The sequence below is a fragment of the Streptomyces graminilatus genome (genome assembly GCF_001418565.1).
Taxonomy (GTDB): domain Bacteria; phylum Actinomycetota; class Actinomycetes; order Streptomycetales; family Streptomycetaceae; genus Streptomyces; species Streptomyces graminilatus.
Map to the genome: position 1 here is coordinate 1 of NZ_LIQQ01000267.1, position 46,825 is coordinate 46,825.

General features: G+C 71.7%; 35 protein-coding genes. 23 read left to right on the forward strand and 12 right to left on the reverse strand.

Annotation, left to right across the window (positions count from 1 at the left end):
• Positions 1-805: 805 nt before the first annotated feature.
• The 7 genes from AOK08_RS22360 to mgtA all read left to right on the forward strand — a co-directional run bounded on the left by AOK08_RS22360 (position 806) and on the right by mgtA (position 11,619).
• Positions 806-1,510: an ATP-binding protein gene (locus AOK08_RS22360; protein WP_055529059.1), complete on the forward strand. Its 705-nt coding sequence runs from the start codon at positions 806-808 to the stop codon at positions 1,508-1,510.
• Between the two features lie 409 nt (positions 1,511-1,919).
• A complete protein-coding gene (locus AOK08_RS22365) occupies positions 1,920-3,176 on the forward strand; it encodes an MFS transporter (protein WP_422125760.1) in 1,257 nt (418 codons plus the stop codon).
• Positions 3,177-3,280: 104 nt separating this feature from the next.
• Positions 3,281-5,047 carry a glycoside hydrolase family 35 protein gene (locus AOK08_RS22370; RefSeq protein WP_055529061.1) on the forward strand — a complete coding sequence of 589 codons (1,767 nt, stop codon included), beginning with the start codon at positions 3,281-3,283 and terminating at the stop codon, positions 5,045-5,047.
• Entirely contained in the window at positions 5,044-7,434 is a 2,391-nt protein-coding gene (locus tag AOK08_RS22375; protein ID WP_055529063.1) for a beta-galactosidase, read from the forward strand. The genes AOK08_RS22370 and AOK08_RS22375 overlap by 4 nt, the downstream gene beginning before the upstream one ends.
• A 95-nt stretch (positions 7,435-7,529) precedes the next feature.
• Entirely contained in the window at positions 7,530-8,615 is a 1,086-nt protein-coding gene (locus AOK08_RS22380) for a LacI family DNA-binding transcriptional regulator (protein ID WP_055529065.1), read from the forward strand.
• Positions 8,616-8,624: 9 nt separating this feature from the next.
• Positions 8,625-8,981, forward strand: coding sequence for an ArsR/SmtB family transcription factor (locus AOK08_RS22385; protein WP_055529067.1), 357 nt, complete (start codon positions 8,625-8,627; stop codon positions 8,979-8,981).
• Positions 8,971-11,619: a magnesium-translocating P-type ATPase gene (mgtA, locus tag AOK08_RS22390; RefSeq protein WP_055529069.1), complete on the forward strand. Its 2,649-nt coding sequence runs from the start codon at positions 8,971-8,973 to the stop codon at positions 11,617-11,619. Before AOK08_RS22385 ends, mgtA begins: the two co-directional genes overlap by 11 nt.
• Here mgtA and AOK08_RS22395 read toward each other — a convergent pair.
• Complete coding sequence (locus AOK08_RS22395; protein WP_055529071.1) at positions 11,610-13,118, reverse strand: LCP family protein; 1,509 nt, start codon at positions 13,116-13,118, stop codon at positions 11,610-11,612. The genes mgtA and AOK08_RS22395 overlap by 10 nt on opposite strands.
• 86 nt (positions 13,119-13,204) lie before the next feature.
• Here AOK08_RS22395 and tatA point away from each other — a divergent pair, with 86 nt between their 5' ends.
• Positions 13,205-13,498 carry a Sec-independent protein translocase subunit TatA gene (gene tatA / locus AOK08_RS22400; RefSeq protein ID WP_055529131.1) on the forward strand — a complete coding sequence of 98 codons (294 nt, stop codon included), beginning with the start codon at positions 13,205-13,207 and terminating at the stop codon, positions 13,496-13,498.
• A gap of 220 nt (positions 13,499-13,718) precedes the next feature.
• Here the strand turns inward: tatA and AOK08_RS22405 are convergent, their stop codons facing one another.
• Together AOK08_RS22405 and AOK08_RS22410 are read right to left on the reverse strand one after the other, a co-directional pair.
• Positions 13,719-14,261 (reverse strand): DUF6114 domain-containing protein, encoded by a 543-nt coding sequence (locus AOK08_RS22405; RefSeq protein WP_241827052.1) that lies wholly within the window; start codon positions 14,259-14,261, stop codon positions 13,719-13,721.
• Entirely contained in the window at positions 14,261-14,821 is a 561-nt protein-coding gene (locus tag AOK08_RS22410) for a DUF6230 family protein (RefSeq protein WP_422125761.1), read from the reverse strand. Before AOK08_RS22410 ends, AOK08_RS22405 begins: the two co-directional genes overlap by 1 nt.
• A 953-nt stretch (positions 14,822-15,774) precedes the next feature.
• Between AOK08_RS22410 and AOK08_RS22415 the strand changes: the two genes are divergently transcribed.
• Positions 15,775-16,434, forward strand: coding sequence for a hypothetical protein (locus tag AOK08_RS22415; protein ID WP_055529075.1), 660 nt, complete (start codon positions 15,775-15,777; stop codon positions 16,432-16,434).
• Positions 16,435-16,467: 33 nt separating this feature from the next.
• On the opposite strand, the gene AOK08_RS22420 is transcribed toward AOK08_RS22415, so the two are convergent.
• On the reverse strand, positions 16,468-17,466 hold the full coding sequence (locus tag AOK08_RS22420) for a lytic polysaccharide monooxygenase auxiliary activity family 9 protein (protein ID WP_055529133.1): 999 nt from the start codon (positions 17,464-17,466) through the stop codon (positions 16,468-16,470).
• A gap of 410 nt (positions 17,467-17,876) precedes the next feature.
• Between AOK08_RS22420 and AOK08_RS22425 the strand changes: the two genes are divergently transcribed.
• Positions 17,877-19,691, forward strand: coding sequence for a S8 family peptidase (locus AOK08_RS22425; protein ID WP_055529077.1), 1,815 nt, complete (start codon positions 17,877-17,879; stop codon positions 19,689-19,691).
• A gap of 104 nt (positions 19,692-19,795) precedes the next feature.
• Here the strand turns inward: AOK08_RS22425 and AOK08_RS22430 are convergent, their stop codons facing one another.
• Together AOK08_RS22430 and AOK08_RS22435 are read right to left on the reverse strand one after the other, a co-directional pair.
• The gene (locus AOK08_RS22430) at positions 19,796-20,662 is read right to left on the reverse strand and encodes an NAD(P)H-binding protein (protein ID WP_055529079.1); all 867 of its coding nucleotides are present in this window, start codon (positions 20,660-20,662) and stop codon (positions 19,796-19,798) included.
• Positions 20,659-21,312, reverse strand: a complete 654-nt coding sequence (locus tag AOK08_RS22435) for a ScbR family autoregulator-binding transcription factor (protein WP_055529081.1) — start codon at positions 21,310-21,312, stop codon at positions 20,659-20,661. Before AOK08_RS22435 ends, AOK08_RS22430 begins: the two co-directional genes overlap by 4 nt.
• Before the next feature lie 256 nt (positions 21,313-21,568).
• On the opposite strand from AOK08_RS22435, the gene AOK08_RS22440 reads away from it, so the two are divergent.
• From AOK08_RS22440 to cyc2, 4 genes are all read left to right on the forward strand, one after another.
• Positions 21,569-22,465 carry a ScbA/BarX family gamma-butyrolactone biosynthesis protein gene (locus AOK08_RS22440; RefSeq protein ID WP_079054201.1) on the forward strand — a complete coding sequence of 299 codons (897 nt, stop codon included), beginning with the start codon at positions 21,569-21,571 and terminating at the stop codon, positions 22,463-22,465.
• A 72-nt stretch (positions 22,466-22,537) separates the two neighbouring features.
• Positions 22,538-23,188, forward strand: a complete 651-nt coding sequence (locus AOK08_RS22445; protein ID WP_055529085.1) for a ScbR family autoregulator-binding transcription factor — start codon at positions 22,538-22,540, stop codon at positions 23,186-23,188.
• 132 nt (positions 23,189-23,320) lie between these two features.
• The gene (locus tag AOK08_RS22450; RefSeq protein ID WP_055529135.1) at positions 23,321-24,547 is read left to right on the forward strand and encodes a damage-control phosphatase ARMT1 family protein; all 1,227 of its coding nucleotides are present in this window, start codon (positions 23,321-23,323) and stop codon (positions 24,545-24,547) included.
• 126 nt (positions 24,548-24,673) lie between these two features.
• The gene (cyc2, locus tag AOK08_RS22455; RefSeq protein WP_055529087.1) at positions 24,674-26,827 is read left to right on the forward strand and encodes a germacradienol/geosmin synthase Cyc2; all 2,154 of its coding nucleotides are present in this window, start codon (positions 24,674-24,676) and stop codon (positions 26,825-26,827) included.
• A 135-nt stretch (positions 26,828-26,962) separates the two neighbouring features.
• On the opposite strand, the gene AOK08_RS22460 is transcribed toward cyc2, so the two are convergent.
• A complete protein-coding gene (locus AOK08_RS22460; RefSeq protein ID WP_055529090.1) occupies positions 26,963-28,498 on the reverse strand; it encodes a hypothetical protein in 1,536 nt (511 codons plus the stop codon).
• Positions 28,499-28,669: 171 nt separating this feature from the next.
• Here AOK08_RS22460 and AOK08_RS22465 point away from each other — a divergent pair, with 171 nt between their 5' ends.
• Positions 28,670-29,359: a PDZ domain-containing protein gene (locus AOK08_RS22465; RefSeq protein WP_055529092.1), complete on the forward strand. Its 690-nt coding sequence runs from the start codon at positions 28,670-28,672 to the stop codon at positions 29,357-29,359.
• Positions 29,360-29,369: 10 nt separating this feature from the next.
• Here the strand turns inward: AOK08_RS22465 and AOK08_RS22470 are convergent, their stop codons facing one another.
• The gene (locus AOK08_RS22470) at positions 29,370-30,125 is read right to left on the reverse strand and encodes a phosphodiesterase (protein WP_055529094.1); all 756 of its coding nucleotides are present in this window, start codon (positions 30,123-30,125) and stop codon (positions 29,370-29,372) included.
• A gap of 257 nt (positions 30,126-30,382) precedes the next feature.
• Here AOK08_RS22470 and AOK08_RS22475 point away from each other — a divergent pair, with 257 nt between their 5' ends.
• Together AOK08_RS22475 and AOK08_RS22480 are read left to right on the forward strand one after the other, a co-directional pair.
• Positions 30,383-31,507 (forward strand): aminopeptidase P family protein, encoded by a 1,125-nt coding sequence (locus AOK08_RS22475; protein WP_055529096.1) that lies wholly within the window; start codon positions 30,383-30,385, stop codon positions 31,505-31,507.
• A 53-nt stretch (positions 31,508-31,560) separates the two neighbouring features.
• A complete protein-coding gene (locus tag AOK08_RS22480) occupies positions 31,561-32,511 on the forward strand; it encodes an aminoglycoside phosphotransferase family protein (protein WP_055529097.1) in 951 nt (316 codons plus the stop codon).
• Between the two features lie 27 nt (positions 32,512-32,538).
• Here AOK08_RS22480 and treZ read toward each other — a convergent pair whose 3' ends face one another.
• Entirely contained in the window at positions 32,539-34,284 is a 1,746-nt protein-coding gene (gene treZ, locus AOK08_RS22485) for a malto-oligosyltrehalose trehalohydrolase (protein ID WP_055529099.1), read from the reverse strand.
• A gap of 162 nt (positions 34,285-34,446) precedes the next feature.
• On the opposite strand from treZ, the gene AOK08_RS22490 reads away from it, so the two are divergent.
• Entirely contained in the window at positions 34,447-34,998 is a 552-nt protein-coding gene (locus tag AOK08_RS22490) for an FHA domain-containing protein (protein WP_055529106.1), read from the forward strand.
• Between the two features lie 396 nt (positions 34,999-35,394).
• Positions 35,395-35,853, forward strand: a complete 459-nt coding sequence (locus AOK08_RS22500; protein WP_198539344.1) for an SSI family serine proteinase inhibitor — start codon at positions 35,395-35,397, stop codon at positions 35,851-35,853.
• Positions 35,854-35,895: 42 nt separating this feature from the next.
• Here the strand turns inward: AOK08_RS22500 and AOK08_RS22505 are convergent, their stop codons facing one another.
• From AOK08_RS22505 to glgX, 3 genes are all read right to left on the reverse strand, one after another.
• Positions 35,896-37,152: a M14 family zinc carboxypeptidase gene (locus tag AOK08_RS22505; protein WP_055529140.1), complete on the reverse strand. Its 1,257-nt coding sequence runs from the start codon at positions 37,150-37,152 to the stop codon at positions 35,896-35,898.
• A 359-nt stretch (positions 37,153-37,511) separates the two neighbouring features.
• The gene (treY, locus tag AOK08_RS22510) at positions 37,512-39,896 is read right to left on the reverse strand and encodes a malto-oligosyltrehalose synthase (RefSeq protein WP_055529110.1); all 2,385 of its coding nucleotides are present in this window, start codon (positions 39,894-39,896) and stop codon (positions 37,512-37,514) included.
• Positions 39,897-40,017: 121 nt separating this feature from the next.
• Positions 40,018-42,159: a glycogen debranching protein GlgX gene (gene glgX / locus AOK08_RS22515; RefSeq protein WP_055529118.1), complete on the reverse strand. Its 2,142-nt coding sequence runs from the start codon at positions 42,157-42,159 to the stop codon at positions 40,018-40,020.
• Positions 42,160-42,352: 193 nt separating this feature from the next.
• Between glgX and AOK08_RS22520 the strand changes: the two genes are divergently transcribed.
• The 4 genes from AOK08_RS22520 to AOK08_RS22535 all read left to right on the forward strand — a co-directional run bounded on the left by AOK08_RS22520 (position 42,353) and on the right by AOK08_RS22535 (position 46,782).
• Positions 42,353-43,180, forward strand: a complete 828-nt coding sequence (locus AOK08_RS22520; RefSeq protein WP_055529120.1) for a hypothetical protein — start codon at positions 42,353-42,355, stop codon at positions 43,178-43,180.
• 91 nt (positions 43,181-43,271) lie between these two features.
• On the forward strand, positions 43,272-44,570 hold the full coding sequence (locus AOK08_RS22525; protein WP_055529122.1) for a copper amine oxidase: 1,299 nt from the start codon (positions 43,272-43,274) through the stop codon (positions 44,568-44,570).
• A 115-nt stretch (positions 44,571-44,685) separates the two neighbouring features.
• Positions 44,686-45,924 (forward strand): SAV2148 family HEPN domain-containing protein, encoded by a 1,239-nt coding sequence (locus AOK08_RS22530; RefSeq protein ID WP_055529124.1) that lies wholly within the window; start codon positions 44,686-44,688, stop codon positions 45,922-45,924.
• A 123-nt stretch (positions 45,925-46,047) separates the two neighbouring features.
• The gene (locus AOK08_RS22535; RefSeq protein WP_055529126.1) at positions 46,048-46,782 is read left to right on the forward strand and encodes a 3'-5' exonuclease; all 735 of its coding nucleotides are present in this window, start codon (positions 46,048-46,050) and stop codon (positions 46,780-46,782) included.
• Positions 46,783-46,825: the final 43 nt, after the last annotated feature.

A 46,825-nucleotide genomic window follows, 5' to 3' on the forward strand; every position in this document is an offset into this window, starting at 1 on the left:
GGTGGGGGAGCGGGGAAGGCGGGTTGTGGGTACGGCGAAAACTGCGCGATCGGCGGGTGACGTGTACTGACTGTCCGACTTTCGCTGGGGCGGAGCCAATCGGATGTGACGTCCGGTAGTCAAGTGAGCAACTAGTTGAAACGAGGGTCGACGCTCCAAAACGGGCTCTACCGCGCGCGGGTGATCCTCCTCCATCGGTCCTGACCGGTGTCAGAAGGATTGCGGGTGTGGAGGGGGAAGGGAAGGGGAATTGGGGCCTTCGGTTCCCTTTCGTGCCCCGATCCCGCCTGCGGCTGCCGCGGGACGTGCCTTCGTCCCTGCGGCCACCGCCGAGCCCCTGTGGCTACCGCCGCGCCCGCCTTCGTCCGTTCGGCTGCCGCCGTACCCGCCTTCGTCCCTGCGGCTTCCGGGCCACCGCCCCGTGCATGGCGATGTCCTCGTCCCTGACCCTCTCGCCGCCCGTGGCGTCCGGCCGCCACCGCGACCCCTCCCAGCAGGGTGTCCGTGGTCACACGGACCCTTTCGCGCCGGGCTCAGGGTTGCGGTCTGTCACGATCGAATTCCGGCGGAAGCAGCCTGCATCCCACACAATGCAAATTTCAACTTGCTGGTTGCGGGCCGTTGTTGTCAGGTGTCACAGTGTTCTTACCTTCCCGGAAACGGTGAACGACGAGAGTGAATGGCCCGGTTGGGGGAGAAGGGGCCGCAACCTGCGATGTTTTGAAGCGGGTTGACCTGCTCGGGGATCACGTTCGGGGCGGTGTCGCACCGGCCAGGGTGCGCAGGCGACGAAAGGCGAACGGCGATGGCTCCGCCCTCCCTCCCCCAGCCGCTCGGCCGAATACCCGGCGGCCGGCTTGCCGGCCACTCGGATCACCCGGACCACCTCGATCACTCTCCGCAGTCCGATGTGTTCTGCCTGCCCGCGACCCCCGCCTCCGTCGGCGCGGCCCGCCGGAAGGTGCGCGAGCTGCTCGAAGGCTGGGGTGTCGGCTCCGACGCCTCCGACAACGCCCTTCTGGTGACCTCCGAACTCGTCACCAACGCCCTCACCCACGCGGACGGTGAGCGGATCGTCTGCCGGTTGCGTCTCGCCGCCGGGCGACTGCACCTCGAGGTCGAGGACGAGAACCGCGGCGGGGGCCTGCCGGCCCAGCGCAGACCCGGCCCCGACGAACAGTGCGGACGGGGGCTCCTGCTGGTCGAATTCCTGACCGGCGACTGGGGAGTCCGTGACGCCCCGGACGGCTCCGGACGCGTCGTCTGGGCCGAACTGCTCACGGAACAGGCCGAGTTACAGGCCGAAGAACGGCAACCCGAGCCGGGGGACCCCACTTCACCGGCTTCACCGGTCCCTCGGGCCGCACCCGCCCCACGGCACCCGTCGGCCTCGCACCGCACCCGGCCCGTCCCCCACTCGGCCGAAGGAGTCCCCTCACATGGACCGTCTGGATCGCCAGTTCCGCACTCCCCGCACTCCCAGCAGTCCTCCCCGTACTCCCGCCCCTGATCGGCGCCCGCGCGGCCCGTACGGCGGCCCGGCCATGCGCACACCTCACGGTGCCCGGCTCGCCGACCCGTCCTGGACGCGCACCCGCCCGGCGTCCCCGTCGGCCCGGCCCCGGCTGATTCACGGCCTGGGCTGATTCACGGCCCGGGCTTGTCCACGGCCCCGAGGGCGACTCCCTCGACCCAGCCGACACTGCCGTAGCACCGCACCTGTCAGCGGGCGGCCGATGTTCCCGGCCGGTCGTGCGGCACGGGCGGCCGGTCCTGCCCGCTCTGTTCCGGATCCCCGGGGCGAAAGGCCTCGGGGCATCTTGACGACACAAATGTTACCGGTAACATTTGGACCGTCCTCGCATCGACGCGAAGGCAGGGGTCAGCCGCGATCTCGACCACAGGCGACAGGAGTCCACGTGACCGACCAGCCCACCGGACCGCCGGCGGTCACGGAGCGACGGGCCCCCTCGACGCCTCCCGGGACCTCGGCGAGTCCGGTCTTCAGCCCGGTCGCCGTGGTCGCCTCCTGCGTCGGCTTCGTGCTGATCGGGGTCATCCAGGCCCTGTACGGCCCGTCGATCCCGGCCCTCCGCGAGGAGTTCGGGCTCTCCCCGTCGGCCGCGGGGCTCGGGCTGAGCGCCCACTTCGCCGGCGGGTTCGCCGGGGTGCTCCTCTTCCATCGGCTGTACGCGCGGCTCGGCAACCGGCGTGTCCTCGGCGGCTCGTACGTGCTGATGGCGGCCGGTGCCGCGGGCTTCGCGCTGGCGCCGAACTGGCCCGTCGCGCTGGCCGCCTCCCTGCTCGCAGGGGTCGGCTTCGGCGGTATCGACTACGGCCTCAACCAGTTGTTCGCGGTCGGTTTCGGCAACCGCTCGACCGCCATGCTCAACATCCTCAACGCCCACTTCGGCATCGGCGCGATCCTCGGCCCGGTGCTGATCGGCGCGGTCGGCGCCGAGCACTATCCGGCCGTCTTCCTCGCCTTCTCCCTCGCCAACCTGCCCCTGCTGCTGTGCCTTCGAGGCGTACGGGACCACGCGCCGCAGCCGGCTTCCGCGCCCGGGTCGGCCGGCGGGCAGGTCCTCGCCCGCAGCCTGGCCTCCGTACTCGGTGTCTTCGTCGCCCTCTATGTCCTGCACGTGGGCATCGAGGCGGGCGTCGGCGGCTGGGAGCCGACGCACCTGGAGACGGTCGGCTACGGTGCCACCGCCGCCGCCACGGCCACCTCCGTGTACTGGCTGATGATGACCGTCGGCCGTTTCCTGGCCGCCCCGCTCGCCCTGCGCTTCTCCCCGCAGGAGATCATCGCGGTGTCCTGCGCCGGTATGACCGTCTGCCTGCTGCTGGCCGCCGTACCCGGACTCGCCCCCTACGCCTACGCGGGCGTCGGCCTCTTCATCGCGCCGATCTTCCCCACCGGACTGCCCTGGCTGAACCGGGTCGCCCCGCAGGCGCGGAAGGCCGGTGCCGTCGTCATCGCCGCGTCGCTGGCCGGGGGAGTGGCCGCAGGGCCGGCGCTCGGCAAGGCCATCGAATGGTCCGGCGTACGGGCGGTACCGCTGCTGCTGTGCGGGACCTCGGCGCTCTGCCTGGCGGCCACGCTGTGGCTGATCAAGGCGACCCGAGAGACCCGAGAGACCGGAGAGACCGGAGAGACGGCCCGAGAAACCTGATGGGCCTGAGGGCTCCGCGTGGCTCAGGCCAGTCGAACGCCTCCCCCCCCGCTGAACAACTTCTGACCCAACCCGACTCACCCGAACCGAAGGGAAACCCCCGCATGCCCACTCCCGCCCTGACCACGACGTCCGACGGTTTCCTGCTGCACGGCGAGCCGTTCCGGATCATCTCCGGCGCGATGCACTACTTCCGCGTCCACCCCGAGCAGTGGGCGGACCGGCTGCGCAAGGCCCGGCTGATGGGCCTCAACACGGTGGAGACGTACGTCCCCTGGAACCTCCACCAGCCCGAACCCGGCATCCTCGTGCTCGACGGCATCCTCGATCTGCCGCGCTATCTGCGGCTCGCCAAGGCGGAGGGGCTGCACGTCCTGCTGCGGCCCGGTCCGTTCATCTGCGCCGAGTGGGACGGCGGCGGGCTCCCCTCCTGGCTCACCACCGACCCCGACATCCGGCTGCGCTCCAGCGACCCCCGCTTCACCGGCGCCATCGACCGCTATCTCGACCTGCTCCTGCCGCCCCTGCTGCCGTATCTCGCCGTGTCCGGCGGTCCCGTCATCGCCGTCCAGGTGGAGAACGAGTACGGGGCGTACGGCGACGACTCCGCGTATCTCGAACACCTCGCGGAGTCCCTGCGCTCGCGCGGCATACGGGAGTTGCTCTTCACCTGCGACCAGGCCAACCCCGAGCACCTCGCGGCGGGCAGCCTCCCCGGTGTGCTCTCCACGGGCACCTTCGGCAGCAGAGTCCCGCAGTCCCTGGCGCAGTTGCGTGCCCATCAGCCCGAAGGGCCCCTGATGTGCGCGGAGTTCTGGATCGGCTGGTTCGACCACTGGGGCGAGGAGCACCACACCCGGGACGCCGCCGACGCCGCCGCCGATCTCGACCGGCTGCTCTCGGCGGGCGCGTCCGTCAACATCTACATGTTCCACGGCGGCACCAACTTCGCCTTCACCAACGGCGCCAACCACGACCACGCCTACCAGCCCATGGTCACCTCCTACGACTACGACGCCGCCCTCACCGAGAACGGCGACCCCGGCCCGAAGTACCACGCCTTCCGCGAGGTGATCGCCCGGCACGCGCCCGTACCCGACGAGCCGGTCCCCGCGCCGAGTGTCAAACTCCCGCCCACCGCCGTCGAGTTGGACCAGCGGGCGCCCCTGCTGGCCAATGTGGGGCTCCTCGCCAAGTCCGTGCGCACCGAGGACCCGGTGACCATGGACGAGCTGGGGCTGCGCGCCGGGTACGTGCTCTACCGCACCACCGCCCCCCTCGCCGGGGACGGACTGCTGCACTTCGCCGGCGGAGTGGGCGACCGGGCCCAGGTGTTCGTGGACGGCGCCCCCGTCGGCGTACTCGAACGCGAGCGGCACGACGAGTCCCTGCCCGTCCGGATCCCCTTCGCCGGAGCGGCGGTCGACGTGCTCGTGGAGAACATGGGCGGGGTCAACTACGGGCCGCGCATCGGCTCGCCCAAGGGGCTCCTCGGCGCGGTCACCCTCAACGGCACCGCGCTGCACGGCTGGGACAGCCATCCCCTCACCCTGGACGACCTGAGCGCGCTGCCCTTCGCCCCCTCGGACGCCACCCCGGCCGCCCAACCCGCCTTCCACACCGGCACGTTCGAGGTCGAGGCGCCCGCTGACACCTTCCTGTCGCTGCCCGGCTGGACCAAGGGGCAGGCCTGGATCAACGGCTTCCACCTCGGCCGCTACTGGAACCGAGGCCCGCAGCGCACCCTCTATGTGCCCGCGCCCGTACTGCGGCCGGGCACCAACGAACTGGTGCTCCTCGAGCTGACCGGCACCACCTCCGCACGGGCCCTGCTCACCGACACCCCCGACCTCGGCCCGGTGAAGCCATGACCCGCCACTCCCTCCGCGTCCCCACGCCTCCCGGGCCCCCGCTCACCGGTCACCTCCCCTTCGCCGACGCACCCGGAGTCGCCGACCCCATCGAGGTGACCGGCCGCTGGCTCACCCGTGGCGGACGCCCCTGGTTCCCCGTCTCCGGCGAGTTCCACTACAGCCGCTACCCGGCGGGGGAATGGGAGGAGGAACTGCTGAAGATGAAGGCGGGCGGCGTGACGGCCGTCGCCAGTTACGTCATCTGGATCCACCACGAGGAGATCGAGGGCCGGATCCGCTTCGACGGCGACCGCGACCTGCGCCGCTTCGCCGGACTCTGCGCCCGGCACGGCCTGGACTTCGTCCCGCGCGTCGGGCCCTGGTGCCACGCCGAGGTACGGGGCGGCGGACTGCCCGACTGGCTGCTCGCCCGCACCGACGCCCCCCGCACCGACGACCCCGCCTACCTGGAACCCGTACGCCGCTGGTTCACCGCCGTCGCCGAGCAGTTGAGGGGGCTCGACCGGGCCCACGGCGGCCCGGTCGTCGCCATCCAGATCGAGAACGAGCTGTACGACCGGCCGGGCCACCTCCGCACCCTGAAGCGGATGGCCCAGGAAGCCGGGCTCAGCGCCCCGCTCTGGACCGCGACGGCCTGGGGAGGGGCCCGACTCCCGCCCGGCGAACTGCTTCCGCTGTACGGCGGCTACCCCGAGACCTTCTGGACGGAGTGGGACGACGGCTGGTCCGACACTTGCCGCAAGCACTTCTTCTTCACCCACGAGCGCGACGACGAGGGCATCGGAGCCGACCTTCGGCCGACGTCCGTGCGGGGCGGCGAACCGGTCCCCACCGACCGGTTCCCCTGGGCCACCTGCGAGTTGGGCGGCGGGATGGCCGTGGCCTACCACCGCCGGCCACGGGTCGACGCCGCCGACATCGGCGCGCTCGCGCTCACGAAGACCGGGTGCGGCTCCGTCTGGCAGGGCTACTACATGTTCCACGGCGGCACCAACCCGGTGGGCGAGCTGACCACCCTCCAGGAGTCCCACGCCACCGGCAGCCCGAACGACCTCCCCGTCCTCACGTACGACTTCCAGGCGCCCCTCGGCGAGTACGGGCAGTACCGGCCCTCGTACGACGAACTGCGCCTGCAAAACCTGCTGTTGGCGGACTTCGGCGACCGCATCGCACCCATGCCGTCCGTGCTGCCCGAGCGGCGACCGGCCGGACAGGACGACCGGGAGACACTGCGCTGGGCCGTGCGGAGCGACGGCGACTCCGGGTTCCTCTTCGTCAACAACCATCAGCCGCACGAGCCGCCGCCGGACCACCCGGACACCTCGTTCACCGTCGGGTTACCGGACGGCGGTCCCGAACTGACCTTTCCCAGCGAGCCGGTGACGATCCCTCAAGGTGCCTATTTCTGCTGGCCGTTAAGGCTCGACGTGGCCGGACTACGGCTCGACTGGGCCACCGCCCAGCCGGTGTGTGTGCTCGACGTCGGCGGACGTACCGTCCTGGTGCTGGCCGCCGCGGACGGGATCCCCGTCGAACTCGCCATGGACATCGAGACGTTGAGATACGTGCACACCCCCATGGGGAAGGTGGTGTCCGCCGACGGACGATTCCTCGTCACCGGACTGCGGCCCGGCACGGACGCCCTCGTCGAGGTGGGGACACCGGACGGCGGACAGGTCGGCCTGCTGGTGCTGGACGCGGCGACCGCCCGCACCGCCTACCGGGGCACGGCCTGGGGCGCCGAGCGGCTGATCCTGTGCGGAGACGGCGGAGGCGAGAGCGGCGGGGTCGTCTTCGACGAACCGGCCAACGAGGTACGGCTGCACGTCACCGGGACAACGGTGTCGTTCGCCGTGCTGCCGGCGCCCGAGGACCTGGCGATCACCGCCGACATGACCGCCGACGGGGTGTTCACCCGCTACAGCCTCTCCACGGGCGAGACGCACGCCTGCTCCGGCACCCTCGACGTGTCCCTCGTCCGGGCAGCCGGGCCGGCCCCCACCCCCGTCACCGGTGTACGGGACCGGGCAAGCGCCCCGGCCGACAAGCACTTCGACACCTCCGCAGCCGAGTACCTCATCGACGTACCGGACGAACTCCCGCGCCCCGGAACACTGTTGCGCGTCCACTGGACCGGAGACGTGGCCCGCGCCTGTGCCGGGGACACGCTGGTCGCCGACCAGTTCTTCACCGGGCGGGTCTGGGACATCGCCCTCGACCGGCTGCCGGCCGACGCCCTGCGCGCCGGTGGCGGACTGCGGGTGAAGGTGCTGCCGTTCGCCGACAGCCCGCCCGTGCACCTGCCGGTGCCCGTTCCGGTGCGGGAGGCCCGGGTCGAGCGCGTCGAATGGGTCACCGTACGGACCCAGGTGATCGCCGGGTAGGCCGGATCCGCGGAGATCTCCGTCCGGCGGCCTATCCTGTGGGCCAGCCGGGCGGGGCACGACCGCCACGGGACGAAGCCGAAGGATGCGACCCCATGACCCGAAGTGCCGGTGGCGGCGCGCCGAGTGGACGCAGCCGGCGCAACTTCGCGGGCACGCGGCCGGTGATGGACGACGTGGCACGGCTGGCCGGTGTCTCCAAGCAGACCGTGTCACGGGTGCTCAACGACAATCCGGCCGTACGGGCCGAGACCCGCGAGTCGGTGCTGGAGGCCATGCGGTCGCTCGGGTACCGGCCGAGCCGCAGCGCGCGTTCGCTGGCCAGCGGGCGGACCCGGATGCTCGGGGTGATCTCCTTCGACGCGGCCCGCTTCGGGCCCGCCTCCACGCTCACCGCGATCAACACCGCCGCCCAGGACGCCGGTTACCTGGTCAGCTCCATCGCCCTCGACACCGCCGACCGGGACACCGTCGTCCAGGCCGTCGACCGGCTGTCGGCGGAGGGTGCCGACGGAGTCATCGCCATCGCCCCGCAGCGGCGCGTCGGCAGGGCGCTCGCCGAGGCCCACCTCGACATCCCCCTCGTCGTCATGGACAACGTCCTCGGCGACGACACCCCCATGGTCACCTGCGACGCCAGGGGCGGGGCACGCCTGGCCACCGAACATCTCCTGGGCCTGGGCCACCGTACGGTCCACCACATCGCCGGCCCGGCCGGCTGGGCGTCCGCCGAACGCCGGGCCGCGAGCTGGCGCGACACCCTGGAGAGGGCCGGGGCGGCGGTGCCCGAGCCGCTCGCCGGTGACTGGAGCGCCGACTCCGGGTACGAACTGGGCCGGCGGCTCGCCCGGGACCCGGACGTCACCGCCGTCTTCGCCGCCAACGACCAGATGGCGCTCGGCGCGCTGCGCGCCTTCCACGAGGCCGGCCGCCGGGTCCCGGACGACGTCAGCGTCGTCGGCTACGACGACATCCCGGAAGCCGCCCATCTGCTGCCCCCGCTCACCACCGTCCGCACCGACTTCCAGGAGGCCGGCACCCGGTCCCTGCGGCTGCTCCTCGCACGGATCGACGGCCGGGAGGAGCCGGGCGCTGCCCCGGGCCCCGTGGTCTCCGTCATCCCCTCCCACCTCATCGTGCGGCGCAGCACGGGTCCCGCACCGGCTCGTGACAGGTCCTAAACTGGCGCGGTGGTGACAGGCACGGGCAACACCGGTTTCGACGATCCGTCCGCCGAGGTACTGGTGGAGGCCGCGGCTGCCTTCGGGCTGCTCGCCTCGCCCGCCCGGCTGCACATCGTGTGGGCGCTGGCGCAGGGCGAGAGCGATGTGACCGGGCTCGCCGAGCGGGTCGGCGGCGCGCTGCCAGCCGTCAGCCAGCACCTCACCAAACTGAGACTCGCCGGGCTCGTGCGCTCCAGGCGGGAAGGGCGCAGGCAGGTCTACCTCGTCGACGACCCGGACGTCGTCACCGTCGTACGGCTGCTGGTCGGGCGGCTGACCGACCGGGCCGAGAGCACCCCCGTACGGCACCTCCGTGGGGTCTGAACTCCGGGCACCGGTCCGGCTCGACGACTTCCCGCGCGGTCTGACCGACGGCGAGGCCGAGGCGCGGCTCGCGGAGACCGGGGAGAACGTCGTGCCGGCCGCCCGGCCGGTCGGGCTGCCCGTCCGGTTCGTACGGAGTCTGCGCGACCCCTTCACCGCCGTACTGCTCTGTCTGGGCCTGGTCTCGGCGGCCGTCACGGCCTGGGGGACGGCCTCGGTGATCCTGCTGCTGGTCGCGGTCAGTTGTGTGCTGCGCGTCTCCGGCGAACATCGGGCGGAACGTTTCCTCGGTGAGTTGCGCGAGCTGGTCGCCGGCACCGCGACCGTCCTGCGCCGGCCGGAAGGGGGCGGGCCCGCGCCCGCCCGGGAGATCCCGGTCGCCGAACTCGTCCCGGGCGATGTGATCCGGCTCGGACCCGGAGACCTCGTCCCGGCGGACGTACGGCTGCTGCGCGCGACCGGGCTGACCGTGCACCAGGCGCCGCTGACCGGCGAGTCGGCGCCGGTCCCGAAGAACGTACGGCCGGCCGGGAAGGACGTACGGCCGGGGTCGGAGGACGTACCACCGTTCGCGGACGACGAGCAGCCGGGTGCGGCTGGGCGACGGCCGGGTGCGGCTGAAGGACGGCCGGGTGCGGCGGACCAGGGCGGGTTCGCGCGGGCCGACCTGTGCTTCCAGGGGAGTGCCGTCGTCTCCGGGAGCGCCACCGCCGTGGTGGTGGCCACGGGGGCGCGTACGCGTTTCGCGGGCGCGCACGGAGCGGTCGTCCTGCGGGACCTGCGGGACCGGAACACCTTCGACCGGTCCTTGCACGGGGTCTCCTGGGTGCTGATCCGGTTCATGCTGCTCGCACCGCCGCTCGTGCTGATGGCGAGCGGCGCGCTGCGCGGGCAGGGGCCCGGGACGCTCCCGTTCGCCGTCGCGGTGGCCGTCGCGCTGACGCCCGAGATGCTGCCCGTGGTCGTCAGCACCTGTCTCGCGCGCGGGGCCTCCGGGCTCGCCCGGGCGCACGGGGTCGTGGTGCGGCGGCTGCCCGCGCTGCACGACCTGGGCGCGACCGACGTCCTGTGCCTCGACAAGACCGGCACCCTCACCCGGGACCAGCCCGTCGTCGAAGGGTCCACGGACGGCGCCGGCCGGGACGATCCGGAGGTGCTCGCGCTGGCCGCCACGGCCGCCTGGTGGACCCTGCAACTGGCCGAACTGCCAACCCCGGACGCCCTCGACGAGGCGCTCCTGACGGCGGTGGGACCGGCCGACGAGCGGTACGACGGGGTGGCGGCGCTGCCCTTCGACCCGGCGCTGCGACTGGCCACGGCGGTGGTCCGCGCGCGGGGGCGGCTCGGGACCCACGTCCTGGTCGTCAAGGGCGCGGTCGCGGACGTCGTCGAGCGGTGCGCGCTGGACCCCGCCGAGCGGGCACGACTGCTCACGCGCGCGGACGAGCGGGCGGCGAGCGGGCTGCGGCTGCTCGCCGTCGCCACCGCCGAGCGGCCCGCGCGCACGCGCGCGTGGACCCAGGCCGACGTACGAGGCCTCGACTTCCGGGGTTTCGTCGCCCTGCGCGACGACCTCGCGCCCACCGCCGCCGAGGCCCTGCGCGACCTCACCGCGCTAGGCGTCGACGTGCGGATCCTCACCGGCGACCATCCGGGCACGGCCGCCCGCGTCTGCCACGACCTCGGCCTCCACCCGGGTCAGGTCGTGGACGGGGACACGGCGGCCGGCCTCGGCGACGCCGAACTGGCGGACCTGGTCCGGCGTACGACCGTCTTCGCGCGCTGCGCCCCCGCCCACAAGGCCCGGATCGTCGCCGCCCTGCGGGCCGCCGGGTACACCGTCGGCTTCCTCGGGGACGGGGCGAACGACGTGCCCGCGCTGCTCGCCGCCGACGTAGGGATCGCGCCCCGCGCCGCCGTCGACGTGGCCCGGGAGAATGCCGACGTCGTGCTCGGGGAGAAGGACCTCGCCGCCGTCGCCCACGCCGTCACGGCCGGGCGGCACAGCAGCGGCAACATCGCCACGTATCTGCGCGTCACGCTCTCCTCGAACCTCGGCAACGTCGTCGCGATGCTCGCCGCCGGGCTCCTGCTGCCCTTCCTGCCGATGCTCCCGGTCCAGGTCCTCGCCCAGAACCTGTGCTCCGACACGGCCCAGCTCGCCTACGCCTACGACCGTCCAGGACCGGGCGCCCTGGCCCGGCCGACTGTCCTGCGCCCCCGTGACCTGCTGCGCTTCCTCGGCGCGTTCGGCGCGCTGAACGCCGTCGCCGACCTCGCGACCTTCGCCGTGGTCGCGCTCGCGCTGCGCGGACCCGACGCGCTGGACGACCGGGCCGTCTTCCACTCGGCCTGGTTCACCGAGAACCTCCTCACCCAGGCCGTGGTGATGCTGTTGCTCCGCGGCGGCGGGGGCCGGGTCACCGGAGCGGTCGGGCGGGCGGCGGCCGCTCTCGCCGCCGTGGGGCTGCTGCTGCCCGTCTCCCCGCTCGGCCGCCCGCTCGGGCTTGTGGGACTGCCGGTGCCCTACTACGGGCTTGTGGCGGCCGTGCTCGGGCTGTACGGGGGTGCCCTCGCCGTCGCCCGGCGGTGGCGGCCCGGGGCCGGGGCGTGGGCCGCCCGCCCGGGTCAGCCGTAGGTGAGGTTCGAGCAGGGGTTGTCGTCCGCCGAACGGGCGCCCTCGGAGACGTCCTTCGGGATGACGGCGGGCCGCGCGGCGGGCGTGGAACCGCCCTTGTAGGACTCGCCGACGACCACGTTGACGCCCGGCGAGGTCACCGGCTGGATGGCCGCGCCCGGGAAGACACGCGCCACGGTCCAGGCGTCGGACTTGTGGCCGGGGCCGTACTCGATGACGGTCGTCGAGTGGTCCTGGCTGCTCGCGGTCGCCGTACCGGAGACCGTGAAACCGTCGGAGGTCAGCTCGGCGGCGGCCTTCGCGGCCAGTCCGGTGACGGTGGTGCCGTTGTAGACGGTGACGGTGATTCCCCGCCCGGACACGGGAGCCGGGGCGGCCGGGGGACGGGCGCTCGGCGAGGACTTCTTCTTGCCGCTGGCGTCCTTGCCGTCCAGGGTGCGGTCCGCCTTGAGCGCGGCCCAGAGTTCACTGGCGTCCGGTTCGACGATCGCGACGCGTGCGCCCTGGTACCGCCAGGGGATGGTGACGAACTTCGTGTTGTGCAGGTCGATGTCCTTCAGCGTCATCGCGAAGGAGATCAGCTTCTGCGCGGAGCCGAGGCCGGGGTCCACGGTCAGGGACTTGGTGGCCGCGTCGGCGAGCGGGAGCAGCCTGGTCGGGGTCAGGCCGTCGCTCTTGACCTCCTTCAGCAGGCTGGCCACGAAGGCCTGCTGGCGCTTGATACGGCCGATGTCGGAGCCGTCGCCGAGGCCGTGCCGGATCCGGACGTAGTCCAGCGCCTTCTGCCCCTCGACCGTCTGCTCGCCCTTGGCGAAGAGCAGCTTCCCGCGCGTGGGGCGTTTGGGACTCAGATCACGTTCGTACACGTTCTGGGGGAGACACACCTTCACCCCGCCCACCACGTCGGTCAGCGCGGCGAAGCCCTTGAAGTCGACGACGACGGTGTGGTCGACCCGCATCCCCGTGATGCTCTCGACGGTGTTCTGGGTGCAGGCGGGGTTGCCCTTGGCTGTCTCGCCGACGGAGTAGGCCTGGTTGAACATCGTGTTCGGCTGAGCCTTCGTCCACTTGCCGTCGGGCAGCTTGCAGGGCGGGATCGTGACCAGGGTGTCGCGGGGGATGGAGACGGCGACGGCGTTCTCGTGGTCGGCGTAGATGTGCAGCAGGAAGGCGGTGTCGGAGCGGCCGATGTCGTTCACGTCACCGCCACCGAGCTTGTTGTTGCCGTCGTTGCGCGCGTCCGAGCCGATGACCAGGACGTTCTCGCCCTTGGACGAGCTCGCGGGGGGACGGTTGTCCGAGATGCCGCCCGCGTCGAAGGTCTTGATGTCGCCGTCCAGCTTCAGATAGACCCAGCCGGCGCCGGCCGCGAGAAGCAGCAGGAACGAGAGACAGATCGCCAGCGCCAGCCGCCCGCGCCGACCCGGCTTGCGCCGTCGGGGGCCCGCCGCGGACCGGTGTCGCGGTGGTACGGCAGGCCTGCTCGTACTGGTGGTCATCGGCACCCTTCTCACGTCTCACCCTGGTTGTACAGTTGCGCAAAACGGCAACTGTTATGTGTGACGAAAGAATGGGCGGTGAGGTTGTGCTCCGCAACGGACTGGAACCCTGGCACCTGCTGGTCGTGGCCATCGTGGTCATCGTGATGTTCGGCTCGAAGAAGCTGCCGGACACGGCGCGGGCCCTGGGGCGCTCGATGCGCATCCTCAAGAGCGAGACGCAGGCGATGAAGGCCGACGGGCCGGCCGCAGAGGGATCCTCGCAGGTCAGCGGCGGTTACTCCGCCGAACCCGTGGTCGACCGGGCGGAGCCCATTGTCGCGGCGTCGGTCGTCGCCGAGCCGGTTGCCGAGCGACGGGAGCCTGTCGCCGATCGATGAGGTCATCAGGATGGTCGCACCTGAACCGACCATCCTCGCGACCTCAGGCGGACACCGCTCCGGCGATCACCGCCCGCTGATCCACCGGAATCCCCGGGATCCACCGGCTTGTCGCCGAAGGCGCCCTGCCCGCCACGCACCGCACCGACGACGGGGTCGGCCTCGTCCAGCGAGGGGCCGAACTCGTCGAGGCGGGCGCGGAGCCGCCGGGCAGGGGCGCCTACGTCGTCAGGTGCGAGGGGGAGTCGGTCAGCGGGGAGCGCAGCGAGCCGCTCAGGCCGCCTTCGTGACCGTCGTCCGCCGCCGTGGGCTCCGTGGAGTCCGCCGGGTCGGGGCCCGCCATGGCGGCCTTGCCCTGTGCCTTGTCCATGCGCCGCTGCTTGCGGCTGACCTTGGGTTCCTGGTCGGGAAGCCAGCCGAAGGCCATGCAACTGCCCGTGATGCCCAGCGCGAGGCCGACGAAGAAGCCACCCATGTTCGAGGTGACCCACGTGCCCAGCGTGAGCATGCAGCCGACGATCGAATAGAACAGGCGCTGCGCGGGATTGAAGATGATCAGCAGACCGCACACCACCATCATCGTCGGCAGCACATAGCCCGCGATGCCCTGCACGCCCATGTGGATGACGATCTTCAGCGACACCTTGACGGTGAACAGGATCTCCAGCCCGCCCAGGGTGAGCAGCACTCCGCCCAGGAACGGACGGTGGGCCCGCCAGGTTCTGAAGGCGGGCCCAACCCCCTCATGCTCGATGCCGGACATCAGCAACCAGACTGGCTGAAGCTGAGGTGCAGATCGGGCAGCTTGAACACGGCCGCCGTGGTGGCGTAGTTGGTCTGCCGCAGGCCCTTGATCTGGATGGTGTCCGACTGCTGGCTGAAGACACCGGCCGGGCCCTTGACGCCCGCCTTGGTGAGCGTGCTGGCGTCGTTGCCGATCTCGATGTGGCCGAAGGACGCCTGGCCCGTCAGGTCGGTGGAGTCGGTCGTCAGGTCTTTCGCGACCACCGGCTTGCCCTTGGTGCCGCCCGCGTTGATGTGCAGGTAGATGCCGCCGAGGTCGACGCTCTGGCACAGCTTGGTGAGCGTCGCGTTCTTGATCGCGGAGGTGACGACCAGGACCTGACCGCCGGTGTCGCCCTCGTTCGGGCTGTTCTCGATCATGTTGTCGAGAGCGCCGAACTGCTCGAAGCCGGTGCCGTTCAGCTCGTCCGCGGTGACGACGAACGGCATGCCCGAGATGGCGAACTGGACGCCGATGGCGCCCTCGGCGGTGAGTACCCCGAGGCCGGCGAAGGCCAGCGTGGCCGGCACCGCCATCATGGCGGCGCGGCGCCCTCTGACCCGCCCGCGTCGTTCGGTGCTCTTTCCGGCACCTTCGGAGAATCCGGACACATTGGCGGATCCGGCGACCCCGGTGCCGTCGGCGGCGTTACCGCCCGCTGGCTGCTCGGGGTTGGATCCGGCGGACGACGAGGCGTCCGAGGACGAGGCCATGGCTGCTCCCAGTGCATAGTCAACTACGTCGATGCTGGTCAGGCTTGAGTGGCGCGTTGCCCTGGCGCGGACATCAGCTGCGGCGTGCCTCTCCTCGCAACTCCCGGTACTTGCAAGGACTTTCACGGTTACGCCCCAGTAGCCGCCGCGAAAGTTACCCGTGGTTACTTTCGAGGGTCAAGAGAGATGTGAAAAAACGGTGCGGATAATGCTCGACCTGTGACTTTGCGGGGTGACCGAGGACCGTCCGGGTGGCCGGAAGGGCCCTGTGCGGGGTGACGGAACGGTGTCGCGCGGGTGCGGGAGCCGGGTGCGCATGCCCGCGGGAAAGTTGGCAGGAAGCGGCGGGGAAACGCGCCGTCCGACATCAACTTCCGTCCAGGGTATTGACGTTGACGGTCCCTCAGGTCTACAACTCGACCTGGTTTCCCCGGATCCGTGGCGCCGGATCCGCAGCGATGCGAGTCATCGCTCTTCCCGGACTCAATGTTTGTCATCGCAGTCCGCCCTCCGAGGCACCGGCATGGCAGTTTCCCCCCTGGGTCACAGTCGGGCCGCCCTTTTTCGCCCGGTCCGGCAGGAAGCCTCCCTCCAAGCCTTCCAGCCGGTCACCGGCCGGTTGTCGTTGCCGGTCCCGTCGCGTACGGAGAAGGCGTCACGGGACCGGCAACGGCTTCACTTCCGCGCCTCCAGGAGAGTTCCGCACGCGTACTTCCGCGTGTCCCGACCTCTTTGACACCACCCCTCAACACCCCGTACCAGAAAGAGGCACCCGCATCATGCGTACTCGTACCCGCTCCGCCCTCGCCCTCGCCGCCGCCGTCGCGGGGCTCACGGTCGCGGCGGTCACTCCGGCGTCCGCCGCCGGAACCGTGCTCACCGTCAACGGCCTGGGCGGCGACGCCGTCGCCGTGGGCGACGTCCTCAGTGCCTCTCTCGCCACCGGCACCACCTCGAACCTCTTCTCCAGCCCGACCGGCACCAGCGGTGTCAAGTGCGGGGCGTCGACCTTCACGGCGTCGGTCACCGACAACCCCGCGGCGCCCGGCTCCGCCACCGAGAAGGTCACCGGACAGACCTTCGGCAATTGCACCAGCAACGTCCTGGGCGTGCTCGGTGTGAGCGGTGTGACCGTCAACAACCTGCCGTACACCACGGTCGTGGGCTCCGACGGTTCCGTCGAGGTCACCCCGGCCCCGGGCTCCACCATCCAGACGACCGTCGTGCTGCGCACCCTGCTGGGCACCATCAACTGCGTCTACCAGGCCCCCAGCCTGACGGGCACGACCGGCGCCGCCGACAACAGCATCAACTTCACCGCCCAGCCGTTCACCAGGACGTCCGGTTCCAACCTCTGCTTCGCCAAGGGCTACTTCACCGCGAAGTACGCCCCGGTGACGGACGTGACGCAGGGCGGCGCCACGGTCTTCGTCAACTGACGAACCGTCAATGAACGGCTGGATCGCCGGTGTTCACCGGCGGCGCAGCCGCAGGACGAGGCCGACGACCGCGGCGAGGAGTACCGCCGCGGCGCCGGCCGCGACCAGGTTCCGTGACCCGGTGCCGCCGGTGGCCGATGCCACCGGCGCGCCGTCCACGGTGCCACCGGAATGCGGGGCGGCGGAGTCGGCGGACTCCGCCGCCCTTCCCGTTTCCGCGGCCTTCTCCGGCTGCCCGGCCGGATCTGCCGAAGCGGTGGGCGCGGCGGCGGGCGCCGCCTGAGCGGTGGCGGTGGCGGTGGCGGTCGGCGCGGAGCCGCCGGTGCCACCGGAGCCGCCCGTACCGCTGCCGCCACGGCTGCTGCCAGCGCTCTTCGCCTTCGGGAACACCACGTCCGAGCACGAGTAGTACGTGTCCGGCGTACTGGAGTTCTGCCAGATCGTGAACAGCACATGGCGGCCGGTCCGGTCGGACGGCAGCTTCATCCCGAAGCGGTACGCGTCGCCCGTCATCGCGGGGTCCTTGACCTCGGCGAACGGCCGGTCCGGCAGGTCGGACCAGTTCAGCGGGCCGGACGGGTCGTACCCGGGTTTCGTCAGGAACATCTTGAACGTACCGGTGTGCGGAATCGTCGAGCGGTACGTCATCGTCAGCCGCGCGCCCGGGGTCAGGGTGGTCGCGGGCCAGTCGGAGCGCGCCAGGTCGAGCCCCCGGTAGGCGGGCAGCCCGCCGCCGCACAGCCGGCCGTCCGGGATCACCGCGCGGTCCCGGCCGTTCACGTCCGGGACCCGCACGTTGTCCCAGAAGGTGAAGGGCGCCCCGCCGTTCGCCGCGACCGCCGCCCGGCAGGCCTCCGTACGGGCCAGACTGCCGCCGTCGGGGGAGCAGGCGTAGGTGCGGCTGACCGGCTGGGTCGGCGCGCCGTGCGCCTGGGCGGGGCCCGCCGCCGACAGGGTGAGCAGCAGCGGCGCCGCGATGGCGGTGGTGCCCGCGAGTGCGGCGGCCGAGAGGGTGCGGCGGTGGGCGGTCATCAGGGACGTCTCCTCGACCAGGGGCAACAGGTCTGCTTCGACCAGGGGAACAGGTCTGCTCTCGGGCAGTACGGGAAGCGGGCGGGCCGCGTTCAATCGGCGGGCGGCGCGGGCAATCCGCCGTAACTCGCCCAACCCGGTCAACCGGCCGTCATACAGGGTCGGTTTTCGGCGTTCAGAGGGTGTGTATCCGGCCCGATAGAGGGTTTCCCCCGTATCCGGATGACCTGCCCTTTGCCTACTGTTCCACCACAGCCGCCCCACAGGTAACCCCGGAACGGGCCGCTGGCGCTTGGCCGGCCGCCGCGCCGCTTTTCGAACCGCACCCCCCTCCGCTTCGACGACGAAGCGATTCGCCCGCTACTCCCGCTGCCCGCGCGGCCCGGAGTACGGCCCCGAAAGGCAAGCCCTTGCGTACTTCACTCACTCGTTCCACGGGGCGGAAGCTGATATCCGCCGCCGCTGTCTCCGCCGCCCTCGTCGCCGCGACCACCACCTCGGTCGCCGTCGCCCAGGAGCCCGTCGCCCCCGGCACCACCGTGGACGCCGCCGCACAGGCGGTCGCCGCCCCGGCCGAGCGGCTCATCGTCGGCTACAAGACCGGCGCCGCCGAGGCCACGTCGAACAAGGCGGCCGACGCGGACGCCGCCGCCAAGGGCAAGGAGGCCGGCGAGGACCTCGACTTCCAGCGCCGCCTGGGCACCGGCGCGGCCCTCGTCGACCTGGGCGACGAGCTCAGCAAGGCGGACGTCGCCGACGTCATCGCCGAGTACAAGGCCGATCCGCAGGTCGCCTATGTCGTGCCGGACCGCCTCAACAAGCCGATGGCGGACCCGAACGACACCGAGTACGGCAAGCAGTGGGACCTGTGGGAGTCCACCGCGGGCATGCGCGTCCCGGGCGCCTGGACCACCTCGACCGGCGCCGGTGTGACCGTCGCCGTCATCGACACCGGCTATGTCACGCACTCCGACGTCGCCGGGAACATCGTCTCCGGCTACGACTTCATCTCCGACCCCGCGATGGGTGTCGACGGTGACGGCCGCGACAGCAATCCGGCCGACCCCGGCGACTGGTTCGCCGCCGGTGAGTGCGACCAGACCGAGGGCAGCACCTCCTCCTGGCACGGCACGCACGTCGCCGGCACCATCGCCGCCGTCACCAACAACAACAAGGGTGTCGCGGGCATCGCGTACAACGCGAAGATCTCCCCGGTCCGCGCGCTCGGCAAGTGCGGCGGCACCGACGCCGACATCATCGACGCCATCACCTGGGCGTCGGGCGGTACGGTCCCCGGCGTTCCCGCCAACAAGAACGTCGCCCAGGTCATCAACATGAGCCTCGGCGGGGCCGGCGCCTGCTCGCCGGCGACCCAGAGCGCCATCACCGGCGCGGTGAACCGGGGCACCACGGTGGTTGTCGCGGCCGGCAACGAGAACGCGAACGCCTCCACCTCCAACCCGGCGAACTGCAACAACGTCATCACCGTCGGCGCGACCGGACGCACCGGCGCCCGTGCCTCGTACTCCAACTTCGGCTCCGCCGTGGACATCTCGGCCCCCGGTGGCGAGATGCGCACCGGTGACGCCAACGGCATCCTCTCCACGCTGAACTCCGGCACGAAGACCCCGTCCGCCGAGTCGTACGCCTACTACCAGGGCACCAGCATGGCCACCCCGCACATCGCGGGCCTGGTCGCGCTGATGAAGTCGGCGAAGCCCTCGCTCACCCCGGCCCAGATCGAGACGGCCATCAAGGCCAACGCACGTCCCCTGCCCGGCAGTTGCTCGGGCGGCTGTGGTGCGGGTCTGGCCGACGCGACCAAGACCGTGCAGGCCGTGAGCGGCACCGGTGGCAGCACCGGCGGTGGCACCACGGGGACCGTCTTCTCCTCCGGCACCTCCGTCTCCATCCCGGACAACGGCCCCGCCGTCGAGTCCTCGATCGCCGTCACCGGCCGCACCGGCAAGGCTCCCTCGGCCCTCCAGGTCGGCGTGGACATCACCCACACCTTCCGCGGCGACCTGGTCATCACCCTGGTGGCGCCCGACGGTTCGACCTACCCGCTGAAGGCCTCCAGCGGCTCGGACTCCGCCGCCGACGTGAACACCACGTTCACGGTGGACGCCTCCAGCGAGACGGCCAACGGCACCTGGAAGCTGCGCGTCCAGGACGTGGCCTCCTCGGACACCGGCAGGATCAACGGCTGGAAGCTCACCTTCTGACGGTATGACAGAAAAACGGGCGGGGCCGGTCGGCGTTGGAGGGCGCCGACCGGCCCCGCCGTCGTATGCGGGCCGGCTCGCCACCCGGCGGCGCGGCCCGCTCGTCACCCGGCCGCCGGGCCGCCGAACTCCGCCAGACGCTCCGTCGCCCACTCCCGGTACCCGCGCGCGGGCCGGCCGAGCAACTCCGCGACGTCCGGCTCCACTTGTGCCTTCGACCCGTACCGCGCCCGCGCGGCGCTCTCCATGATGGCGCGGGCCACCGGCTCCGCGTGGCGGGCGAGCAGCGCCTTCAGCGCCTGATCATCCGTCAACTCGACGAATTTCAGTGGTCGGTTCAGCAACTCACCCAGGATCCGAGTCTGTTCCACCGGGGTGACTCCCGCAGGCCCGGTCAGCGCGTACGTCCGCCCCGCATGCCCCTCGGGATCCGTGAGCGCCCGTACGGCCACCTCCGCGATGTCCCCCGGGTCGACCGCCGCATTCGCCACCGTGCCGTTCGCGGCCCGCACCGCGCCCTCCGCCCGGATCGAACGGGCCCAGCCCAGCGTGTTCGACATGAAGGCGCGCGGTCGCAGCAGCGTCCACGACAGCCCCGATCCGAGAAGGAGCCGCTCGTTGTCCCGCTGCCAGACGGTGATCAGGTCGGTCGCCCCGGGATCGGTGACCGCGAGGGCCGACACCTTCACCACATGACGCACACCCGCCGCCCGCGCGGCCGCGACGAAGAGCTCGTCGTGGGCGGGCGTCAGCGGGTCGGCCGTGACGAGCAGGGCGGACCGTACGCCTGTCAGCGCCCGGTCCAGACTCGAACGGTCCGCGAAGTCCCCGCCGGCCACTTCGACCCGCGGTCCCGCCAGGGCGCCGGCCCGGCCGGGGTCACGGGTCAGCAGGCGCAGCGGGGCGACGCCCGTGAGGCGCCGGCTCACCAGTCGCGCGACGGTGCCGGTCGCGCCGGTCAGCAGGATCACGGTTCGGCGCCGACCGGTTCGATGTCGGCCAGGACACGGGTACCCCGGTCGGGCTCGCTGTCCAGTCCCATCAGCAGACCCGGTACCGCGAGGCTCGGCAGGATGTGGGACCACAGCACCGATATCCGGTGCCCGAGGTCCTGGCGGCCGGTCAGCGCCCGGGACATCTGCTGCAGTCCGGCGAAGGCGCCGACCAGCAGTTCCACCGTGTCCTTCAGTTCCACCGTCGGCAGCAACTCGCCCTGGTCCCGGGCCTGTTGCATAAGCCCCGTCAGGAGCTCCGCCCACTGCCGGTACGGCCCGGTGTGATCGACGCCGGGCGGCGTGCACTGATCCACCGTCAGCCGCACGCTGCCCTGAAGCAGGGCGTTGCCCATCAGCCGCTGCCCGAAGACGAACGTGATGTCGATGATCTCCTGCAACTTGCACGGATTCGGCGGCACAACACCGAACGGCAGCTGCTCGTCGAGCACCGCCTGCGCCAGCGACTCCTTGGACGGGAAGTGGAAGTACAGGGCGCCCTTGGTGACTTCGGCCCGCTCCAGCACCATCGAGATGGTGGTGGCGGTGTAGCCGTGCTCGTCGAAAACCGCGCCCGCGGCTTCCAGGATCGCTCTGCGCGTCCTGATGGCGCGCTCCTGTTTCGCCATAAGAACCCCTCCCTGGCGCCCAGTTGGCCGGTGTCCGTGGCTGTGCCGATTGTGTTGCCGTGTCGTGTGTGACGGCGCGTCATCAGGTGCGCCGGAACCGCCGATCATAGGGCCGGGGCGACTGATCTCGTTGAAAACAAACCGGTCGCCTCGTACTCTATCGCTCACCGAAGCGGGCGCTCATCCGCTGCCACGCCATACGGGGACCGAGGGAGAGACATTGCTTCCAGTGCCGCAGCCTGCCGACATGCCACTCATGACGGCAGGCGTTCCGCGTCAGCTCGTACACCGCGCGTCGATCGCGGAGACATTTCCCACCGGCTGGTCCCGAACGGAAACCGACCGGTTCAGTGTCTCCGCACAATGGCCGCGGGTCCACTGTTTACACGTGTCGCCAGATCGCACGGCATACGATCCGCTGCTCGTCGTGGAGACCGTGCGGCAGGCCGGAACCCTGCTCAACCACACCGAGTACCAGGTGCCGTTGGACCACCAGTTCGTGCTCCAGGAGTTCCGGATCACCACGTTCCCCGAACGCCTGGCGGTGGGGCCGACGCCGGCCGAACCCACCATCGACATCACCTTCTCCGACATCCGCCATCGGGGCAAGCGACTGGTCTCGGCCCGCTACCAGGCCGACGTACGGCTCGACGGCGCACAGGTCGCACACGCCGACGTCGCTTTCACCTGCACCAGCGGTGCCGTCTTCAGCCGGCTGCGCGGCGGCCGTACGGCGGCCACCGTGAGCGCGCTGCCCGTTCCGCCGGGCCTGCCCGCCGCCCTCGTGGGACGTGAATCGGCGGCGGACGTGGTCCTGGCGGTGCCCCAACAGACCGAAGGTAACTGGCAGTTGCGAGTTGATACCGGTCACGCTGTTTTCTTCGACCATCCACTCGACCACATACCGGGCATGCTGCTCCTGGAGTCCGCCAGACAGGCGGCGCTGGCGCGAACGGGCCCCGGCCGGGACCTCGTACCCGTTTCCTTCGACACGACCTTCCATCAGTTCGCCGAACTGGACCTTCCCACCTGGATCGAGTCGACGGACGACGGCGACGGGACCCTCAAGGTGCTGGGAACCCAGGAAGGACGCACGGTTTTCGAGTGCGTGGTGGGCACGGCGGAACGGTCGGCTATCTTGTACAGGGAGTGACAAACAAACGGCATATCCCGTTTTTCTCAGGGGAGTTCGGGAGCGCCGGTACGGTGGGGAGGGGTGTCGCCGATGCCGAGGCAGTTACGCGCAGAACAGACCCGCGCGACGATCATCACGGCCGCGGCCGACCTGTTCGACCGCCAGGGGTATGAATCGACCAGCCTGAGCGACATAGTCGAGCACGCCCATGTCACCAAGGGCGCCCTCTACTTCCACTTCGCGGCGAAAGAGGACCTGGCCCACGCCATCCTGGAGATCCAGTCCAGGACCTCCAGGCGGATGGCCAAGGACATCGACGGCCGCGGCTACACCTCGCTCGAAGCGCTGATCCGCGTCACCTTCGGGATCACGAGGATGGCCGTCGAGGGTCCGATCGCCCGGGCCGGGCTGCGCCTGGCCGCCGGTGACGTCACCGTACGGCCGCCGCTGCGCCACCCGTTCCGCGAGTGGTCGGAGATGGTCTCCGGCAGACTCCTCGGCGCGGTCAAGGAGTCCGACGTGCACCCGGACGTCGATGTGGACGCGATGGCGCACTCCCTCGTCAGCTTCTTCGTGGGCAGCCGCGTGGTCAGCCGGGCGATGGAGCCGGTCGCCCGCCAGCCCCGCCGGACGGGGGACATGTGGCGGCTCACCATCCGCGCACTGGTGCCCACGCCCAGGCGGGCACGTTATCTGGGCCTGGTGGCGCAGTTGGAGCGGGAGATACGGGCGGTGGCGTGAGCCGGGCGCGGGCGGTCCTGTGAGGCGGGCCGGGCGGTTCCGTCCGGTCCGGTCCGGTGCTGCTCTCCGGCCGCCCGGTCCTCGGCCGGCGGTGTCCCGGTCCGCGTGTTCGCGGACGGTACGGTGAGGCGCATGCCTGCCTCCGACTCCGTGTCCCCGCCCGTGATCCTCGGCAACGAGCCGGGCTCGTTCCCCTGGAGCGTGCTGGCCGAACGGCATCCCGCGCTCATCCAGAAGGTGCGGGACGCCTTCCCGTACGGCCCGGAGCAGCACCGTGCGCTCGACGCGCTCCTCGAGAACTGCACCGGGGGCGTCATCGAACCGCTCCCCGCCGAAGCCGAGGACCGCGAGCGGTGGGCGGAGTGGGGCACCGGGGAGTACGCGGGCCGGTCCTGGTTCGACGTGCCGTGGCTGTGGGCGGAGGGGTTCTTCTACCGTCGGCTCCTCGAAGCGGTCGGGTACTTCGGCGCGGGCGGCGGTGCCTGGCGGGGGATCGACCCCTTCCGCCCCTTCAAGCTCGCCGAACTGGACTCCCCGGAGACCGACGAGGAGCTGGCCGCGCTCGACGACCTGGTGAAGGCGCCGGAGGAGGAGCAGGCGCGCGCTCTGCTGCACGGGTCGCTGTGGGGCAACCGGGCCGACCTCGGCTTCCGGCTCTCCGGCGCGGACGAGGGCGGGGAGGCGGCCGGACTCGTCGCCGACGACAGTGAGGCCCTCTGGTCCCTGCTCCGGCCCGGCCGGCGAGGCACCGGCACGGTGTGTCTGGTGGCGGACAACGCGGGCCGCGAACTCGTCCCCGACCTGCTGCTCCTGGACCACCTGCTGACCCGGGGGCACGCCGAACAGGCCGTCCTGCATGTGAAACCGCACCCGTACTTCGTCTCCGACGCGACCACCGCCGACGTGGTCGACGCCCTGCGCAGGCTGACCCGGGCGCCCGGGGCCGCCGCCGAGTACGGCCGCCGTCTCTGGGCCGCGCTGGCCGAGGGCCGCCTCGTGGTACGCGCCCACCCCTTCTCCTGCGCACCGCTCCCGTACACGGCGATGCCCGGTGACCTTCGCGAGGACTTCGCCCCGGCCACGGTCACCCTGATGAAGGGCGACCTGAACTACCGCCGCCTGGTCGGTGACCGCCTGCGGCCCCCCACCACGCCGTTCGCGGACGTCACCGCCTACTTCCCCGGCCCGGTGGCCGCCCTGCGCACCCTCAAGTCCGACGTGATCGTCGGTCTCGACGCGCGCACCGAGTCGGCGCTCGTCGCGGCGGAGGGGCAGCGCTGGCGCACGAGCGGTACGCGTGCGGTGATTCAGGTGTCGTCGATTCAGGTGTCGTCGCAGTCGGCTCAGGATTCGTCGTAGTAGGCGCATGTCGAGTGAACTCACAACGCCCGTCCGGAATCCCGGAATCGGTCCCGGTTCACGCGATGGTGTGATCATGTCCGGCCCCATGGATGGGGCGTCCAGGGCAGGGGTAGGGCCCCGCCCATGACACAGCCGTTCGTACTCCCGCACTTCTACATGCCGTATCCCGCGCGCCTGAACCCTCATCTGGACGAGGCGCGCGCCCATTCGACCGTCTGGGCACGGGAGATGGGGATGCTGGAGGGCTCAGGCGTCTGGGAGCAGTCCGACCTCGACGCGCACGACTACGGGTTGTTGTGCGCGTACACCCACCCCGACTGCGACGGCCCCGCCCTCTCGCTGATCACCGACTGGTACGTGTGGGTGTTCTTCTTCGACGACCATTTCCTCGAGGTCTTCAAGCGCAGCCAGGACCGCGACGGCGGCAAGGCCTATCTGGACCGGCTGCCCCTTTTCATGCCGCTCGATCTCTCGACTCCCGTACCGGAACCGCAGAACCCGGTGGAGGCGGGCCTCGCCGACCTGTGGGCGCGCACGGTTCCGTCGATGTCCGTGGACTGGCGCAGGCGGTTCGCCGTCTCCACCGAGCATCTGCTGAACGAGTCGATGTGGGAACTGTCCAACATCAACGAGGGGCGGGTCTCCAACCCCGTCGAGTACATCGAGATGCGCCGCAAGGTCGGCGGCGCACCCTGGTCGGCGGGGCTCGTGGAGTACGCGACCGCCGAAGTGCCCGCGTCCGTCGCGGAGTCGAGGCCGCTCAGGGTGCTGATGGAGACCTTCTCGGACGGTGTCCACCTGCGCAACGACCTGTTCTCCTACCAGCGAGAGGTGGAGGACGAGGGCGAGCTCAGCAACGGTGTGCTCGTCCTGGAGACCTTCTTCGGGTGCACCACCCAGGAGGCCGCTGAAACCGTCAACGACATCCTCACCTCCCGGCTCCACCAGTTCGAGCACACCGCGCTCACCGAGGTGCCCGGACTGGCCCTGGCGAAGGGGCTGACGCCGGATCAGGTCGCCGCGGTGGCCGCGTACACGCGCGGGCTTCAGGACTGGCAGTCCGGCGGCCACGAGTGGCACCTGCGCTCCAGCAGGTACATGAACGAAGGAGCGCTGGAGGAGTCGCGGCCGTTCGGAGTCGGCGGCTTCGGTACGTCCGCCGCCAACGTCGGCGCCCTGCTGGCCTCGGCCGGCGCCGAACGGCTGCGCGCGTACACGCACCAGCCCTACCAGAAGGTCGGCCCGTCCCTCCTGCCGGATTTCTACATGCCGTTCGGGCTCACCCTGAGCCCCCACCTGGACGGCGCCCGGTCCCGCCTCGTCGACTGGTCGCACGCCATGGGCATCCTCCAGGAGGGCGTCTGGGACGAGGACAAGCTCGCCGCGGCCGACCTGCCGCTGTGCGCGGCCGGCATCCACCCGGACGCGACGGCCGACGCCCTCGACCTCAGCTCCGCCTGGCTGGCCTGGGGCACCTACGGCGACGACTACTACCCCCTCGTCTTCGGCCACCGCCGAGACCTCGCCGCGGCCCTGCTGTGCACCGAGCGCCTCTCCGCCTGCATGCCCGTCGAGGGCGACGACTTCCCCGTACCGGTCAACGCCATGGAACGCGGCCTGATCGACCTGTGGCGGCGCACGACCGTCGAGATGACCCCGGACCAGCGGCGCACGTTCCGCGCGGCGGTGAACGTGATGACGGAGAGCTGGGTGTGGGAACTGACCAACCAGACCCAGAACCGCATCCCGGACCCCATCGACTACCTGGAGATGCGCCGCGCCACCTTCGGCTCGGACCTCACGATGAGCCTGTGCCGTGTCGGCCACGGCCGGACGGTCCCGCCCGAGGTCTACCGCAGCGGACCCGTCCAGTCACTGGAGAAGGCCGCCGCCGACTACGCGTGCCTGATCAACGACGTCTTCTCCTACCAGAAGGAGATCGAGTACGAGGGCGAGATCCACAACGGCATCCTCGTCGTCCAGAACTTCTTCGGCTGCGACTACCCCACCGCGCTCGGCATCATCCACGATCTGATGACCCAGCGCATGCAGCAGTTCGAGCATGTCGCCGCCCATGAATTCCCCGTCCTGTACGAGGACTTCAGGCTCACGGAGGACGCGCGCGCGACCATGGACGGCTATGTGGCCGAACTGCGCAACTGGCTGTCCGGCATTCTGAACTGGCACCAGGAGGTGCCCCGCTACAAGGCCGAGCATCTGGCCGGCAGGTCCCACGGCTTTCTGCCGGACCGCAGCTCACCGGTGCCGATCGGCTGAGGACTCCCTGCCACGCCGGTCGCGGTGGGCCGACGGACAGCGGCCGGGACTCCGGGACCGGTCCCCCCGCGCGTGCCTCCCGGCCCGCGTCGGGGGCGCCTCCGATCCCCGGCCCACGCCCTCGGCCGCTGCCCGTCAGCCGAGGTCGCGGACCCGCTCCGCCGTCTCCTCGGCGAGCTCCCGTACGCGCGTGGCGGCGCCTCCGGAGAGCTCGCCGAGTATCGCGTCGGCCGAGGTGAGCAGGGCGCGGGCCTCCTCCGGGAGGTCCGCGTCGGCCAGCGCGCGGGTCAGGGCGTAGTGCTCCTCGGCGATGGAACGGCCGAGGTTCACCCCGTGCCAGAGCCGCAGGGACGTGTCCCGGGGATCGGTCAGCGTGGCGCGCAGGGTCACCAGCGTGGCCGTGGCCTGCGGCAGCAGCCCCAGCTCCCGTTCGAGGCGGGCCTGTGTCAGCCGGGCCGACACCCGTGCCCAGGCCGTGTCCTGGACGTCGGCGAACAGACGCTGGGCGCGCAGCGCCTGGAACAGGTCGCCCAGTTCCTCGAACTCCTGACTGAGGGCACGCAGTTCGGAGGTGTCCACCGCCTCCGGAGCCCGGCCGGGCCGCTGTGACCGATGTTGGTACAGCGTCAGATCCGTCTCGTCGAGCAGGCGGATCAGCGCGACCCGGGCCAGTTCGGTCATGCCCTGGTCACGGGCCAGCTCCGTCCAGGTGAACGCCGGCTCGTCCGCCGGGTCCGTGCCGAACATCGAGGCGTCCATGTCCAGTGCCCACTGGCGCAGATCGGCACCCGTGTCCTCCGGCCCGGCCAGTTCGCTCAGACCGCACGCCGTGTCGAAGTCCGTGTCCCTGACCTCACGCAGCAGCGGCAGATCCTCGTCGAGGCCGTGCAGGCCCACCAGGACCGCGTCGAGGCGCAGTTCCTCCGTCATCGACGACTGGGCCTCGCAGCGCACCAGGTGCCGCAGCAGCCCCAGATCGCCGTCCGCGCGGTCGAACTGCGCGGCCCGCAGGGCGAGTCGGCGGCGCAGCGGATCCCGGGCCACCGCCTCCCACTCCGCCGGGCCCTCGCCCGCCCGCAGCACGGCGAGGTCGGCTCGGCCTGCGGCGAGCACCGGCTCCCACAGTGGCGGGCGCGGATGCCGGTCGAGCCGCTCGTAGGCACCGCCCTCCTCCGCATTGAGCAGCAGGAAGTCGGGCTCGGTGCGCAGCAGCGCCGTGTGCAGCATGCCGATCAGCTCCACGGGGGAGCGCTCGGGCAGCCCCAGGGCGGCGCGCAGTTCCGCGCGTTCGGCGTCGATGTGGTGGTCCGCGCGGATCTCCTCCTCCGTCTCCGCGACCCGCGCGAGGATCTTCTCCGTACCGTCGGCGGGCGACAGATCCAGGTAGTCGTGCCAGCCGGGCAGGCCGATCACTGTCTCCAGCGCCTCGTCGACGCTCGAACCGATGATCCCGGCCGAGCCCTCGGAGTCCGAGTACAGCACGGATCCGTCCCCGCACACGAAATACGTGCCTCCCGCGCCGTCGCCGGCCACCGGCGTCAGTGGCCCGCCCGAGGCGAGGCGGACCTCTTCGCAGTGTTCGGCGCGGCCGAGGTCGAAGTCGAAGGGGAACGCGGCCAGTTCAGCGGCGGAACGGCTCTGGCGCAGCAGCCGCAGGGCGTGATCGGTCATGCCGCAGAACGTAACAGCCCCCACTGACAACGGGAATATTGCATCCTATTATCACTTTCCGTATCAAGGTGGACGCCTATGGCTGCCCAGGTCCGGCCCCTCGTCAGTCTCACTCGTTCGTGGCTCGTGGTGCGCCGGTGTGCCGGGTACATCACCTGGCGGAGGCGAACCATGGAACAGACCGCACTGCGTCCCAAGCCGATGCCCGGACGGGAACCGGCGGGCGGCACCACACCCCGCCCGGCCCGGCGCCCGCATGCCGCGCGCAAGCGCGGCCGACGGCTGACGACCCTTCTGTTCGGCCTGTTCATCGGGGCCGTTCTGGTCCTCGCGGGGGTCGGGCTCGGCGCGCTCGGCGCCACCGCGATCGGCATGAGCAAGCTCGCGGACCTGCGGCGCCATACGGGAGGGGAAGGGCAGCAGGGCCGGCCGGAGGGCGCGGCGGCCCCGCGGGGCAGGGCGCCCGCCGAGTCCGGGTCCGAGTCCGGCCGCGGGGCGGGTGCCGGGTCCCGGTCCGAGTCCGGACCCGCGTCGGGGGCAGGCCCTGCCAAGTCGCCGCCGGGCGGCGTGAACTCGGCCTCCTCGTCCTCGGCCGTGACCGCGACGCTCGGTGTCGAGGCCGTGGACGCGGAGAAGGCGGGAGCCCTGCTCGTCGGCGTCCATGTGCCCGGACCGGGCTACACCGCGGGGCTCGTCCGGGGCGATGTACTCCTCGCGTTCGGCGGGAACCGGATCGACTCGGCGTCCGATCTCGCCCGGGTGGTCGTCCACGCCCGCCCGGGGACGGAGGTCACCCTCACGGTCCTTCACCGCAGCGGTGGCTACCAGCAGTTGGTGGCGATCCCGGGCGTGGTCACCTGACCGCCCCCAGCTACGCGACCACCCTGAAGTGGCTGGTCAGCCGCCCGGTGTCGTCCAGTATGTGAAAGGCGAGGCCGACCGGGGCGTCCCGGTCGGCGGTCTCCGCGCCCTCCCATGGCAGCCGCAGGGTCCAGGTCGCCGCGGGGCCGACGAGCAGCGGACGGCCGGCGAAGACCGTGGCCGCCGATGTGTGCGCGTGACCGGTGATCAGCCCGGCGATTTGGGGCCGCCGCTCCAGCAGGGCCGCCAGCCGGTCGGGCCGGTCCAGCCGGTAGGCGTCGGGCAGGGGATGGTGCAGGGCGACCGGCGGGTGGTGGAAGGCGAGAAGTACGGGGGTCTCGTCGTCCAGCTCGTCGAGCGTTGCCTCGATCCAGGCGTACGTCTCGTCGTCGAGGGCGCCTTCGTCGCTGCCCGGCACGCTGGAGTCGCACATCAGAACGGCCGCGTCGTCGAAGACGTGCGCACTGTTGACCGGCTCCCCGGTGGCGGGGAGACCGAGCAGCGCCTTGCGGAAGGGGGCGCGGCTGTCGTGGTTGCCCGGACAGGTGAGCACCGGGAAGGGCGTGTCCCCGGTGCGCAGCCCCAGGACGCGGGCGGCCTGCTCGTACTCGGCCTCCGTGCCGTGGTCCGCGATGTCCCCGGTCACCAGCAGGGCGTCGATCTGTCCCGGCAGTTCCCACAGCCGGTCGCGCACCTGTTCGGCGCGTGCGATGGACCGCGCGGTTCCGTCGAGGTGCAGATCACTGATGTGGGCGATTACGAGCATGGCCTTCCGTCTCCCTGATGGTTCGACTCAATGGTTCGACTCGATGGCTTCGGCTTAAGGGCTTCGGCTTAATGGTTCAGGTGGGTTCAGCCATTAGATCTAAGCGCTGGATCTAATGGTTGCGCAACTCTCGGCCGTTAGTCGCAGGAGGAGGGGACGGGCGACGCGGTCGGCGGGGACCGTGAATCGGCTCGCGTCGCCCCGCGCATCCGGGCAGGATGCTGCCCGTAGCCCCTCGCCCTTCCACGGAGGCCCGGATGACCGGCAGCACGCCCGAGCCCTTCACCGCCGACGACTACCGGGCCCGGATGGCACGCGCCGTACGGGCGGCCGAGGACGCGGGGCTCGCCGGGATCCTGGTGGCACCGGGACCCGACCTCGTCTGGCTCACCGGCTACACACCCGCGGTCACCGAACGCCTCACCCTGCTGGTACTGGCCGCCGGACAGGACCCGGTGCTGGTGGTCCCCGCCCTGGAGGCCCCGGACGTGGCACACGCGGCGGGCGCGCCCGCCCTGACCCTGCGCGACTGGACCGACGGCAAGGACCCGTACGCCGCCACCGCCGCCCTCCTGGACGCGACCGGCCGCTTCGCGGTCAGCGACAACGCCTGGGCGCTGCATCTGCTGGCGCTCCAGCGGGCGCTGCCCCGCAGCTCGTACGTCTCCCTCACCGAGGGGCTGCCGATGCTGCGCGCGGTGAAGGACGCGGCGGAACTGGCCCGCCTGGCAGCCGCGGGCGCGGCTGCCGACGCAACGTACGAGGAGATCCGGAAGGTTCCCTTCGGCGGACGCCGGGAGAGCGACGTCGCGGGGGATCTGGCCGATCTGCTGCGGCGGTTCGGGCACTCCCAGGTCGACTTCACGATCGTCGCCTCCGGCCCCAACGGCGCCAACCCGCACCACGAGGCCGGCGACCGTGTCATCGAGCACGGCGACATGGTCGTTCTCGACTTCGGCGGCCTTGTGCACGGGTACGGGTCCGACACCTCCCGCACGGTGCACGTCGGCGAACCCGACGCCGAACAGCGGCGGGTCCACGACATCGTGCGCGAGGCCCAGGAGGCGGGCTTCCGGGCCGTGCGGCCCGGCGCCGCGTGCCAGGACGTCGACCGGGCGGCCCGCGCGGTCATCACCGGGGCCGGTTACGGCGAGTACTTCATCCACCGCACCGGCCACGGCATCGGCGTCACCACCCACGAGCCGCCGTACATGATCGAGGGCGAGGAGCGGCCCCTCGTCCCCGGCATGTGCTTCTCCGTGGAACCCGGCGTCTACCTGCCCGGACGTTTCGGCGTACGTATCGAGGACATCGTCACGGTGACCGAGGACGGCGGCCGGCGCCTCAACAACACGACCCGCGAGCTGGTCATAGTGGACTGACCGCACACCAGGAGACCATCCCCGCCCTCACCCCCGAAGACAGCGGCACGACCATGACTCAGCCACCCACACCCACCGCGGACACCGTCCGCGGACTGGTCCGTTCCCTGCTCCCGGACGGCCCGGCCGACACCGGCGGGCCGGACGTCAGGCCCGCCGCCGAGGGCGGGGCGGGCGGCGAGTACTCCACCTGGTGGGTCGGCTCCGGATACGTCCTGCGCCTGGCCCCCGATCGTGGGACGTCCGCGCGGCTGCGCCGCGAACTCCGCCTGCGCGACCTCGTCCGCCCGCACATCGACGTCGCCGTCCCCGTCGGCGTGGCGCACGGGGAGTGGGCCCCCGGACTGGCCTGCGCGCTGGACACCAGGTTGCCCGGCGGCTCGGCCGAGGAGCACGACGTCTCCGCCGTCGGCGAGGCCGACCTCGCCGCTTTCCTCACCGGGCTGCGCGAGGTGCCCGTACGCCAGGCCGGGACGCTCGGAGTGCCGAGGGTCGGGCCGCGCTCCCTGGAGGCGCTGCGCCGGGCCGCCGAAGGCGCCGCCGAACGCCTCGCCGCGGCCGACGAGTTCGATCCCGCCCGGCTCCACCAGTTGACCGAGTCCGCCACCACCCGCCTCGTCCCGCAGGCAGCCACGGCGGTCCTCGTCCATCACGACCTCAGGGGCGACCACCTCGTGGTGAGCGCCGACGGCCGGGTGCGCGGCGTCCTCGACTGGACCCACGCCGTCGTCGGCGACCCGGCCGAGGACATCGCCGGCCTGGCCCTCGCGGTCGGCTCGCCGGCGGCCGTACGGGCCGCCACCCTCGCCGGGTACGCGGCCCGGCCCTGTCTGCGCGGCCTGTGGCTCGCCCGCTGCGACACCGTCGTGCGGCTGGCCGAGGGCCTCGCCCGCCGTGACAAGGGCCCGCTGCCGCTCCTCAGGGACCGGCTGCGGCGCGCCTGGGAGGCGATCCTGCTGGAGCGGGTGACGGAGCCGCGGGAGGACGGCACCGAGGAGGGATAGGCCCCCGCATCCGCCCCCGCCCCGCGCTCACTCCTGCTCCAGCACCACGCAGGACTCCCCGGGAACGTGCAGCAACCCGTCCTCGCCGGGCAGTTCGACCGGCTCCCAGGCGGCCAGCACCCGCGCGCGGCGCGGGCCCAGGGGGACCGCCGCCGGCTTCGCGCCGAGGTTCGCCACCACACGTACGTCCCCGCGCCGGAAGGCCAGCCAGCGGACCTCGTCGTCGTACGCGACCTTGATGTCGGAGAGGTCCGGGTCCGTGAGGTCGGGCTGGGCGTGGCGCAGCGCGATCAGTTCCCGGTACCAGGACAGCACGCGCGCGTGCGGCCCGCGTTCGGGCTCCGACCAGTCGAGGCAGGAGCGGTCCCGGGTCGCCGGGTCCTGAGGGTCGGGCACGTCCTCCTCGGCCCAGCCGTGCGACGCGAACTCCCGCCGCCGGCCCCGCCGTACGGCCTCCGCGAGGTCCGCGTCCGTGTGGTCGGTGAAGAACTGCCACGGAGTGCCCGCCGCCCACTCCTCGCCCATGAACAGCATCGGCGTGAACGGCCCGGTGAGCATCAGGGCGGCGGCGCAGGCGAGCAGCCCGGGGGAGAGGGAGGCCGACAGACGGTCCCCCTGGGCGCGGTTGCCGACCTGGTCGTGGGTCTGCGTGTAGCCGAGCAGCCGGTGCGCGGCGACACCGGTACGGTCGAGCGGGCGGCCGTGCGCGCGGCCCCGGAACGTCGAGTACGTGCCGTCGTGGAAGTAGCCGCCCGTGAGCGTCTTCGCGAGCGCCGCGAACGGGTTCTGGGCGAAGTCCTCGTAGTAGCCCCGCGACTCACCGGTCAGCGCGGTGTGCAGGGCGTGGTGGAAGTCGTCGCTCCACTGCGCGTGCAGTCCGAGACCGCCGCCCGCGCGCGGGGTGACGATCCGCGGGTCGTTGAGGTCGGACTCGGCGATCAGGGACAGCGGCCGGCCCAGCTCGGCGGCGAGGGCGTCCACCGCCGACGACAGCTCCTCCAGGAAGTGGCACGCGCGCGTGTCCCGCAGCGCGTGCACCGCGTCGAGGCGCAGCCCGTCGACCCGGTAGTCCCGCAGCCAGGCCAGCGCGCTGCCCAGCAGATACGCGCGCACCTCGTCCGAACCGGACGCGTCCAGGTTCACCGCCGATCCCCAGGGCGTCTGATGCGTGTCCGTGAAGTACGGGCCGAAGGCGGGCAGATGGTTGCCGGACGGCCCCAAGTGGTTGTGCACGACGTCCAGGACCACCCCCAGACCGAGTCCGTGCGCCCGGTCGACGAACCGCTTCAGCGCCTCGGGACCGCCGTACGGCTCGTGCACCGCCCACAGCGACACCCCCTCGTACCCCCAGCCGTGCCGACCCGGGAACGGGCACAGCGGCATCAACTCGACGTGTGTGACGCCCAGTTCCACGAGGTGACCGAGCCGCTCGGCCGCCGCGTCCAGCGTGCCCTCGGGCGTGTACGTGCCGACGTGCAGCTCGTACAGGACCGCGCCCGGCAGCGCGCGGCCGGCCCACTCGGCCTGCCAGGTGTGCCGCCCGTGGTCGACGACGGCGCTCAGCCCGTCCGGACCGTCCGGCTGGCGGCGCGAGCGCGGGTCCGGCAGTACGGGGCCGTCGTCCACGGCGAAGCCGTAACGCGACCCGTCCTGGGCCTCGGCCTCGCCGGACCACCAGCCCGCGCGCTCCGGATCGCGCTCCAACGCGCGCGTGCCCGAGTCGCACCGGAGTGTCACGCGACTGGCCTGCGGTGCCCACACCTCGAAGTGCACGGACGGATCCCCTTGTCTCTGCCTCTGCCGGGCGCTGCTCACCGGGACCTAGCCCGTCCCACGGTTCTTCAAACGCACCCGGGTCCGCGCTCGACCTGACCGTAGGGCGCCCGTTTCCGCGTTTTGTGGACACCCCGCGCGCGCTGCCCGACAATCACGAACGTGACGTCGTCCTTCGAGTTCCACACGTACCCACCGCGCCTCTCCGACGCGCAGCGCGACCGGGCGCTGAAGGCACTCCGGGAGGGTGTCGCGCTGGGGCGGCTCTCGCACGACACGTTCGTCCGGCGCATGGAACTGGCGCTGGCCGCCCGCCGGTCCGACGAACTGGCCGTCCTCACCGCCGACCTGCCCGCCGAGAAGAGCGTGTCCCGCGCGGTGTTCGGCGCGGTCGAGGCGCTCTCCGGCTTCACGGTACGGCTGCGCAGGGCCTGGCAGGCCGAGCGGCTCCCCAAGCTGCTGCTGCCGCACCCGGGCAACGGCCACCCGCTGCGCATAGGGCGCGACCCCGCCAACGGCCTGCGCCTCACCCACGAGACGGTCTCGCGCGTCCACGCCGAACTCCGGCACCAGAGCGGACTGTGGGTGCTGCGCGACCTCGGGTCGACCAACGGGACGACGGTGAACGGCCGTCGCGTGATCGGCGCGGCCGTCGTCCGGGACGGCGATCAGATCGGCTTCGGGAACATGGCGTTCCGCCTCTCGGCGGAGTGAGGGGCGCTTCTGCCGGTTCTGCCGCGCGGGAGCGATTCGCTTCGCGTGCCGTGGACACCCCGCGCGCGGGCACACCCCTTGTGGCCGCTGTCCGTGGGACACGGCAGCCGTCGGATCCGAGGCGTGCCCGGACCGCGCGCCGACGAGTCCGTGGGCGCGCGGCGCCGGACCGGTGGCCGGCGGCGTCCTGGGCGCGCTCGGTCGGCTGATCGACGAGTGGTGTGCCGGCCGCCGCGACGGCTGCGGGGTGTGCTGGACACCGGTCGCCCGTCCGGTCGAACACCGGTCGCGGGTGGCGCTCGCCGTGTTCGAGCCGGTGGTTCGCCCCACGCGCGCGTGGTCACGTTCGGGTGATCCGGGCTGGGGTGCGGGGACCGTGGTGCCGATGCACAGGGCATGACCCACACGATCAGCACCGGCAGCACCATCAAGCCCGTCCGGATCAGCAGGCCCGCAGGCACCGCGCGAGCGGTACGCGGCGCCCTGCTGGCCGTCGGCCTGCTCCTCGCCGCCTCCGCCCCGGCCCAGGCGGTCTCCCAGGAGGACGCCGGCGGCAACTGGTTCTACCTCACCGTCAGCCCCGGCGAGCCGGGCGCCGGCGACCCCCGTGGCGCGCTGGTGACCTGCGACCCGCCCCTGGGACACGCGCACGCCGAGCGCGCCTGTGCGGAACTCGCCGCGGTGGACGGCGACATCGGCGGCATCCCGCCGAGGAAGACCCTCTGCCCGATGCTCTACTCGCCCGTCACCGTGCACGCGCAGGGCGAGTGGAACGGCCGCCCGAGGGAATACGACAGGACCTTCTCCAACGGATGCGAACTGGCGGCGAGGACCGGCGCGGTGTTCGCCCTGTAAGGCCCTGTCAAGGGCCGTCGCGGGCCGTGGGGGGCTCCCCGGCTATCTCCGGGGAGCCCCCTCGCGCGCGTGTCGCGCCGCGGCCACCACCGTGCGGGCCTGGTGCTCGGCCTGGTGCTCCAGGGGCACCCAGCGGGCCCGGAAGCGGTCCATGAACGCCTCGCTCCAGGCCGCGACCAGGTCTTCGAGGCGCGGCGCGGCGCGGTCGTCGGTCTCCCGCAGGACCCGCAGCAGCATCGCGGCGGCCCGCAGCGGCAGCCGCCGCCCGAACGCGTCCACGCTGCCGACGTACGCCATCGTCGTGTCGGCGGGCGGGGTGTGCGTCCAGTCGGCGGCCAGTCCGGGCACCAGCTCCAGCGCCCACTGGGCGGCCCGCAGCAGGGGCCCCTCGGCGCCCGTCAGCCGGGGCAGCGCGTCGGCGAGCACCTGTTCGACCTCCACCCCGTCCCGCAGCAGCCGGCCCGCCAGCCGCCGTATCGCCGCCGCCGGGGCGGGATGCGGGGCCGGGTCGTCCACCAGGTCGCTCGCCCACATCGGCACCTCGACGACCGCCGTCAGACCGCCGTACCGGTGGGCGTGGTACCAGGTGCTGTGCCGCGCGTCGTCCGGCATGCTCGGGTACGCCGCGTCCGAGCCCGGCGCCGGCATCACATGCACACCGGGCCCCGACGCGGGCCAGCCCGCCGCGTCCGAGGCGCCCGTCTCCACCGGGATGTGCAGCTCCGCCGCCGACTTGGCGAACGGCTCGGCGAGACCGGGGACGTCCTTCGTCAACTGCACCCAACTGCCACCCACGTCGGTGCCGTGCAGGGTGACCTGGAGATAGGGCCGCAGTTCGTCGATGACACCGGTCAGGGCACGGGTCTCCGGCGGCAGCCGGTCGGGCGGCAGGACGGAGGGCGCCCACTCGGGCTGCTCGGGCCCGGCCGGCCGGTAGAAACCGAGGTGGTAGTCGAGCAGGCTGCGCGGCGCGGGCGTGACGTGCAGGCTGGCCCCGTCCGGGTCCGCGCACAGCAGGAAGTGCCATGAGGTGCCCGACCGCAACTCGCGGTCGTGCAGGGTCCGTTCCGCCAGCGACAGCAGCGTGGAACCGCCCGTGGGTTCATTCGCGTGGGCGCCCGCGACGACGAGCACGGCGCGTCGCGCGTGCCCCACGGACAGCAGGTGCAGGGGCCGTCCCGCGCGGGAGAGGCCCACCTGTCTGAAGGCGCACAGGCCGGGCCGGTGAGCCGCCAGCGCCCGGGCGGACGAGACGAGTTCGTTCACACTGGGGTAGCGCTGCTCCGGCAGGAGACTCACCCCCGTCTGGTCCACCCGGCGTCGCAATCCGCAGTACCCCATGGCGTCAGGGAACTGTCAAGGTGGCGGTGGGGCGGCGCCAGGGGGCGCCAAGGAGCATTCGGCGCCGACGGCGACGGCCGGACGGGACAATCGCCGCGCGGGACGGCAGCTCACCGCCCGTCGAGAGGCCCTGTGCGGGCCGCCGGCGGGGCGCGAAGCGCTCGGCGGAACTCACCACCACGCGCCGGTTGTCCCGCGTGCCTGCCGGGAGCGTGCGCCTTGTGAGCCGGGCTCCAAGGCGCTCACGCGGGCGCGCGTTGAAAAATTCGCGCCCCCTCTCTTCACCCCTCTCTTCACCCCTCTGATCACCCATCTGCTCACTCCTCGCCGACCCGCTCCAGCAACGCCACCGGCAGCCGCGCGAAAAGCTCCTCCACGCGCGCGTGCCCGGTGAACTCCCGCCCCGGAGCCAGCAGATCCGCCCACCTGCCCGGCGGCAGCGGCAGCCGCGTGTCCCGCCAGCCGCCCGTGTCCGCCAGCCGCAGGGACAGCCGGGTCACCGCCGTGACCACCTCCCCGGAGCGCGCGAACGCCACACAGTGCGCCGCCGCCGGACCCTCCGCGACGAGCGGCGCGTACGTCGCCGTGTCGCCGAACACCGCCGGGCGCCGCGCGCGCAGCCGCAGTGCCGCCGCCGTCAGCCCGTCCTTCTCACCGGGAGCCTCGGGAGGAAACCGGACCGGACGGCGGTTGTCCGGGTCCACCAGGGCCAGGTACTCGCTCTCCGTGCCCTGAAAGAGGTCCGGTACGCCCGGCATCGTCAGGTGGAGCAGGGCCGCGCCCAGGACGTTCGCCCGGATGTACGGCTCCAGGGCGCTCCGCAGCGCCGCCACGTGCTCGCCGGGCGCCCCGCACGGGCCCGCCGCCACGAACACCGCCACCGCCTCCTCGTACGCGGGCTCCTGCTCCGTCCAGGACGTGTGCAGGCCCGCCTCCCGGACGTGCTTCAGCAGGGCGCCCTGGAGACGCTCGGCGTCCGCCGGGCCCAGGCCGAAGGCCGTCTGCCAGGCCGCCCACGCCAGTTGGGCGTCGGGCACGCCCTCACCCGCGCGCGTGACCTCCGCCAGGACGTCGGCCCAGCGCCGGGGGCACTCGGTGAGCACGGCCAGCGCCGCGCGTACGTCGGCGCTGCGCTTCGTGTCGTGCGTCGACAGCACCGTCCCGGTGGCCGGCCAGTCGCGCTGCACGCGCGCGCAGTAGGCGTGGAAGTCCTCCGGGGACACGGCGGGGCCGCCCGGGCTGCCGCCGACCTCGGTCGCCGACAGCAGCGGCACATAGCGGTAGAACGCGGTGTCCTCCACGGACTTGGCCCGCAGCGCCGACGACGTCTGCGCGAACCGCTCCCGGAACCCGACCTGCCCGGGCCCGTTCCCGTAGGTCCCGAGCAGCAGGCCCCTTACGACGTCCACGGCGCCGCCCTCCTCCGGGACGGCGAACGCCTGCCGGGCCTGAGCGGCGGCCTCCTCGGTGACCACGGAGGCGGTGTCCCCGGGGGTGTAGGGGCGGTAGACCTCCATGCGGACCAGCAGTTCGCGCAGCGCGGTACGCAGGGCCCAGGGGGCGCGGTCGCGCGGCGCGGGATCCGGGGAGCCGGCGCAGAGCCGGTCCGCCTCCCGGGTCAGCCGGTCCACCTCGGTGGCCAGCTCATGCGTCGCCACCTTGTACGCGGCCCGCCGTACCGTCGCCTCCCAGTGCCCGCCCCGGTCGGCCTGAGGGGCCGCGAACCGCCGGTACTGGCCGAGGAGTTCACCCACGCCCGCCGGGTCCGTGAACAGGCCGTCCAGGTGCCGCAGGGCGTCGTAGCCGGTGGTCCCCGCGACCGGCCAGCCCGCCGGCAGATGCTCCCCGTCGGCCAGGATCTTCTCGACCACCGTCCAGCGGCCCCCGGTCGCCTCGTGGAGCCGGCGCAGATACCCGCCCGGGTCGGCGAGACCGTCCGGGTGATCGACCCGCAGCCCGTCCACCACCCCGTCGGCGAGCAGCTCCAGCACCTTCCCGTGGGTCGCCGCGAACACCTCGGGGTCCTCGACCCGCACCCCGATCAGCTCCGAGATGCTGAAGAACCGCCGGTAGTTCAGCTCCGTGCGCGCCAGCCGCCACCACGCCGGGCGGTACCACTGGGCGTCGACGAGCCGGTCCAACGGCAGCTCCTCGGTGCCCTCGCGCAGCGGCAGGACATGGTCGTAGTAGCGCAGGACGTGGCCGTCGTACCCCAGGTGCGCGTCCTGCCACCGCTCGACCCTCAGCCGGTCCCGCTCCGCCCCGATCGGCCCCCCGAGCACCGGGAGCAGCAGGCGCCCGCCCTGCGCCTCCCAGTCGATGTCGAACCACCGCGCGTACGGCGACGCGGGGCCCTCGCGGAGCACCTCCCACAGGGGGCGGTTGTGACGCGGGGACATGGCCATGTGGTTGGGCACGATGTCCGCGACCAGGCCGAGACCGTGCTCCCGCGCGGTACGCGCCAGCGCCCGCAGTCCCTCCTCGCCGCCCAGTTCGGCGCGCACGCGCGCGTGGTCCACGACGTCGTAGCCGTGCGTAGAACCCGGGACGGACTCCAGGAACGGCGACAGATGCAGATGCGAGACGCCGAGCGAGGCCAGATACGGCACGGCGGACGCCGCCGCGCCGAACGGGAACGCGGGCTGGAGTTGCAGCCGGTAGGTCGCCGTGGGCACGACCGGCTCAGGACGCTCAGGTGTCATGGGAACCTACGTACCCGCCCTGCCGCCTTTCGTGTCAGCCCGTGCCGGCGACTCCCGCACACGGCCCCGAAAACGGCCCTCCACGCGCGCGTGGAGGGCCGCGAGAACGACTGGGCGACGACTACGCCGGGCGTCGCAGCACCGTCAGACTGCGGTCCAGGAGGGTCAGACGGTCGCCCGCCGCCACCTTCGCGCCCGTGCCCGGTGCCACGCCCTCCGGGCGGGTCGTGTCGACCACCACCTGCCACTGGCGGCCGTGGTTGACCGGCACCACGAACTCCAGGGACTTCGGCGACGCGTTGAACATCAGCAGGAACGAGTCGTCGGTGACACGCTCCCCGCGCGAGTCCGGCTCCGAGATGGCGTTGCCGTTGAGGAACACGCTCAGCGCGACCGCCTGCGCGGAGTTCCAGTCGCGCTGGACCATCTCCTCGCCCGCCGGAGTGAACCAGGCGATGTCCGACAGATCGTCGTGGGTGCCCTCCACGGGACGGCCGTGGAAGAAGCGGCGCCTGCGGAAGACCGGGTGGTCCTTGCGCAGCCACACCATCGCGCGCGTGAACTCCAGCAGTCCCGCGGAGCCGGGATCGGCTGCGGACTCGTCGTTGTCGGCGCCGCCCGGCCACGGCACCCAGGAGATCTCGTTGTCCTGGCAGTACGCGTTGTTGTTGCCGCCCTGGGTGCGGGCGAACTCGTCGCCGTGGCTGATCATCGGCACGCCCTGGGACAGCATCAGCGTCGCGACGAAGTTCCGGAGCTGGCGCGCCCGCAGGGCCAGGACGCCGGGGTCGTCCGTGTCGCCCTCCGCGCCGCAGTTCCAGGACCGGTTGTGGCTCTCGCCGTCCCGGTTGTCCTCGCCGTTGGCCAGGTTGCGCTTCTCGTTGTACGACACCAGGTCGCCCAGCGTGAAACCGTCGTGGCAGGTCACGAAGTTGATCGAGGCCAGCGGACGGCGGCCGTCGTCCTGGTAGAGGTCCGAGGAGCCGGTGAGCCGGGACGCGAACTCCGCGAGCGTGCGCGGCTCGCCCCGCCACATGTCCCGTACGGTGTCGCGGTACATGCCGTTCCACTCGGTCCACAGCGGCGGGAAGTTGCCCACCTGGTAGCCGCCCTCGCCCACGTCCCACGGCTCGGCGATCAGCTTCACCTGGGACACCACCGGGTCCTGCTGGACCAGGTCGAAGAACGACGACAGCCGGTCCACCTCGTGGAACTGCCGGGCCAGGGTGGCCGCGAGGTCGAAGCGGAAACCGTCGACGTGCATCTCGGTGACCCAGTAACGCAGCGAGTCCATGATCATCTGGAGCACGTGCGGGGACCGCATGAGCAGCGAGTTCCCGGTGCCCGTGGTGTCCGTGTAGTAGCGCCGGTCCTCGGCGAGCCGGTAGTACTGCGCGTTGTCGATGCCCTTGAAGGACAGGGTCGGGCCGAGGTGGTTGCCCTCGGCGGTGTGGTTGTAGACCACGTCCAGGATGACCTCGATACCGGCCTCGTGGAGCGCCCGCACCGCCGACTTGAACTCCAGCACCTGCTGGCCCCGGTCGCCCCAGGACGCGTACGCGTTGTGCGGGGCGAAGAAGCCGATCGTGTTGTAACCCCAGTAGTTGCTCAGCCCCATGTCCACCAGACGGTGGTCGTTCACGAACTGGTGCACCGGCATCAGTTCGAGGGCCGTCACACCGAGTGCGGTCAGATGTTCGATGATCGCGGGGTGGGCGAGCCCCGCGTAGGTGCCGCGCAGCTCCTCGGGCAGCGCCGGGTGGCGCATCGTCAGGCCCTTCACATGGGCCTCGTAGATCACCGTGTGGTGGTACTCGGTGCGCGGGCGCCGGTCGTCGCCCCAGTCGAAGTACGGGTTGACCACCACCGACGACATGGTGTGCGGCGCCGAGTCGAGGTCGTTGCGCCGCTCGGGCTCGCCGAAGTGGTAGCCGTACACCTCCTCGCCCCAGGCGATCGAACCGCTGATCGCCTTGGCGTACGGATCGAGCAGCAGCTTCGCCGAATTGGACCGCCGGCCGCGCTCGGGCTCGTACGGACCGTGCACCCGGAAGCCGTACCGCTGCCCCGGCATCACACCGGGCAGGTAGGCGTGCCGGACGAACGCGTCGCTCTCCCGCAGCTCCACCGCGGTCTCCGAGCCGTCGTCGTGCAGCAGACACAGCTCGACCCGGTCGGCGGCCTCCGAGAAGACCGCGAAGTTGGTGCCGGCGCCGTCGTACGTGGCACCGAGTGGGTACGCCTCTCCTGGCCAGACCTGCATGCGCTCGACTCTCTCAGTTGTCGTCCGTCGCTGGGCCCTACTCCACTGCGAGTCTTCCCGAAAGTGATGGAACCACCTACGACTTACGTCCCTCTTACCGTGCGACAGGCGCGTACCCGCAGAGGCGGGGACGCCGGAACAATTCCTTCTTCACGTACTCCCTGGGCTGCGAGGGGGAGTAAGGGGACAAAACGTGCGCAAAATCGTGCGCCGCCATCTGGGCAAGGTGGTGGCGGGTACGGGGATCGCGGTGGCCGGTACGGCATTGATGGTCGCCGTGACGCTGCCGGGATCGGCAGGGGCCGACGAATCGGGCGGCAACGGGACCGGTGGCAGCAGTACGTCGGCCGACGGCGGCGGCGCGGGACAGGCCGCGCAGCAGCCGGGCGCGGTACCGCCCGGTGTCGTCGAACCGGCACCCGCCGAGGGCGAGAAGGGCAAGGGCCGTGACCCGCTGACCGACGACGAGATGGCCCGGGTCGAGCGGATCGCCGGGAACACGCGGATGCTCGACTCCGCCGAGAACGTGGAGGGACAGCCCGGCGCACAGCGGATCGGCGTCGACCTCGCCGAGCCGGACGCCGCCGAGGTGGACAACCCGAACGCGCCCCGGCGCGCGGTGGTGTCGTACTACGACTACAAGGACGACGCCCTGGTCACCAGGACCGTCAACCTCGACACCGGCAAGGTCGAGCGGACCGACACCCAGCGGGGCGTCCAGCCGCCGCTGAGCCGCGCCGAGACCTTCGAGGCGACCAAGCTGCTGATCGCCGACCCGCTGGGCGAGGGCCTGCGGGCCGACTACAAGGACGCCACCAGCAAGGAACTCACCTCGCCGGACCAGCTGCTTGTCACCAGCATGGTGTACAAGGCCGTTCCTGGCGCCCAGCCCGCCGAGTTCGACAAGTGCGGCGACCACCGCTGCGTGCGGATCTTCCCGAAGGCGAAGAACGGGCCGTGGATCGACTCCCGTTCGCTCGTGGTCGACCTGAGCGCCCACAAGGTGGCCAAGCTCGGCTGACCAGGTGAAGGCCGCCCCGATTCACCCGCGGCCGGAACCTTTCCTCACCTTCCCCTTTCCCAGCTCTCACCCCCTACGGAGTCTCTTCGTCATGCGTGAAAAGAGTTTGCTCGTCGGCCTCTCCGCGGTCGCGCTGGCCGCCGGTCTGACCACGGCGGCGGGGCCGGCCACCGCCCAGCCGAAGGCCGCGCCCGTACCGCCCGCCGAGTGCAGCGCGGCCTACCGCATCGAGCAGAAGCTCAGCACCGGCACCACCTGGCGGATGTGCTGGCGCTACGACGGCAGGGCCGGGCTCGTCCTGGAGAACATCTCGTACCAGCCCCCGGGCGAAGCCGCGCCGATCAAGGTCCTCAACTCCGCACGGCTGGCCCAGATCCACGTCCCCTACGACGACGGTAAGGCCGAGTACCAGGACCTGACCGGGGCGGGCTTCGCCCAGGGCCTGCGGAACATGGCGCCCGGCGAATGCCCCGGCGGCACCATCAAGACCGTCAAGGTTCCCGAGGCCTGGGACCCGGCGGACGAGAACGTCAAGGGCCTGTGCACCACGACCCGTTCGCGCGGCCACGCCTACCGTATGCAGGGCGACACCGCGAACAAGGTCTGGCAGACCCAGGGCAAGGAACTGCTCGTCTACACGGTCAACCAGACCGGCTGGTACGAGTACATCACCGAGTGGCGCTTCCAGGACGACGGCACCATCGGCATGAACGTCGGCGCCACCGGCAGCCTCGCGCCCGAGGACTACGACGCGGGCGACGGCCGCGGCTGGCCCATCGGCAAGGGCGCCAAGGCGTACGCCACCAGCCACAGCCACAACGTGTTCTGGCGGCTCGACTTCGGCCTCGACGGCTCCTCCAAGGGCAAGGTCGAGCAGTACGACTCCGTGGTGAGCCCGCCCGCGAGCGGCGAGGAGGGTCCGACCAACAAGACGACCCGCACCCCGATCACCAAGGAACTCGCGGGCGACGCCAAGAACATGCGCTGGTGGCGCATGGTCAGCGCGACCGGCAAGAACAAGGACGGCCACGCGCGGTCGTACGAGATCGTCCCCGGCCCCACCACCAAGTACCCGGGCCGCAGCTACACCCGGCACGACGTGTACTTCACCGAGTACAACAAGTGCGAGCAGTTCTCCAGCGACAACCTGGGCAACTGCGGTGCCGGCGCCAAGACGTCCGTCGACGGATGGGTCAACGGGCAGACCCTCACCCACCCGTTGGTCTGGGTGAACGTGGGCTTCCACCACATAGCCCGGGACGAGGACCAGCAGCCCATGCCGGTCCACTGGCAGGGCTTCTCCATCGCCCCGCGCGATGTCACCGCTATGAATCCGCTCACTCCCGCAGCCCTCGCCGACCAGAACGGGCATGTCGGAAGCGGGGATTGAGAAACGACCCTGTCCATCCTGCTGCACCGCCGACCGCTCCCGGAGTACCCTTCCTTGATCGTTGGCCGGGCTCGGCCAACGGGGAGAGCTCGGGGGAGCGGAAGGCGGTGCGCGGGTGGGCTCGGGAGGGCTGGAGCTGCCCCCTGGTGACGAGGGTCACGAGGGGAACTCCACAGAGGTCCCACCCGGCGCGGTGTCGCTGGCTCGGCCGATGGAGACGGGTTCCATCGGCCCCGAGCTGGACTGGGACGCCGACGCCTGGCACGAGGTGCGTACGCGCGCCCAGCGGGCCGGCCGGGCCTACATCTGGCTGAACCTGGTCGAACAGAGGCTGCGCGCGGTCGTCGCCGCCGTACTGCGCCCCATCTACGAGCCCGTCCACGGCGACGAGTGGGTGGTCGCCGCCGCCGGACCGGCCGGCCAGGAGTGGGTGCAGCGCGCGGTCGCCGTACGCGAAGTCAGCCGCCGCAAGGGCTACTTGCTCGACCCGGCGGACGACAACGTCCTCAGCTTTCTGACTCTTCCCCAACTGCGCGAGCTGATGGTGCAGCACTGGCCGTGCTTCGAGCCGTACGTGGACGAGCGCCGTGACGTCGAACTCGCCCTGGACGAGCTGGAGGTCACCCGTAACGTGGTTTCCCGCAACCGGGCCCTGTCCGAGGCGGTGCTGGGTCAGGCCGAGCGGGCCTCGGGCAAGCTCCTGGAGTCCCTCGGCGCGGGCGGCGACGTGCCCTCCGCGCGCCGGCTGCCGGTGGACGCGGTCGAGGACCTGGTGGGTGAACGGTACGGGGACGTGGTCGCCGTGCACACCGACCGGGTACGGCTGATGCGGCAGTTCCCGGCCGAGGACATATTCGGCGGCGCGCGCCGTCTCGACGCCATCGGTATCGGCCTCAACCTGCTCGTGCAGAACTTCTCCGGGCGGCGGCTGGTGCGGCTCGCGGAGTCGGGCTGCCGGGTGCGGCTGCTGTTCCTGAACCCCGCGTCCAGCGCGGTGAAGCGGCGCGAGCGGGAACTCGGCATCAAACGCGGCGAGTTGAGCCGGGCCGTGGAGATGAACATCCTGCACATGCGCCGGGTGCGGTCGAATCTGCGCGACCCGGGCGCCTTCGAGATCCAGGTCTTCGACGAGACGCCCCGCTTCACGGCCTACCTCGTCGACGGGGACGGCTCGGACGGGATCGCGATCGTCCAGACGTATCTGCGCCGGACCAGGGGGATGGAGGCGCCGGTGCTGGTCCTTCGGGGCGGCAGCAAGGTGGTGAAGCCGGGTGATTCCGAGGAGATGGGAATTTTCCCGACATATCGCGAGGAGTTCGAGCTGGCCTGGGCGGACTCGCGCCCGGTGTCCTGACCCGCTCGCCCTCCGGCCTGTCCCTCTCAAGCGGAACGCGGTCCCCCGATTGTCAGTGGCTCATGGGATCGTGGAGACCACTGGGGGAAAGCACCACCAAGAAGGCAAGAAGGGGGGCCAGGCATGGGCTGGCACCATGAGCTGCTGATCGGCTTCGACCTGGAGACGACCGGGACGGATCCGAGCGAGGCACGCATCGTCACCGGCGCGGTGATCGAGGTAAGGGGCGGCGAACCGCTCGGCCGCCGGGAATGGCTGGCGGATCCGGGGATGGAGATCCCGGCCGATGCGGTCGCCGTGCACGGCATCACCAACGAACGCGCGACCAGCGAGGGCCGCCCGGCCGACCAGGTCGCGGACGCGATGGCGGACGTGCTGACGACATACTGGAAGACGGGGGTGCCGGTCGTCGCCTACAACGCGAACTTCGACCTCACCCTGCTCTCCGCCGAGTTGCGCAGGCACGGCCTGCCGTCCCTGTGGGAGCGGCTGGGCGGTCTGGACCCGGCTCCGGTGATCGACCCGTACACGATCGACCGCTCCGTCGACCGCTACCGGCGCGGCAAGCGCAACCTCGAAGCGGTGTGCGGGGAGTACGGCGTCCCACTGGACGCGGCCCACGACGCCTCGGCGGACGCGCTGGCCGCGGCCCGCCTGGCGTGCGCGATAGCCGACCGCCACCCCAAGGTCGCGGAACTCGCACCGGTGGAACTGCACCGGCGCCAGATCGAGTGGTACGCGGAATGGGCGGCGGACTTCCAGAGCTTTCTGCGCCGCAAGGGGGAGGTCGACGCGGTGGTGGACGGGACGTGGCCGGTACGGCGTGCTTTCCAGCGGGAACCCGGGCACCTCCACTGATCCGGCGTTCGATGGCATCGTCGGTCCGGCCCGGGTCTTGTTT

What these genes read in the sequence shown, in the direction of transcription:
- AOK08_RS22360 (WP_055529059.1), top strand. Translation starts at nt 806, where the DNA reads ATGGCTCCGCCCTCCCTCCCCCAGCCGCTCGGCCGAATACCCGGCGGC.
- AOK08_RS22370 (WP_055529061.1), top strand. Translation starts at nt 3,281, where the DNA reads ATGCCCACTCCCGCCCTGACCACGACGTCCGACGGTTTCCTGCTGCAC.
- AOK08_RS22375 (WP_055529063.1), top strand. Translation starts at nt 5,044, where the DNA reads ATGACCCGCCACTCCCTCCGCGTCCCCACGCCTCCCGGGCCCCCGCTC.
- AOK08_RS22380 (WP_055529065.1), top strand. Translation starts at nt 7,530, where the DNA reads ATGACCCGAAGTGCCGGTGGCGGCGCGCCGAGTGGACGCAGCCGGCGC.
- AOK08_RS22395 (WP_055529071.1), bottom strand. Translation starts at nt 13,118, where the DNA reads ATGACCACCAGTACGAGCAGGCCTGCCGTACCACCGCGACACCGGTCC.
- AOK08_RS22405 (WP_241827052.1), bottom strand. Translation starts at nt 14,261, where the DNA reads ATGTCCGGCATCGAGCATGAGGGGGTTGGGCCCGCCTTCAGAACCTGG.
- AOK08_RS22410 (WP_422125761.1), bottom strand. Translation starts at nt 14,821, where the DNA reads ATGATGGCGGTGCCGGCCACGCTGGCCTTCGCCGGCCTCGGGGTACTC.
- AOK08_RS22415 (WP_055529075.1), top strand. Translation starts at nt 15,775, where the DNA reads ATGCGTACTCGTACCCGCTCCGCCCTCGCCCTCGCCGCCGCCGTCGCG.
- AOK08_RS22420 (WP_055529133.1), bottom strand. Translation starts at nt 17,466, where the DNA reads ATGACCGCCCACCGCCGCACCCTCTCGGCCGCCGCACTCGCGGGCACC.
- AOK08_RS22435 (WP_055529081.1), bottom strand. Translation starts at nt 21,312, where the DNA reads ATGGCGAAACAGGAGCGCGCCATCAGGACGCGCAGAGCGATCCTGGAA.
- AOK08_RS22440 (WP_079054201.1), top strand. Translation starts at nt 21,569, where the DNA reads ATGACGGCAGGCGTTCCGCGTCAGCTCGTACACCGCGCGTCGATCGCG.
- AOK08_RS22445 (WP_055529085.1), top strand. Translation starts at nt 22,538, where the DNA reads ATGCCGAGGCAGTTACGCGCAGAACAGACCCGCGCGACGATCATCACG.
- AOK08_RS22450 (WP_055529135.1), top strand. Translation starts at nt 23,321, where the DNA reads ATGCCTGCCTCCGACTCCGTGTCCCCGCCCGTGATCCTCGGCAACGAG.
- cyc2 (WP_055529087.1), top strand. Translation starts at nt 24,674, where the DNA reads ATGACACAGCCGTTCGTACTCCCGCACTTCTACATGCCGTATCCCGCG.
- AOK08_RS22460 (WP_055529090.1), bottom strand. Translation starts at nt 28,498, where the DNA reads ATGACCGATCACGCCCTGCGGCTGCTGCGCCAGAGCCGTTCCGCCGCT.
- AOK08_RS22465 (WP_055529092.1), top strand. Translation starts at nt 28,670, where the DNA reads ATGGAACAGACCGCACTGCGTCCCAAGCCGATGCCCGGACGGGAACCG.
- AOK08_RS22470 (WP_055529094.1), bottom strand. Translation starts at nt 30,125, where the DNA reads ATGCTCGTAATCGCCCACATCAGTGATCTGCACCTCGACGGAACCGCG.
- AOK08_RS22475 (WP_055529096.1), top strand. Translation starts at nt 30,383, where the DNA reads ATGACCGGCAGCACGCCCGAGCCCTTCACCGCCGACGACTACCGGGCC.
- AOK08_RS22480 (WP_055529097.1), top strand. Translation starts at nt 31,561, where the DNA reads ATGACTCAGCCACCCACACCCACCGCGGACACCGTCCGCGGACTGGTC.
- AOK08_RS22500 (WP_198539344.1), top strand. Translation starts at nt 35,395, where the DNA reads ATGACCCACACGATCAGCACCGGCAGCACCATCAAGCCCGTCCGGATC.
- treY (WP_055529110.1), bottom strand. Translation starts at nt 39,896, where the DNA reads ATGACACCTGAGCGTCCTGAGCCGGTCGTGCCCACGGCGACCTACCGG.
- glgX (WP_055529118.1), bottom strand. Translation starts at nt 42,159, where the DNA reads ATGCAGGTCTGGCCAGGAGAGGCGTACCCACTCGGTGCCACGTACGAC.
- AOK08_RS22525 (WP_055529122.1), top strand. Translation starts at nt 43,272, where the DNA reads ATGCGTGAAAAGAGTTTGCTCGTCGGCCTCTCCGCGGTCGCGCTGGCC.
- AOK08_RS22535 (WP_055529126.1), top strand. Translation starts at nt 46,048, where the DNA reads ATGGGCTGGCACCATGAGCTGCTGATCGGCTTCGACCTGGAGACGACC.